This window comes from Gluconobacter sp. DsW_056 (assembly GCF_002153595.1).
Lineage (GTDB): Bacteria > Pseudomonadota > Alphaproteobacteria > Acetobacterales > Acetobacteraceae > Gluconobacter > Gluconobacter albidus.
The window spans coordinates 56503-113773 of the sequence record NZ_JOPF01000011.1 but is presented as its reverse complement, the minus strand read 5'-3'; the positions used below and the strand labels follow the sequence as shown (position 1 = coordinate 113773).

53 protein-coding genes, 4 tRNA genes and 1 other RNA gene (2 of these 58 running past the window's edge) are annotated in these 57271 nt (G+C 60.2%); 36 read left to right on the top strand and 22 right to left on the bottom strand.

Annotation, left to right across the window (positions count from 1 at the left end; all coding sequences use genetic code 11):
- Nucleotides 1-173 carry the 5' portion of a peptide deformylase gene (gene def / locus HK22_RS12065; protein ID WP_086649430.1) on the bottom strand. It extends 340 nt beyond the left edge of the window, so only the first 173 of its 513 coding nucleotides appear in the window; the start codon lies at nucleotides 171-173; the stop codon falls past the left edge of the window.
- Between the two features lie 201 nt (nucleotides 174-374).
- Between def and rpsU the strand changes: the two genes are divergently transcribed.
- Complete coding sequence (gene rpsU, locus HK22_RS12060) at nucleotides 375-578, top strand: 30S ribosomal protein S21 (protein WP_011251722.1); 204 nt, start codon at nucleotides 375-377, stop codon at nucleotides 576-578.
- A gap of 116 nt (nucleotides 579-694) precedes the next feature.
- Here the strand turns inward: rpsU and HK22_RS12055 are convergent, their stop codons facing one another.
- The 6 genes from HK22_RS12055 to HK22_RS12030 are packed head-to-tail and all read right to left on the bottom strand — an operon-like array spanning nucleotide 695 to nucleotide 7765.
- Complete coding sequence (locus tag HK22_RS12055; protein WP_086649429.1) at nucleotides 695-2812, bottom strand: prolyl oligopeptidase family protein; 2118 nt, start codon at nucleotides 2810-2812, stop codon at nucleotides 695-697.
- Between the two features lie 52 nt (nucleotides 2813-2864).
- Nucleotides 2865-3731 (bottom strand): flagellar motor stator protein MotA, encoded by an 867-nt coding sequence (gene motA, locus HK22_RS12050; RefSeq protein ID WP_062027286.1) that lies wholly within the window; start codon nucleotides 3729-3731, stop codon nucleotides 2865-2867.
- Nucleotides 3732-3757: 26 nt separating this feature from the next.
- Nucleotides 3758-4708 (bottom strand): flagellar motor protein MotB, encoded by a 951-nt coding sequence (locus tag HK22_RS12045; RefSeq protein ID WP_086649428.1) that lies wholly within the window; start codon nucleotides 4706-4708, stop codon nucleotides 3758-3760.
- A gap of 50 nt (nucleotides 4709-4758) precedes the next feature.
- Complete coding sequence (locus HK22_RS12040) at nucleotides 4759-6147, bottom strand: glycosyltransferase family 39 protein (protein WP_233142613.1); 1389 nt, start codon at nucleotides 6145-6147, stop codon at nucleotides 4759-4761.
- A 16-nt stretch (nucleotides 6148-6163) separates the two neighbouring features.
- Nucleotides 6164-7270 (bottom strand): glycosyltransferase family 2 protein, encoded by a 1107-nt coding sequence (locus tag HK22_RS12035; protein WP_086649427.1) that lies wholly within the window; start codon nucleotides 7268-7270, stop codon nucleotides 6164-6166.
- 12 nt (nucleotides 7271-7282) lie between these two features.
- The gene (locus HK22_RS12030) at nucleotides 7283-7765 is read right to left on the bottom strand and encodes an Lrp/AsnC family transcriptional regulator (RefSeq protein ID WP_086649426.1); all 483 of its coding nucleotides are present in this window, start codon (nucleotides 7763-7765) and stop codon (nucleotides 7283-7285) included.
- 99 nt (nucleotides 7766-7864) lie between these two features.
- Here HK22_RS12030 and trxB point away from each other — a divergent pair, with 99 nt between their 5' ends.
- The gene (gene trxB, locus HK22_RS12025) at nucleotides 7865-8839 is read left to right on the top strand and encodes a thioredoxin-disulfide reductase (protein WP_062109653.1); all 975 of its coding nucleotides are present in this window, start codon (nucleotides 7865-7867) and stop codon (nucleotides 8837-8839) included.
- Nucleotides 8840-8957: 118 nt separating this feature from the next.
- On the top strand, nucleotides 8958-9857 hold the full coding sequence (locus HK22_RS12020) for a LysR family transcriptional regulator (RefSeq protein WP_086649442.1): 900 nt from the start codon (nucleotides 8958-8960) through the stop codon (nucleotides 9855-9857).
- Nucleotides 9858-10311: 454 nt separating this feature from the next.
- Here HK22_RS12020 and HK22_RS12010 read toward each other — a convergent pair whose 3' ends face one another.
- From HK22_RS12010 to HK22_RS12000, 3 genes are read right to left on the bottom strand one after another with little or no spacing between them, the layout of a single operon-like run.
- A complete protein-coding gene (locus HK22_RS12010) occupies nucleotides 10312-10617 on the bottom strand; it encodes an integration host factor subunit beta (protein ID WP_086649425.1) in 306 nt (101 codons plus the stop codon).
- Nucleotides 10618-10657: 40 nt separating this feature from the next.
- On the bottom strand, nucleotides 10658-11602 hold the full coding sequence (gene sppA, locus HK22_RS12005; protein ID WP_086649424.1) for a signal peptide peptidase SppA: 945 nt from the start codon (nucleotides 11600-11602) through the stop codon (nucleotides 10658-10660).
- Between the two features lie 43 nt (nucleotides 11603-11645).
- Entirely contained in the window at nucleotides 11646-12113 is a 468-nt protein-coding gene (locus tag HK22_RS12000; RefSeq protein WP_062109656.1) for a MucR family transcriptional regulator, read from the bottom strand.
- Between the two features lie 199 nt (nucleotides 12114-12312).
- Between HK22_RS12000 and HK22_RS11995 the strand changes: the two genes are divergently transcribed.
- Both HK22_RS11995 and HK22_RS11990 read left to right on the top strand, forming a co-directional pair.
- Nucleotides 12313-13578 (top strand): UdgX family uracil-DNA binding protein, encoded by a 1266-nt coding sequence (locus tag HK22_RS11995; RefSeq protein WP_086649423.1) that lies wholly within the window; start codon nucleotides 12313-12315, stop codon nucleotides 13576-13578.
- Nucleotides 13579-13605: 27 nt separating this feature from the next.
- Nucleotides 13606-15843 carry an FUSC family protein gene (locus tag HK22_RS11990; protein ID WP_086649422.1) on the top strand — a complete coding sequence of 746 codons (2238 nt, stop codon included), beginning with the start codon at nucleotides 13606-13608 and terminating at the stop codon, nucleotides 15841-15843.
- A gap of 152 nt (nucleotides 15844-15995) precedes the next feature.
- Here the strand turns inward: HK22_RS11990 and HK22_RS11985 are convergent, their stop codons facing one another.
- Together HK22_RS11985 and HK22_RS11980 are read right to left on the bottom strand one after the other, a co-directional pair.
- Nucleotides 15996-17465 (bottom strand): catalase, encoded by a 1470-nt coding sequence (locus HK22_RS11985; RefSeq protein ID WP_086649441.1) that lies wholly within the window; start codon nucleotides 17463-17465, stop codon nucleotides 15996-15998.
- A gap of 349 nt (nucleotides 17466-17814) precedes the next feature.
- Nucleotides 17815-17904 (bottom strand) — tRNA-Ser (locus tag HK22_RS11980).
- A gap of 292 nt (nucleotides 17905-18196) precedes the next feature.
- Between HK22_RS11980 and rplU the strand changes: the two genes are divergently transcribed.
- The 4 genes from rplU to proB all read left to right on the top strand — a co-directional run bounded on the left by rplU (nucleotide 18197) and on the right by proB (nucleotide 21054).
- Entirely contained in the window at nucleotides 18197-18511 is a 315-nt protein-coding gene (gene rplU, locus HK22_RS11975; RefSeq protein ID WP_011251736.1) for a 50S ribosomal protein L21, read from the top strand.
- A gap of 33 nt (nucleotides 18512-18544) precedes the next feature.
- The gene (gene rpmA, locus HK22_RS11970; protein WP_062027139.1) at nucleotides 18545-18811 is read left to right on the top strand and encodes a 50S ribosomal protein L27; all 267 of its coding nucleotides are present in this window, start codon (nucleotides 18545-18547) and stop codon (nucleotides 18809-18811) included.
- A gap of 99 nt (nucleotides 18812-18910) precedes the next feature.
- Nucleotides 18911-19921, top strand: a complete 1011-nt coding sequence (gene obgE / locus HK22_RS11965; protein ID WP_077803011.1) for a GTPase ObgE — start codon at nucleotides 18911-18913, stop codon at nucleotides 19919-19921.
- Nucleotides 19918-21054 (top strand): glutamate 5-kinase, encoded by a 1137-nt coding sequence (proB, locus tag HK22_RS11960; protein WP_086649421.1) that lies wholly within the window; start codon nucleotides 19918-19920, stop codon nucleotides 21052-21054. The genes obgE and proB overlap by 4 nt, the downstream gene beginning before the upstream one ends.
- A gap of 21 nt (nucleotides 21055-21075) precedes the next feature.
- Here proB and HK22_RS11955 read toward each other — a convergent pair whose 3' ends face one another.
- Entirely contained in the window at nucleotides 21076-21675 is a 600-nt protein-coding gene (locus tag HK22_RS11955) for a hypothetical protein (protein WP_086649420.1), read from the bottom strand.
- Between the two features lie 54 nt (nucleotides 21676-21729).
- Nucleotides 21730-21996 carry a DUF2312 domain-containing protein gene (locus HK22_RS11950; RefSeq protein ID WP_062027147.1) on the bottom strand — a complete coding sequence of 89 codons (267 nt, stop codon included), beginning with the start codon at nucleotides 21994-21996 and terminating at the stop codon, nucleotides 21730-21732.
- Nucleotides 21997-22272: 276 nt separating this feature from the next.
- Here HK22_RS11950 and zwf point away from each other — a divergent pair, with 276 nt between their 5' ends.
- Complete coding sequence (gene zwf, locus HK22_RS11945) at nucleotides 22273-23742, top strand: glucose-6-phosphate dehydrogenase (protein WP_086649419.1); 1470 nt, start codon at nucleotides 22273-22275, stop codon at nucleotides 23740-23742.
- 6 nt (nucleotides 23743-23748) lie between these two features.
- A complete protein-coding gene (locus HK22_RS11940) occupies nucleotides 23749-24219 on the top strand; it encodes a hypothetical protein (protein WP_174694494.1) in 471 nt (156 codons plus the stop codon).
- Nucleotides 24220-24244: 25 nt separating this feature from the next.
- Here the strand turns inward: HK22_RS11940 and HK22_RS11935 are convergent, their stop codons facing one another.
- Nucleotides 24245-25240, bottom strand: coding sequence for an alpha/beta hydrolase (locus tag HK22_RS11935; RefSeq protein WP_086649418.1), 996 nt, complete (start codon nucleotides 25238-25240; stop codon nucleotides 24245-24247).
- Nucleotides 25241-25315: 75 nt separating this feature from the next.
- On the opposite strand from HK22_RS11935, the gene rnpB reads away from it, so the two are divergent.
- The 24 genes from rnpB to HK22_RS11815 all read left to right on the top strand — a co-directional run bounded on the left by rnpB (nucleotide 25316) and on the right by HK22_RS11815 (nucleotide 53517).
- An RNA gene (rnpB, locus tag HK22_RS11930) (RNase P RNA component class A) lies at nucleotides 25316-25735 on the top strand.
- Nucleotides 25736-26023: 288 nt separating this feature from the next.
- Nucleotides 26024-26518, top strand: coding sequence for a division/cell wall cluster transcriptional repressor MraZ (gene mraZ / locus HK22_RS11925; RefSeq protein WP_086649417.1), 495 nt, complete (start codon nucleotides 26024-26026; stop codon nucleotides 26516-26518).
- Nucleotides 26515-27486 (top strand): 16S rRNA (cytosine(1402)-N(4))-methyltransferase RsmH, encoded by a 972-nt coding sequence (rsmH, locus tag HK22_RS11920; RefSeq protein ID WP_086649416.1) that lies wholly within the window; start codon nucleotides 26515-26517, stop codon nucleotides 27484-27486. Before mraZ ends, rsmH begins: the two co-directional genes overlap by 4 nt.
- Nucleotides 27483-28280 carry a hypothetical protein gene (locus HK22_RS11915; RefSeq protein ID WP_086649415.1) on the top strand — a complete coding sequence of 266 codons (798 nt, stop codon included), beginning with the start codon at nucleotides 27483-27485 and terminating at the stop codon, nucleotides 28278-28280. The genes rsmH and HK22_RS11915 overlap by 4 nt, the downstream gene beginning before the upstream one ends.
- Nucleotides 28281-28361: 81 nt before the next feature.
- Complete coding sequence (locus HK22_RS11910) at nucleotides 28362-30353, top strand: penicillin-binding protein 2 (protein ID WP_086649414.1); 1992 nt, start codon at nucleotides 28362-28364, stop codon at nucleotides 30351-30353.
- 8 nt (nucleotides 30354-30361) lie between these two features.
- A complete protein-coding gene (locus tag HK22_RS11905; RefSeq protein WP_086649413.1) occupies nucleotides 30362-31822 on the top strand; it encodes a UDP-N-acetylmuramoyl-L-alanyl-D-glutamate--2,6-diaminopimelate ligase in 1461 nt (486 codons plus the stop codon).
- A complete protein-coding gene (gene murF / locus HK22_RS11900; protein WP_086649412.1) occupies nucleotides 31819-33192 on the top strand; it encodes a UDP-N-acetylmuramoyl-tripeptide--D-alanyl-D-alanine ligase in 1374 nt (457 codons plus the stop codon). The genes HK22_RS11905 and murF overlap by 4 nt, the downstream gene beginning before the upstream one ends.
- On the top strand, nucleotides 33192-34283 hold the full coding sequence (gene mraY / locus HK22_RS11895) for a phospho-N-acetylmuramoyl-pentapeptide-transferase (protein WP_062028551.1): 1092 nt from the start codon (nucleotides 33192-33194) through the stop codon (nucleotides 34281-34283). The genes murF and mraY overlap by 1 nt, the downstream gene beginning before the upstream one ends.
- Nucleotides 34280-35626 (top strand): UDP-N-acetylmuramoyl-L-alanine--D-glutamate ligase, encoded by a 1347-nt coding sequence (gene murD, locus HK22_RS11890; protein WP_086649411.1) that lies wholly within the window; start codon nucleotides 34280-34282, stop codon nucleotides 35624-35626. Before mraY ends, murD begins: the two co-directional genes overlap by 4 nt.
- A 4-nt stretch (nucleotides 35627-35630) precedes the next feature.
- Complete coding sequence (locus tag HK22_RS11885; RefSeq protein WP_086649410.1) at nucleotides 35631-36824, top strand: FtsW/RodA/SpoVE family cell cycle protein; 1194 nt, start codon at nucleotides 35631-35633, stop codon at nucleotides 36822-36824.
- Complete coding sequence (gene murG, locus HK22_RS11880; protein ID WP_086649409.1) at nucleotides 36821-37918, top strand: undecaprenyldiphospho-muramoylpentapeptide beta-N-acetylglucosaminyltransferase; 1098 nt, start codon at nucleotides 36821-36823, stop codon at nucleotides 37916-37918. The genes HK22_RS11885 and murG overlap by 4 nt, the downstream gene beginning before the upstream one ends.
- Nucleotides 37919-37949: 31 nt before the next feature.
- Nucleotides 37950-39383 carry a UDP-N-acetylmuramate--L-alanine ligase gene (murC, locus tag HK22_RS11875; RefSeq protein ID WP_086649408.1) on the top strand — a complete coding sequence of 478 codons (1434 nt, stop codon included), beginning with the start codon at nucleotides 37950-37952 and terminating at the stop codon, nucleotides 39381-39383.
- Nucleotides 39380-40300 (top strand): UDP-N-acetylmuramate dehydrogenase, encoded by a 921-nt coding sequence (gene murB / locus HK22_RS11870; RefSeq protein ID WP_086649407.1) that lies wholly within the window; start codon nucleotides 39380-39382, stop codon nucleotides 40298-40300. The genes murC and murB overlap by 4 nt, the downstream gene beginning before the upstream one ends.
- Nucleotides 40297-41208 (top strand): D-alanine--D-alanine ligase, encoded by a 912-nt coding sequence (locus tag HK22_RS11865; RefSeq protein WP_086649406.1) that lies wholly within the window; start codon nucleotides 40297-40299, stop codon nucleotides 41206-41208. Before murB ends, HK22_RS11865 begins: the two co-directional genes overlap by 4 nt.
- The gene (locus tag HK22_RS11860) at nucleotides 41208-42149 is read left to right on the top strand and encodes a cell division protein FtsQ/DivIB (protein WP_086649405.1); all 942 of its coding nucleotides are present in this window, start codon (nucleotides 41208-41210) and stop codon (nucleotides 42147-42149) included. Before HK22_RS11865 ends, HK22_RS11860 begins: the two co-directional genes overlap by 1 nt.
- A complete protein-coding gene (ftsA, locus tag HK22_RS11855) occupies nucleotides 42146-43543 on the top strand; it encodes a cell division protein FtsA (RefSeq protein WP_062109694.1) in 1398 nt (465 codons plus the stop codon). The genes HK22_RS11860 and ftsA overlap by 4 nt, the downstream gene beginning before the upstream one ends.
- A gap of 57 nt (nucleotides 43544-43600) precedes the next feature.
- Entirely contained in the window at nucleotides 43601-45133 is a 1533-nt protein-coding gene (gene ftsZ / locus HK22_RS11850; protein ID WP_086649404.1) for a cell division protein FtsZ, read from the top strand.
- 181 nt (nucleotides 45134-45314) lie between these two features.
- Nucleotides 45315-46283 (top strand): UDP-3-O-acyl-N-acetylglucosamine deacetylase, encoded by a 969-nt coding sequence (gene lpxC / locus HK22_RS11845; RefSeq protein WP_233142610.1) that lies wholly within the window; start codon nucleotides 45315-45317, stop codon nucleotides 46281-46283.
- Nucleotides 46284-46351: 68 nt separating this feature from the next.
- Entirely contained in the window at nucleotides 46352-47251 is a 900-nt protein-coding gene (locus HK22_RS11840; protein WP_062109700.1) for an outer membrane protein assembly factor BamD, read from the top strand.
- Between the two features lie 45 nt (nucleotides 47252-47296).
- Nucleotides 47297-49018: a DNA repair protein RecN gene (recN, locus tag HK22_RS11835; RefSeq protein WP_086649402.1), complete on the top strand. Its 1722-nt coding sequence runs from the start codon at nucleotides 47297-47299 to the stop codon at nucleotides 49016-49018.
- Entirely contained in the window at nucleotides 49015-51066 is a 2052-nt protein-coding gene (gene ligA / locus HK22_RS11830) for an NAD-dependent DNA ligase LigA (protein ID WP_086649401.1), read from the top strand. The genes recN and ligA overlap by 4 nt, the downstream gene beginning before the upstream one ends.
- A 70-nt stretch (nucleotides 51067-51136) precedes the next feature.
- Nucleotides 51137-52486 (top strand): hemolysin family protein, encoded by a 1350-nt coding sequence (locus HK22_RS11825; protein ID WP_062028581.1) that lies wholly within the window; start codon nucleotides 51137-51139, stop codon nucleotides 52484-52486.
- Nucleotides 52487-52522: 36 nt separating this feature from the next.
- On the top strand, nucleotides 52523-53095 hold the full coding sequence (locus tag HK22_RS11820; RefSeq protein WP_086649400.1) for an isochorismatase family protein: 573 nt from the start codon (nucleotides 52523-52525) through the stop codon (nucleotides 53093-53095).
- Between the two features lie 11 nt (nucleotides 53096-53106).
- A complete protein-coding gene (locus tag HK22_RS11815) occupies nucleotides 53107-53517 on the top strand; it encodes an Ivy family c-type lysozyme inhibitor (RefSeq protein WP_086649399.1) in 411 nt (136 codons plus the stop codon).
- Between the two features lie 42 nt (nucleotides 53518-53559).
- On the opposite strand, the gene HK22_RS11810 is transcribed toward HK22_RS11815, so the two are convergent.
- From HK22_RS11810 to gpt, 3 genes are all read right to left on the bottom strand, one after another.
- A tRNA-Arg gene (locus tag HK22_RS11810) sits at nucleotides 53560-53636 on the bottom strand.
- An 18-nt stretch (nucleotides 53637-53654) separates the two neighbouring features.
- A tRNA-Pro gene (locus tag HK22_RS11805) sits at nucleotides 53655-53731 on the bottom strand.
- A 49-nt stretch (nucleotides 53732-53780) separates the two neighbouring features.
- Nucleotides 53781-54287, bottom strand: coding sequence for a xanthine phosphoribosyltransferase (gene gpt, locus HK22_RS11800; protein WP_062029496.1), 507 nt, complete (start codon nucleotides 54285-54287; stop codon nucleotides 53781-53783).
- A gap of 70 nt (nucleotides 54288-54357) precedes the next feature.
- On the opposite strand from gpt, the gene HK22_RS11795 reads away from it, so the two are divergent.
- Nucleotides 54358-55584 carry an MFS transporter gene (locus HK22_RS11795; protein WP_086649398.1) on the top strand — a complete coding sequence of 409 codons (1227 nt, stop codon included), beginning with the start codon at nucleotides 54358-54360 and terminating at the stop codon, nucleotides 55582-55584.
- 71 nt (nucleotides 55585-55655) lie between these two features.
- On the opposite strand, the gene HK22_RS11790 is transcribed toward HK22_RS11795, so the two are convergent.
- From HK22_RS11790 to ispH, 4 genes are all read right to left on the bottom strand, one after another.
- Nucleotides 55656-55731 (bottom strand) — tRNA-Asn (locus tag HK22_RS11790).
- 110 nt (nucleotides 55732-55841) lie between these two features.
- Nucleotides 55842-56294 carry a ribonuclease HI gene (gene rnhA, locus HK22_RS11785; RefSeq protein WP_086649440.1) on the bottom strand — a complete coding sequence of 151 codons (453 nt, stop codon included), beginning with the start codon at nucleotides 56292-56294 and terminating at the stop codon, nucleotides 55842-55844.
- Nucleotides 56287-57237: a homoserine kinase gene (locus HK22_RS11780; RefSeq protein WP_086649397.1), complete on the bottom strand. Its 951-nt coding sequence runs from the start codon at nucleotides 57235-57237 to the stop codon at nucleotides 56287-56289. The genes rnhA and HK22_RS11780 overlap by 8 nt, the downstream gene beginning before the upstream one ends.
- Nucleotides 57238-57243: 6 nt before the next feature.
- Nucleotides 57244-57271, bottom strand: partial view of a 4-hydroxy-3-methylbut-2-enyl diphosphate reductase gene (gene ispH / locus HK22_RS11775; RefSeq protein ID WP_062029505.1) — the 3' end only. Its footprint extends 983 nt past the window's final position; the window shows 28 of its 1011 coding nt (coding positions 984-1011); its start codon lies off the right edge, out of view; the stop codon is at nucleotides 57244-57246.

Sequence of the window (57271 nt, the reverse complement as noted above, 5' to 3'; positions counted from 1 at the left end):
CGCAGCGGCTGATGGACCTGAGGCGCTGCCAGTCCTGCCCCGCGCGCATCGGCCATCGTTTCCATCATGTCTGCGATGAGAGACTGGATTTCCGGGGCTTTCGGGTCAGAAACGGCCCGTGCCACCTGATGCAGGACGGGGTTGCCCATCCGGGCAATCTTGAGCAGGGCCATGAAATCATCTTCCTTCCAACGGGCTGTGCATCCGGGGGAACGCAAATGCACGCCGCAGAGTGCGCTTTGCGAAGAATCCATTCAAGCATGGCCGAATGAATTGCGTTCCCCGCAAAAGATGTGTTAAGGGCACCATCCTTAGTTGGATTGCCATATCACGGGTGGCGCTGAAGAGCGGGCCCATAAGGAGTTGACGGCACCGTGCAGGTTCTCGTTCGTGACAACAATGTTGACCAGGCGCTTAAGGCGCTCAAGAAGAAGATGCAGCGCGAAGGCGTGTTTCGTGAAATGAAGCTGCGTCGCCACTTCGAAAAGCCCTCCGAAAAGCGTGCCCGCGAAGCAGCTGAAGCTGTTCGTCGCGCCCGCAAGATGGAGCGTAAGCGTCTGGAGCGTGAAGGCTTCTAAACCTTCCCGTCCTCCGAACGGAAAAAAAGCCGCCTCACTCGGGAGCGCGGCTTTTTTTGTGCTCGAAGTTCTCCTGCTCCCCTGCCCGCCATCTGCGGACAGGGAATGAGTACGGCTTACTGCGCGTCCATCAGTCGATGGCTGAGATAGATGGCTTCCAGAGCCCGCTCATGCGCGACCTCGGCCGCATTGACCGTACCGGCATGGCCGCCTTCCACATCCTCATAATACAGGAAGGGTTGTTTCAGGCTTTCCAGCCGGGCCGCGAAGCGACGCGCATGGATCGGACCGACCCGGTCATCACGCGTTGAGGTGAAAATAAACGGCTCCGGATAGGACACGCCCGCCTTCAGGTTCTGCAAAGGCGACATTTTCTCCCAGAACGCACGCGGCCCCGGCTCCGAGACGCTGCCATACTCGGCGGCCCAAGACGCTCCCGCTGCCATCTGCTCGTAATTCATCATGTCCAGAAGCGGCACGCCGATAATGGCAGCATTCCACAGCTCCGGATGCTGGGTGAACTCCACACCCGCCAGCAGACCGCCATTGGACCGTCCCCGCAGCCCCAGATGCCGTGGCGATGTGATATGGCGTGCCGTCAGATCCCGGGCAACGGCCGCAAAATCGTCATAGGCTTTCTGCCGCCCTTCCCGACGCGCGACATCATGCCATGCGGGTCCGAATTCTCCGCCACCACGGATATTGGCCATGACGTAAACGCCACCCCGGTCAAACCATGTAATCCCGAGATCGGGATGATAGACCGGCAGATAGGACAGCCCGAACCCACCATAAGCCGTCATCAACGTCGGACGGGCGCCATCCTTCCGCCAGTCTTTGGCATGCACAATGAAATAAGGAATGGCCGTACCATCCGCGCTGGTGGCCGACATCTGCTCGACAGCCAGATTGGATGCATCGAACAGATTGGGCTGGCGATACAGAGGCTGAGCGGTCTGGGCCGTCGTATTCAGGCTCCAGATCTGTGGCGCCTGAATGAAGCCTTCAAGCTGGAGATAGGCCTGCGACAGTCCGGGATCTGACGAAACGATTTCAGCCGCCATATTCCCAGGTAAGGAAATCGACCGCGAGGTCCATGCTCCGGTCGCGCCATGACGATAGAGCTTCAGGACAGGCTGGACGTTGTCGTACACAACAACCACCAGACCATCTTTTGTCACCGCAAGCGCGTCCCCCATGCCATCCCCGATCGTCTGACGGGATGTCGGCGAGAGGATGGTCCGGGGAGCCGCAGGATTTTTCAGGTCGAGCGCAACAATGCTGTCTGCATGAAATGTCTGACCGGCCAGTGTCCAGTCCTGCAACAGATGCAGAACCAGTTGGCCATCCAGATAGGACAGGCTGTCATATTTTTCCGGCAGAGGCAGCCGGGTCAGCGTCTGCGTTGCAGGATTGAACAGACTGACTTCCGTGTGGAAGAAATCCCGATGACGGCTGATCAGGAAGAGTTCACGGCCCTTTTCATCACGCAGGCGCTCTGGCGCCACATCCATATCCGTGATCTGACCACGATAGACTTCGGCAGCCTGATCCAGTGTCTGCCCACGACGCAGAAGCCGAACCGAATAGGGATAGCCCGAACGCGTCAGTCCGGCATTGCCCGCTCCCCAGTCTCGCGAGACCAGAAGTGTATTGGCGTCAATCCAGATAGCTGTCTGTTTTCCAGACGGCAGATCAAAGCCGTCTTTTACAAAAGTATCTGTCTGCGTGTCGTATTCCCGGACCACATGAGCATCTTCCCCCGCCTGTGACAGCGACATGAGACAGAACCGCTCCTGAGGGCTGAGACAGTACAAACCTTCCATGACCCAGTTGGCATGCTCATTCTGTGCCAGCGCATCAAGGTCGAAACGCATCTTCCATTCCGGATGGCCGGACTGGAAGGAGGATGTCGAAGTGCTGCGCCATATCCCGCGTGTATGACGATCATCCTGCCAGAAGTTCCAGATTTCCCCGCCCTGCTGTGTAGGGAGCGCAAGACGTGCCGGAGATTGCTGGGCCGTCAGAATTTTCTGGTAGAGAGGCTTGTAGCGGGGATCAGAAGTGAGCGTCGCTTCTGTGTGGGCGTTCTGTGCCCTCACCCATTTCAGCGCCGTGGCACCGTCCGTCTGACTCAGCTCGGCAGGCGATGGAAGAGAAGATGGACCCGCATACGCTGCCAGCGGCAGGATGGAGAGAGACAGACAGAGTACTCTCGCAAGAACAGGAGACATGGAACGCCTTTACGATACCGACAATATCGGCATCGTAAAGACATCCGGACAATCAGGCCACAGCTGCTGCGCTGACAGCTTCCTCTACTTCCTGAAAGCTCGGCATCAGATCGGAGGGAATGCTTTTACGACCGATTTCGACACTGACCTGAGGGGCATTCCCCTGAAGATGCGCCACAATCACGGATCGCACGAGATCGAGATAAGAGGATTCTTCCTCCACCACGCCCCCCAGTCGGCTGGCAATCGGCGCGACAATTCCGTAGGCTAGAAGAATACCAAGGAATGTTCCGACCAGAGCGCCCGCAATCATTTCACCCAGAATGATTGGAGGCTTGCTGATGGAGGCCATTGTCTTGATCACGCCAAGAACCGCCGCCACGATCCCAAGTGCCGGCAGCGCATCAGCGATAGACTGGAGTGCGTGGGAGAGGTGCATTTCCTCCCGCATGTTTTTTTTGAGTTCATTCCCCATCACCTCATCCATCTGATACGGATCGGTGGCATTCATGCCTGCCATACGCAGATAGTCACAGATGAACGAACAGACATGGGAATTGTCCCGGATTTTCGGAAAAGCGCCAAAAACCGTGCTGCCCTGTGGATCTTCGATATGGGATTCAAGCGCCATGAACCCCTTGGAAGAGGCCAGTTTCGAAATATGGAACAACAGACTCAGAAGATCGACATAGTCTGACCGGACATACTGCGAGCCCTTCATGGCCTTCTTCAGGCCACCCGGCAGGTGCTTCACGGCGGCTATGGAGTTGGCCATCAGAAAGGTTCCGACAGCAGCCCCCAGAATGGTCAGAAGCTCGAAAGGCATTGAGGAGACGAGAGGGCCAATGGCCCCGCCGGATGCTACGAACGATCCGAAAACACAGCCCAGAACAACAACCAGACCGATAATGATGAACATCCGAAAACTTCCTGACTGACCTGAATTTATTGAGAAATATCGGGCGACAGAACCAGCACGATGCGACGGTTCCGGGGATTGAGAGGCTGAGTGGGGTCAAACAGGTTCCGGTCGGCATATCCGCTGACGGATTTCAGGCGTCCATCCGGAAAGCCGTTCTGAACCACCAGATCCCGCACGGCGACTGCCCTTGCACTCGACAGGCTCCAGTTGCTCATCTGTCCGGGACGATAAGGCGCGGCGTCCGTGTAACCGGCGATGGACAGCTTGCCGTGCAGTTTCTCGAGATAGGGCACAATTGCCTTGATCAACTGAACCGCATGGGCATCAGGAGAAGACTTACCGAGCGCGAACATCGGCTGATGTTCGGAATCTGCAATCTGGATATGAAGACCGTCATCACCCGCCGTAACCGAAACCTGCGAGCGGACGTCGGCGAGTTCCGGCGTTGTGCCGATCAGAGCCTGAATTTTCTGGGCCGCAGCCACTCTGGCAGCCTGTTCGGCCTTCTGATCCGGGCTCGGAGGAGAGGACGTAACAGGCGGTTCGCCTGGCTGGATCTGGCTGTCATGCAGAACAACGATCTGGGCCGTATGAGTGCTGGAGGCGCTCTGGTCCCTGGCCGTCTGTGTACCCGAAGCGCCTCCCTGAACCGGTTTCCCGTACTGGTCTTTGCCCGGTTTCAGGGCCACGGCCTTTGTTTCCAGGGAAACGGGCTCCGGAGCCGCAGGCAGGACATTATCGACGGGGGGAGGCATATCTTTCCAGACGGCCATCGGATTGAAGAAGTTGGCGATACCCTTCCGCTGCTCTTCCGTCGTGGCGTTGATGAGCCACATAACCAGAAAGAACGCCATCATGGCCGTTACGAAATCGGCGTAGGCGATCTTCCAGGCCCCGCCGTGATGACCACCTTCAACAACGTCAAAACGTTTGATGATGATCTTTCGTGCTTCTTTGCCGTTCTGGTTGGACATCCCGCCTCCTGAGTGGTCTCAGTATGACAGGCGAGTTCTTAAGGAGAGGTTTAAGAACGCCCCGGAAGCTGCACGCCAGCGACAAAATCCGGCCGGTGTACAATGTAACAGCGGATGGCCTGCCCCCGGACTTTACGGCAGAATGTTGCGGCCTCCTGCGCCTCCCCACCATGCCTCTGCTCTTCAACCATGACCGTTTTGGCCGCCGTTACCGCAGGAAGGCGGAAAAGATGCCAGCGCTGATCCGTTCCGGTAACGGGAAGAATATTCTGCGTGAATGCCAGACGGGATGCCAGACCGTAATCCTCCGCGGCCAGAGCCGTCGCGCCCTGCGCTTTTGCCTGCATGGCAACCTTACGGGAAAACTCATCCCATCCTCCCGTCAGGCGAAGTACAGGGTCACGATGCGGGACGAGATGAAGCGGCGAAAACATTGCCTGGATGCAAACAATCATGGTGATGACCAATCCGCTGACAACAGGCCAGCGGATGTGCCATTCGGCCTCGAGTGCTGCGAGGGCAAGAACCGGATAGATGACGGCAGGCCAGTTGGGCTGTACGCGATCCCCGAAAGCATGGGTCACGAACACGACCGTCGGCACTAGAGCCAGCCACGCCAGAAGCCTGTTACGCCTGAGACAGGCCCAAAGACCGGCCGCAAACAGAATGAAAACCAGCGGCGTGGCAAGCCCGATCTGCCCGCCCAACAGTTCCCCCAAGAACTGGAGCGCCCGCGCTGGATGCCAGTCTCCTGTCCGTCCGCCCTGCCTGAGAAAACTGGCCCAGTGATGCCTCGCATTCCACACGATGACAGGGGACATCGCCAGACACAGTCCAGGAAGAGCCAGCCAGGGACCGGGCTGCTGACGCAGGCGCTTCGTCGTCAGGACCGCCCCCCCCAACCCCAGACCGATCAGGACAGCGGTATATTTTGAATCAAAAGCCAGACCCAACAAAAGGCCCGAGCCAATCCACCACGGAAGAGCCGCGCGCGATGTCAGTTCCGGATCAATCGCGCGGCTGAGTGTGTAGAGAAACAGCGTAATGAAGAACAGCAGTGGCGTATCGGGCGTCATCGTCGCGGCACCCAGTCCGAGCATCAGGGTGGCATTCAGCAAAAGCGCGGCACTAAGTCCCGACTGTGGCCACGGACAGCCGGGGAGAAGCCGCCGCGCCGCCTGATACAGCGCCCAGCTTCCCGGCAGGACAGACAGGGGACCCAGCAGACGGACTCCCAGCGCCGTATCCCCGGCGATCCACGTTCCAATACGGATCCACAGGGCCACCATGAACGGATGGTCCAGATAACCGGGCTGAAGATTGCGCGACCAGACCCAGTAATACGCCTCGTCCGGCGTCAGCGGAACGCTGGCGGCAAGACACAGACGGATGATCGTCAGTCCCGCAAGAAGCCCCCAGAACAGCCGGATATTCCGCATATTTTCACTCACGGTTTCAGCGCCAGACAAGTGTGGAGGACACCGCGTAATTCCAGACCACACCAACGACAGCTCCCGCAGCAGACGAGCGGTCCCAGTGACCATGACCCGCGCTGTCTAGCATCATCCGGGCAATGCCGATATTGGCGACCGCCCCCAGCGAACAGACTGCGACGAAGATGGCCAGCCCCCTCCAGAGTTTTTGCCCTTTAAGGCGGCGATCATGGTAGGTGAAGCGATTGTTGAGCAGAAAATTCGTCAGAATGGCAACCGCGGTTCCGGCGAGCTGTGCCCAGGAAAAGCTCAGGCCACACGCCCCCGCAAAATTCATGACGCTCACATTTACGACCACACCCATAAGACCGACCAGCGCAAAGGCCATGAAGCGGGTTGGCAGCCAGCCATGGGCCAGCTTGTCCAGCACCATGGTCGCAAACTGGATCAGGACCATGACATCAAGCTTGCTCTCGCCCGCCAGCCGGGGGCGAAACACGAACGGCACTTCGACGATCCGGACAGTTCTGGGGGCAGACATCACCAGATCGAGCAGGATCTTGAACCCGGTCCCGGACAGGCGTGGCAGCAGGGATTCAAAAAGATTCCGTCGCATGGCGAAGAAGCCGCTCATCGGATCGCTCAGCGGGTGCGGCATGACGGCCTGTGCAGCCCGGATCCCGGTATCGGAGAGCATATGCCTCCAGCGGCCGGCCAGCCCTCCACTATCGCCACCATCCACATGTCGGCTTGCCACCACAAGCTCGGCGCCACCCTGCAATTCAGCAAGCATGGTTCGCAGAACGGATTCATCGTGTTGCAGATCTCCGTCCATGACCGCCACCCAGGGTGCACTGGACGAAAGGATGCCTTCGATGACAGCAGAAGAGAGCCCACGGCGCCCAACCCGTCGCAACACCCGGACCCGAGGGTCCAGACGTGCAAGACGGACAACTTCGGACGCGGTGCCATCCGGTGAGTTATCATCAACAAAAATGACTTCCCATGCCCTCCCCTCAAGCGCGCCTTCCAGTGCGGCAACCATCGGTGCCACATTGGAAACCTCGTTGTAGCAGGGAACGATGACGCTCAGTTCGGCCGGAAGAGACAGCAACCGGGAAGCGGTCATGGGTTCAGCCGGTCAGATCGGCACGCCGGCAAGATCACGGCTCGTATGGATGGTCTGGAGGGTCTGGACGCGGACGACATGCGGGCTGTCCGTCAGCAGGCGTGTCAGGGCATTCTGATGGGCGGCGTCACGGGCGACCAGACGCACGAGAAAATCGCCGCCCCCCCGGATCATGTGACATTCGCGCGTTTCGGGCCATGTGCCGACCTGGGCTTCGAAGGCCTCAAGGACACTCCCCTTCTGGCTATCAAGGCCGATCAGGGCATAGAAATTCAGGGACCACCCCAGCAGGGCGGCATCGACTTCGGCATGATACCCCTTGACGATTCCCAGCTCCTCGAGCCGGCGGACCCGCCTCAGGCAGGGAGGCGCGGAAATCCCGGTGCGGCGGGCGAGTTCCACATTGGTCATGCGTCCATCGGCCTGGAGTTCGGCGATGATCTGCCGGTCAATGGCATCCAGTTCAATCGGTGCGGAGTGCGGAGAAGCGTTCATTTCAATCTGACGTATATGTCAGCCGACATGATCCGCAAAGATGGCACATGCGTCCGAAGTCCCTATATGAAGGGGCCTGATATCATTTGAGGACCAATCATGCCCGAAATCCATCATACGGATCTGCTGGTTGTGGGCGCTGGCCCTGCTGGCTACACGGCGGCAATCTACGCGGCCCGCGCAAGTCTTAAGCCGATTCTCGTGACCGGAATGCAGCCCGGTGGCCAGCTGACCATCACGACGGATGTGGAAAACTATCCTGGCTTTGCGACTCCTGTGCAGGGGCCCTGGCTGATGGAACAGATGCGCGCTCAGGCCGAACATGTCGGAACGCGCCTGATCTATGACCTGATCGTTCAGGCTGACCTGAAAAAAGGTCCGGGGCCGGACGGATACTTCCGGCTGACCGGAGATTCGGGAGACGAATTCCGGGCCCGCACTGTCGTGATCGCGACGGGCGCGCAGGCCAGGTGGCTCGGTCTCGAATCGGAAAAGCGCCTTCAGCGCGGCGGTGTCTCTGCCTGCGCGACCTGTGATGGCTTCTTCTATCGCGGCAAGACGGTGGCTGTGATCGGTGGCGGCAACACGGCCGTCGAGGAGGCGCTGTATCTGACGCATCACGCGGACAAAGTGCATCTGATCCATCGCCGGGACAGCCTGCGCGCCGAGCGCATCCTCCAGGAACGCCTGTTTTCCAACCCGAAAATCGAAGTTCACTGGAATCAGGCCGTCGAAGAGGTTCTGGGCTCAGGCGAACCGGAAGTGGTCTGCGGGATTGCACTGAAGGACACCCAGACGGGCGCGCTTTCGCGACTGGATGTCGATGGAGTTTTTGTCGCCATCGGTCACACGCCGAACACGGGTCCTTTCCTGCATGAAGTCGCCTGTGACAGCGACGGATATATCCTGACCGAAAGCAGCGGAACCGAAACATCCGTCAAAGGCGTGTTTGCGGCAGGAGACATTCAGGATCGCATTTTCCGACAGGCTGTCACCGCGGCCGGAACGGGCTGCATGGCCGCTCTGGAAGCCGAACGATATCTTTCTGGCATACCTGCCATGACAAAAACTTGACCCTCGCGCGTGCTTCAGACAGTTTCGTCCATTCAACGACATATCTTGACGGATAACGCCGGGACATATGGGTAAAAAGGACGAGGACCGTCGCCTTGGCGAACGGGGAGAAAACCAGATGGACTGGGACAAGCTGCGGATTTTTCATGCCGTCGCTGAAGCCGGTTCCTTTACCCATGCCGGTGACCGGCTGGGACTGAGCCAGTCGGCGGTTTCCCGTCAGATTTCTGCGCTTGAAGACGTCCTGCGCGTGCCGTTGTTCCATCGGCACGCGCGCGGACTGATTCTGACGGAACAGGGTGATGTCCTGAACCGTACGGTCCGCGAAGTCTTCTCCAAACTGGCTCTGACCCAGGCTTTCCTGAGCGAGAGCAAGGAACGGGCAGCTGGAAAGATCAAGATTACCACGACAACGGGCTTTGGCCTGTCATGGCTTTCTCCACGTCTGAACCGCTTTCTGGAACTGCATCCCGACATCGAGGTCACACTTCTGCTCGAAGATGCGGATCTGGATCTGGGCATGCGTGAAGCGGATGTCGCCATCAGACTGCACCCGCCCACACAGCCCGATCTGGTGCAGCGTCATCTCGCCAACTTTCCCATGCCGATCTATGCCAGCGCCGCCTATCTTGAGCGCCACGGCACCCCGCAGACGCTCGAAGATCTCGCCAACCACCAGATCATCAGCTTTGCGGGCTGGCATCTGCCTTTACCGAATGTGAACTGGCTGCTTGATCTTCTGCGCCAGGAAGGCGTTGCGCGGCAGGGCAGCCGTCGTCTGGCGATCAACAACATCTCGGCCGTCGCGAATGCCATTGCGGCCGGAACCGGCATCGGCTCCCTGCCCCTTTATGCCGCGACAGGCTATCCCGACCTTGTCAGGATCCTGCCGAACCAGCAGGTTCCCCTGGTTGAGGCATATTTCGTCTATCCGGAAGAACTGCGGACTTCAAAGCGGATCGCAGTATTCCGCGATTTCCTTCTTGCCGAAATCAGCAATCTCAAAGGCCAGGAATAAGGGGAAGAAATCAGGAGGCTTTTGTGCCTCCTATCCTCTGCGACCATGGGTCGGGGTACAGGCATGAGGCCGATTGCTGGATCGGAAAACTGCTTCCCCAATTGGCGCAAATCCGCCGCCCCGCCCAAGGCGACGTGCGTTGTTGGGCATCTGTTCGAGTACAATAACGCCTGAGGCCATTCGGTAACAGACAGCCGCCTGCGATGCACGGGTCTTTTCCCTATGGTGGGACAGGGATTTCCCGACAGGCTTCACCAAGCCATGAGCCCATGCCGCCGAGGGGGCCAGAAACGAAACCCCAAGAGACAAACCCACAACCCAGACAGATACCACCAGAAAATGCGGAAAAGGCTTCATGACCTCATCATACCGCAGAAACCGTCTGCCAAACCAGCCTTGAGCGGTTCCAGCCATCACCTTGCAAGGCACCTGATGCTGCCTGGACACAATGGGATTAGTTTCTGGATTTAGGTGCGGACAGGCGCTGGTTGACACGCTCCCGGAGTTCCTTGCCAACCTTGAAGAACGGAACACTCTTTTCCTCAACAGGCACGATATCGCCTGTCCGGGGATTCCGCCCTGTCCGGGCGGCCCGTTCACGGGGAAGAAATGCCCCAAATCCGCGCAGCTCCACACGATCTCCGCGAGCCAGTGAGGAGCCGATTTCGTCAAAGACCGCGTGAACGATGCGTTCTATATCGCGGGTGAGAAGGTGCGGATAAGCTTCCGCCAGTTCGGCGATAAGTTCGGATCGAGTCATGACAGTTGTTCCACCTGACTCCGCCTTCTGAAACAGGTCATCAGAGTTGCAAAATCGCAACGGCTCCGTCAAGGCCCTCGCGGTCAATAGCACTGGAGAAACTTCCCCCGAGCAACCCTGTCAGCAGCGCCTTTTTCCCCGGCCACTGATACCAGCGCTTCGAGCGTTCAGGAATCAGCGGCACCACAGGGTAGGAGGACGTCCCGATATTCAGCCGCTTTCTGAGCCACAGCCGGGCCGCATCTTCATCTCCAAGCTCGTCGACAAGTCCCAGAGAGATGGCCTGCTGTCCCGTATAGGCACGTCCGTCCGCCATACTGCGGACTTTTTCTTCCGTCAGATGACGACCATCCGCAACCATCGAAACGAACTGGGCGAACAGATCATTAACGATGCCCTGAAGCATCTGACGCCCTTCGGGAGTCAGGGCGCTGGTCGGATCTGTCTGGTCTTTCATGGCGCCGGATGTAATCGCATCCACGCCAATGCCCAGACGCCCCAGACCAGCCGAGACATCAGGACGCTGGAAAATAACACCGATCGACCCGGTCAGTGTTGAAGGCAAGGCAACAATATGCTGCGCCGGCACGGAGAGCATATAAGCCGCAGATGCCCCCATATCTCCCATCGAAACAGATACCGGCTTGACTGCGGCAAAGCGCTTGACCGCGTCATGAAGCCTTTCACCGCCTGTTACGCCTCCACCCGGACTGTCCACAACCAGAAGCAGTCCGGTCACATCGGGTGCGCCCTGAGCCTGTTTCAGGGCACGGACGATCTGCGTCACATCGTTCTGGACGACACCGTTGATGGCAAGACGGACGATATGCGGTTTGTGGCTGAAATTCGGGCCGACAGAACCACGATGACCCATCATGGAAATGACGACCGCGCCGAAAAAGGCAATGAGCGCTCCGATCCGCCAGAACAGTAATTGACGATGCTTCACCTGATTGGTCAGGAAAAGATTCAGTTCAGCACTCATGACGGGAATTCTGCTCCTGCTTTCCGGACGCGGTCAAAAAAGATCAGTCTTCTTTCTTGGCACGGCGTCCACGAGCGGCCTCTTTCTTGCCCTCGCCGGTTGCCGCACTGATCTTCCGTCCCAGACCGATTTCACGCGCCAGGGCAGAACGGCGCTGTGCGTAGTTCGGAGCCACCAGAGGATAGTCCGCGGGCAGACCCCAGCGTTCGCGATACTGTTCCGGCGTCATATCATAGGCGCTCTGAAGATGGCGCTTGAGCATCTTCAGCTTTTTGCCGTCTTCGAGGCAGATGATGTAGTCGGGGAAAACAGAGCGTTTGACGGGCACTGCCGGCTGCGGGCGCTCGGGCTGCGGCGCTTCTTCAGGAACTCCAGCCTTTGACAATGCGTCATACACCTGCCGGATCAGGGTTGGCAGCGCTTCCGCTTCGAGCGATCCGCGGGATGCCTGGGCAGCAACGATTCTGGCCGTAAGTTCCAGAAGACCTGTATTGGAAGTATTTTCAGACATAATATCTCATCCTATCCGTTCGAATGATTTTTCAGTCCCTTAACGCCTGCAAAGGGTCAGGTAAATGCGGCATGGAAATATTTGACGTATTCCTGTTCCTAACCTTGATTATCACCATATCAAAATAACCCGCAAACAAAAATAGCCGTATGCGCCTACAAAAGTCTCCTGTGTTGAGCCTTACAACTGGAACGACGACATGACCCGAGAAACTGTCACGCTTTCAACAACAAGTGATTTTTCCGGCTGGCGTGCATGGGCGCGCAAACTGCTCCATGACAGGGTTCCGGCCGATTCAATACAATGGATCATAAAAGCCCCACCGTCCCTCTATGCCCCCTCTGCCATGCGGGACCTTCCTGCGGCCCCCTCGACGACCAGCCTCCCGCGCGCGCTTGCTGCGCTGTTTCCGGCTGTCTTCGTATCTGAAGCCCCTGACAGGCTGCATCTTCTGTATCTCACACTCGAGACTTTACGTGACGGCATGCCATTACCTGATGAACTGACTCAGCGCCTGCAAGGGCTCGCACGGGAAAGTCGGGAAAAAGCGCTCGACCTACGCTGTCAGATGCCCGATGCCCGCAATCCGGAATGTCAGGTTATTCGCACGTCTCATACGGCGGCCCTGATCGACAGTCAGGCAGAGGCATTGTCAAATCTGCGTCCCGCACCCTGGATCGTGATATCGCCTGAGCGGACGCTGTACTGGGACGGTCGACATCCTCACTTCGGACCGGGTTTTACAGGCGATGATCTGCCCTCATCCGGGCTTGTCGAGTCTGCACGCAGTCTCGCCACCGCTGGCAGCAGCAATGCCTGGTGGAACGGAATTGCGCCGGTGCGCCTGCATCCTGCCCCCGAAGATATTGCGTCTTCTCCTTCACTTGCCAGCCTCCGCGCCGGGGCGATCGACTGCCGGATGTGTGAACTGTGCGGGCCAGCGACCCGGACCGTTTCCGGAGAAGGCAACCCCAAGGCCCGCATCATCTTCGTTGGCGAACAGCCTGGAGATCAGGAAGACCTTCAGGGACGCCCCTTCGTCGGACCAGCAGGACAACTGTTCGATCGTGCCCTGCGCGATGCTGGCGGGCATCGTGCAGACGCGTGGATCCCCAATGCCGTCAAGCATTTCAAATTCACTCTCAAAGGGAGCCGCCGCATTCATCAGAAACCGGATGTCTCCGACGTAGCCGCCTGCGCGCCGTGGCTCGCCGCAGAACGACGGGTTCTGGCTCCCGGAGTTACGGTCATGCTGGGCGTTACAGCCGCCAGTGCTGTTCTTGGACGTCCGGTGACAGTGTCGCGCGAACGCTCAAGACATATTCCTCTGGAGGACGGAAGTATCGGTCTGGTAACCGTCCATCCGTCTTATCTGCTCCGCCTGCCAGATGAGGAGTCGAAGACACGCGAATATACAAAATTCGTAACCGATCTCAGAATGGCAATTTCAGCCCTCGCCGGATAATGCCGTTAGGGCTAAGAAACCCTCGCAATGAGTGGCAGCACCATCTCCTCGGGACAACCGACTCCGGATAATACGACCACACGGCCCGCACCTCTGCGGCCGCGGGCGCGTCCTTTTCTCTCGTGGCTGTATGCGCCCAGCCCTTCATCCGTCACGTTTGCACTGCGCAACACCATTGCAGCCTGTCTGGCGATCGGAATTGCGTTCTGGATGGAACTGGACGACCCGGCCTGGGCCGCCATGACCGTCTGGGCCGTCGCGCAAACCAGCCGCGGCGAAAGTCAGTCCAAGGCCAAATGGCGTATCGTCGGTACTATCAGTGGCGGTGTTGCGGCCATCACCATCATGGCCATTGCCCCACAGGCGCCATGGCTGTTCTTTCCCATGATCGCGCTCTGGATCGGCCTGTGCAGCGGGTTTGCGACATTCGTTAGCAACTTCCGTTCCTATGCCCTTGTTCTTGCAGGATATACCTGTTCCATCATCTGCATGGGCGCGGCCTCCAATCCCGACAACATCTTCATGGTCGCGATGTCGCGCGGCACATACATCGTGCTCGGCGTGTTGTGTGAAGCCTTCATGGGGCTCATTTTTGCCACGAGTCAGGAACGACATGCCCGCGCACAGCTCAGACAGAAACTTGAATCGGCACTTGTTCTCGTCACGACCACTCTGTGCAGCCTTCTGGGCGAAGAACGCGGCGCACTGAACGCAGCCCGCCGTCAGTTCGGCACGATCCTCACCATCAATGACCAGATCGAATTTGCCGAAGTTGAAATGGGGCCACACGGTCATGAAGGCGACCATGCGCGCGCTGCCCTCGCCGCTGTCTCAGCCCTTTTGTCACGCGGCTTCGGCATGGCCATGCGCCTTCAGGTGCTCAACCATAATCACCCGGCATTTACCAGAACCGCAGACGAGATCCTCGCTTTTCTGAAGCAGTTTCCAAAGCGCCTGCCCGACCAGAATTCCGTCCCTGCCCTCCTGGCGGATTTACAGCATTTTCGCGATGTCTGCCGCCTGTACGCTGCACCGCATCGCGAAACCGATATTCGCCCCGATCTTGAACCCATCCCCGGGCATGAACCCTTTGACGCGGCCGATGCCAGCCCGGAGATGCTGGATGACCGGCTGGACGAGCGCGTTCTTTTCGTCTCGCTCGGAGAGCTTCTGGGCGATCTGGAACAGGCCATCAAGGAATACGAGGCCAGCACGCATCGCATCAAAGGCGATCACTTCCATTTCCAGCTCGAAACCCATCGCGACACCCGTGAAGCCGTGCATAACGGCCTGCGTGGTGCCTGCGCGGTGCTGATTACAGCCTATATTTATGAAGTAACGGCCTGGCCAAACGGCCTTGGCTTCATTGCCATCACGACGCTGGTCTGCGGGCTTTTCGCCACGAAGGAAAATCCCGTCCTTGGCACCACGGAATTCCTAAAAGGCGCCGTGGCAGCCTATATTGTCGCGTGGTTTCTGGTCTTCGTTCTGATGCCTAAGGTCACGACCTTCGAGACCCTGACGCTCTTTCTGGGCCCCGCAATGTTTCTGGGCGGACTGGCCAAAGGAAATCCGGCCACAGCCGGCGGCTCGGCGGCGTATGGGCTTCTGCTCCCTGCCATGCTCGGTCTGGAAAACCATCATGTCATGAATGAGCTGGCCTTTTATAATGGCAATATGGCGACCGTTCTTGCTGTCGCCGTCAGTGTAATCGTTTTCCGGAGCGTCCTGCCGTTCAGCAGCGACGCCGAACGTCTCCGCCTTCGTCGGGTCATGCTGGGAGAGTTGCAGCATCTGGCCCACCCGGGCTTTACGCCACGCATCAGCGTCTGGATCGGACGCAATACGGACCGCTTTGCCCGCCTGATCCGTCATGCAGGCCCGACCCCTGCCCCGTTGATCGAGGCCTGTATTCTCGGGACGCTGGCAACACTCACCCTTGGGCTGAATGTCATCAGGCTCCGCGCATTGCTGGATCGGGAATACCTGCCTGAAAGCGCAAGACGCCCCATTCTGCTGGTTCTGCACTACGTTGAAGAATCCACCCGTCGTCACGACAAAGCCGCCCGCATCGCAGAGGCTGCGGTCCGGCGGCTACGCGTTCTCGATGCCCGGGAAACCGATCTGGTGACCCGCCTCGAGCTCACGCGAGCCATCACCTATCTGGTTGTGATCGCCTATACCATGCGGACAAATGAAGACTTTCTCGATGCAAGCAAACCCTTCCGGGGCGAAAAAAACAGCCGACTGCTCAATTCAGGGTAAAGCTGAACTTTTTCCAACGAGCACCAAAGTCGCAAATTATTCTTGAAGATTTTTACACCCTGAAGTCGTCAGGGCAGATGTCCGTAAAACGGACATCTGCACGATTGTTTCTCAAGTCGCATGTGTGACGCAGGAACAAGCATCAATCAGATTTAATGCGCGGATCGTTTGGAAAGTACCTCTTTTTTCACCCGGGCCCCAATAGTCGCGTCAACGTTCGACCAGTATTCGAATACCCGCGACAGGACGGGCTCCTCGACACCCTGCAACACATGCCCGACAATATTGTTCACCAGTCGGTCGCGCGCGGCATCGTCCATGACCCGGTTGACCAAGACATTGGCCTGACTGAAATCGTTATCGTCCTGACGCAAGGTATAGGCCGCCCGCACGAAGTCACCATCCGCTGCCCAGACCGCGTTTTCCGGAAAGCGCTGCGGGTTGGCCACCGGACCGCCCTTGGAATTGGGAACGTAGACAGGATCATGCGCATCACGCATCCGCATGACGCCTCCTTTCGTGTAGCCATGAACCGGACATTTCGGGGCGTTGACCGGAATTTGCTTGTAATTCACTCCCAGCCGCGCCCGATGGGCGTCAGCATAGGCGAATGAACGTCCCAGCAGCATCTTGTCAGGAGACAGTCCTGTCCCCGGTACAAAATTGTTCGGCTCGAACGCGAGCTGCTCGATCTGGGAATGAAAATCCGTCGGGTTGCGGTCGAGTGTCAGCCTGCCGACTTCGATCAGCGGATATTCGCCCTGAGGCCAGACCTTGGTCAGATCGAACGGGTTGATGTGATAGGTCTTGGCATCTTCATACGGCATGATCTGCATCTTGAGCGTCCAGCTCGGATGCTCGCCGCGCTTGATCGCCATATGGAGATCGCGCCGATGATAATCGGCGTCCGATCCTGCAAGCTGGCCCGCCTGCTCCTGCGTCAGGCACTTGATACCCTGATCGGTCTTGAAGTGATACTTCACCCAGAAGCGCTCTCCGGTCGCATTCACCCACAGATAGGTATGGCTGGAGAACCCGTCCATGTGACGCCAGCTTGCCGGGATACCGCGGTCGCCCATCAGCCACGTTACCTGATGTGCGCTCTCGGGGCTCAGCGTCCAGAAATCCCACTGCATGTCATTGTCGCGCAGACCATTATCCACCCGACGCTTCTGGGAATGGATAAAATGCTGGAACTTCAGTGGGTCACGCACGAAGAAGACCGGCGTGTTATTGCCGACCATGTCAAAATTGCCTTCCTCCGTGTAGAATTTCAGCGCAAAGCCACGCGGATCGCGCCATGTGTCCGGGCTTCCGGCTTCACCGGCAACCGTGGAGAACCGCGCCACAGCTTCGGTTACTGCACCGGGCTGAAGGAATTTCGCCGAAGTATAGCGACTGACGTCATGTGTGACTTCGAACCGGCCGAACGCCCCGCTTCCCTTGGCATGGGGCTGACGGTCGGGGATCATCTCGCGATTGAAAGCTGCCATCTGTTCGATCAAATAATGATCATGCAACAGGATTGGTCCATCCGCGCCGACCGTTAGGGAATGCTCGTCACTGGAGACAGGAATGCCGGAGTCCGTTGTATGAAATGGTTTCGCCTGCTCATTCGTCATAACATTTTCCTTCAAACGGTCTTTCTGGATATAGATCCGCGTTTTTTCAGGCAGCACCCGCTGGGTGATACCGACTAGACATCCAGACTACGCGCAGCGGGGTGAAGAGGTTCCAGGCCAAAGTCGATCACATGGGCAACCCTGGCCATTTCTGGCAGGTCGTTTTTGGAACGCGATATTCATTTATTTAGTGGCGCGGCAGTATTTTAGGCGTAGCAACAGGAGACCCCGCCGTCAGTTGCGGCGCTGCCTAACGACGTAGAAGACTGCCCTCGGATGAGACGCAATGTGGAGACCAGAACATCCGGCACCGTTAAAGCGATATTTTACTATCTGTTCTTTAGATTTCTGGCGGAGAGGGTGGGATTCGAACCCACGGTACCCGCGAAGGCACAACGGTTTTCGAGACCGCCCCGATCGACCACTCTGGCACCTCTCCGTACGGCTCTGCTGTTGGGCTGAACCTGATCGACGGAGGGGCTTATGACGGGCTTTATCCAATATTGCAAGAGGGTAGAAACGCCTTCCTTCAAGAAATATGGTTGCAGGGCGGTTTTTTAGTCGTTTCTGATTGACTGAAAGCCCTCACATCTGTATCGACCGCGGCTGTTCCATACGGCCGCATTATATGTGGTCGCCTTGGAGCCAACGACAAAAAGCGACTGGGTCGCACGAGACCGGGACCACCCGGCAGAAGCGGCCACGAGATCGGAACAGAGAGAGTTTCCAGAATGTACGCAGTCATCCGCACCGGCGGTAAGCAGTATCGCGTTGCTCCCGAGAGCATCCTCAAGGTCGAGAAGCTCGAAGCTGAAGCCGGCAGCACCATCACCTTCACCGACGTTCTGATGGTTGGCGGCGAAGGCACGCTTACCGTTGGCGCCCCGCTGGTTGCTGGCGCAACCGTGACGGCAACCGTCGTCGCTCAGGATCGTCTGCCGAAGGTGATCATCTTCAAGAAGCGTCGCCGTCAGAACAGCCGCCGCAAGAATGGCCACCGTCAGCCGGTGACCGTCCTGCGCATCAACGCGATCAACGCGGCCTGATTGGCCAGACACTTTAGGTAAGGACAAACAGTCATGGCACAAAAAAAGGCAGGCGGCTCGAGCCGTAACGGACGCGACAGTGCAGGTCGTCGTCTGGGTGTGAAGAAGTTCGGCGGCGAAAGCGTCATCGCAGGCAACATCATCGTCCGTCAGCGCGGCACGAAGATGAAAGCTGGAGCCAATGTCGGTATCGGTCGCGACCACACGCTGTTCGCGCTCGTAGACGGCCACGTTCAGTTCCAGCGCCGCGCAGAAGGCCGCGTCCACGTTTCCGTGGCACTGCCGGAAGCTGCTGAATAAGCAGCCCGCTGTTCCAGCGCGAGCAGAAAGGGCCGGTCCTGTTCGGGACCGGCCTTTTTGCGTATAAAGCGCCCCTCACCTTTTCTTTCGGACAATACAATGAAGTTTCTCGACCAGGCCAAGATCTATGTGCGTTCCGGGGACGGCGGGGACGGCGTGATCGCATTCCGGCGCGAGAAATACATTGAATATGGCGGTCCGGACGGCGGTGATGGCGGTCGTGGCGGTGATATCCTTTTCCGCGCGGTTCCCGGCCTGAACACACTGATCGACTTCCGCTACACGCAGCATTTCAAGGCCCGCAAGGGCGGTAATGGCGCAGGCTCCAACCGGACCGGTGCTGCCGCCGCAAATGTCACCATCAATGTCCCTGTCGGCACGCAGATCTTCGACGAGGACCGCGAAACCCTGCTGGCCGATCTCGACGCCGAGGGCAAGGAAGTCCTTTTGTGCCGTGGCGGTGATGGCGGCCTTGGTAACACCCATTTCAAGAGCAGCACCAACCGTGCGCCACGCCGGGCCGACAAAGGCTGGCCGGGCGAAGAGCGCTGGGTGTGGCTGCGCCTCAAGCTGATTGCCGATATTGGTCTTGTGGGCCTTCCAAACGCGGGCAAATCCACGCTTCTTTCCGTCGCATCCCGTGCGCGTCCGAAAATTGCAGATTACCCGTTCACGACCCTGCACCCACAGCTTGGCGTGGTCCGGCTGAACAATACCGAAGAATTCGTGATCGCCGACATTCCCGGTCTCATCGAAGGCGCCAGCGAAGGCGCGGGTCTTGGGGACCGTTTCCTTGGCCATGTAGAGCGCTGCGCAACACTCCTGCATCTGATCGACGGGACGGAAAGTCAGGTCGTCAAGCACTGGCGCCTGATCCGCAGGGAACTCGAGGCCTACGACCCGGAGCTTGCAGCCAAACCCGAGATCATCGTTCTGAACAAGTGCGATTCCCTGACGCCCACACAGCGCTCTGCTAAAAAGCGGGCCCTCGCCAAGGCGTCCGGGGCCGAAGTGCTGATGCTGTCCGGTGCGACGCAGGAAGGCCTGCCGGAACTGCTCCGGATGCTTCAGGATCGCGTGACGGCTGCCAAAAAGGACCGGCAGGGATGAATGCGGCGGCTTGTGCTCCTCATCTGGCGCAGGCCCGCCGGATCGTCATCAAGATCGGAAGCGCACTTCTGGTCGATTCCGCCAACGCCGCGCTGCGGCAGCAATGGTTGCAGAGCGTCTGCGCCGATATCGCCGATCTACGTGCACACGGCGCAGAGGTGATTGTCGTCTCATCGGGAGCGATCTCCCTTGCACGGCATCGTCTTGGCCTCACATCCCGCAGGCTGCGTCTGGACGAAAAACAGGCCATGGCCAGTGTCGGGCAAATCGGGCTGGCGCAGGGCTGGAGTGCGGCGCTGGCGGACTACGATCTGGTCGCGGCACAGCTTCTCCTGACGCCGGATGATACGGAAAACCGTGAGCGTCATCTGAACGCCCGCGCCACGCTTCAGACACTGCTCGATCTGGGCTGTGTGCCGGTCATCAACGAAAACGATGCTATCGCCACCAGCGAAATCCGGTTCGGTGACAACGACCGTCTGGGCGCCCGCGTCGCCCAGATGACGGGTGCGGACTGCCTGGTGCTGCTGTCGGATATTGACGGGCTCTATACGGCCGACCCCCGACAGGACCCGTCCGCACGACATATTCCCGTTGTCGAACAGATGACTGACGACATCATGGCCATGGGAGGCGAGCCACCACCTGGCTATTCGTCAGGCGGCATGCGTACGAAGCTTTTGGCCGCAAGGATTGCGACGCGCGCAGGTGCGAACATGGTCATCGCGGCCGGGCAGGAACATCACCCGCTGCGCAGACTGCAAAATGGCGCTCCCTGCACCTGGTTTCTGGCCCAGACCGATGTGGGTTCAGCCCGCAAGCGCTGGATTGGTGGCGGTCTCCAGCCCAGAGGATCCCTCACGATCGACGCGGGAGCCTGTCGCGCCCTTCAGGAAGGCGCCTCACTCCTTCCCGCAGGCGTAACGGGACTTGAAGGGACGTTCGGACGCGGCGATCTCGTCGCTATTCGCGATAGTAAAGGCATCATTATCGGACGCGGTCTGATCGGTTACGACTCGGACGAGAGCCTGAAGCTGATTGGACATCGTTCGGCAGAGATGGAGCAGCTTCTGGGATATCGTGGACGGGATGCCCTCATTCATCGGGATGACCTGGCTCTCGATCATCCCTGACACTCCCTGCCCTGCTGGTCTTCAGCCCTTCGGAGGCCAGCGCAATTTGGGTTCCGAACGCGAGCGGTAGGCGTCATTCTCCGCAACCGTTTTCACGACCTGCTTTCTGTCGATACCACGACCCAGAGGCTGACGCCCGGCCTCGGTTTCGTCGTGCTCCCATGGCGCACGTGACCAGACCCGCTCGGACGCGCCGGACAGGTCGTCCCTTCCGGTCGTGGACGCAGCATTAAGGTTTCGACGCGGCAGGGTTTCAGGGTCTCCCCGCCCCGCAGCGATCTGCCCCGGACCGTCCTCATACGAAGGCAGATCGGGGCGCAGGGTCCGCGCCGGCATCAGATAGTCCTCATCCATCTGCGCCATGCGTTCCTGAGGCGCCATGACGGTCTGCCCGCCCGGAACGGCAGAAGGACCGTCCGGACGCGTCGAAACCGCCAGACGCAGATTCAGGGCCCGGAGTTCAGCGCGCATCTCGGCGATCTGGAACTCCAGATCCTGCAACCGGGGCTTGGTGCCGAACACGGCGAACGGCATGCACAGCAGCGCCAGTCCGAACAGTGCGGCCACCACGACCAGGCACCCAAAGGCCCAGCCTGGCAGCCATGAGAAATCAGACATCATGAGGAGGCCCGGTCCAGTCTGAAATTAGCGTGTTCGATCGTCCGGCAGCCGGAATTACATTCCAAGGGCACGACGATAGATGTCGAGCAGGGTTTCCTGCTCCTCGATTTCCGCCGGCTCCTGCTTGCGCAGGCGGATGATCTGCTTGATGACTTTTACGTCAAATCCGGCCGATTTGGCTTCTGAGAAAATATCCTTGATATCGCCGGCCAGAGCCTTGCGCTCCTCTTCCAGACGCTCGACACGCTCGATGATGGAGCGCAGACGGTCCGCAGCGATCCCGCCCGTGGCAGCGCCTTCGTTCTTGGTTTCTGCATCCATGGTCCGGTTTCCTTATGTCGTCTGGGCTATGTTTCGCCGACGCTGCGCAAACACAGCATCCGCCGCGCGGCTTATCGTGAGGAGGGCGGGACGGTCAACGGAATTATGTGCACGTTTCATGAACGCATGGGTCTGAAGAAACCTTTCTCCCGATGTCGTGCACGGCTCGTCCCTTGACAGAAAGCGCCCCGGCAGGGATCTAGACGGTGCCTGAAAAGGCCTGAACCCTAACCCTTTTTTCCCGGTCTGCGGGTTCGAGAGGTCAGAGAGTCTTCCATGGAACATTTCCAGCAGGTCGAGCCCTTCGACTATGTCATCTTCGGCGCCACTGGCGATCTCACGATGCGCAAGCTGCTGCCCGCGCTCTATAACCGCCTCCGGCTGGGGCAAATTCCGGATGATGCCTGCATCATCGGAGCCGCCCGGACGGAGCTGAGCCGGGAGGCCTATGTTGCGCGTGCCCGTGAGGCGCTCGAGCGTTTCCTTCCTTCGGATGTCCTGAGCCCTGGACTGGTGGACCGCTTTCTGGCCCGCCTGGACTACGTGACCCTCGACAGCAGCCGCGAGAGCACACAGTGGGACAGCCTGACGTCCCTGTTCGCCAAGGCTCAGCCTGATCGTGTACGGGTCTTTTATTTCGCAACTGCGCCGCAGCTTTACGGCAGCATCTGCGAAAACCTGCACCGGTACGGGCTGATTACAGCCAGTTCGCGGGTGGTGCTTGAAAAGCCCATCGGAACGGATATGGCGACCGCAACCGCCATCAACGACGGTGTGGGCCAGTATTTTCCAGAAAAGCAGATCTACCGGATCGACCATTATCTTGGCAAAGAGACGGTCCAGAACGTTCTCGCCCTGCGCTTTGCCAACCCGCTCATCAATGCGGCATGGTCGGCAGAGCATATCGAGAGCGTGCAGATCACCGCCGCCGAGACGGTCGGCGTGGAAGGTCGCGCGGCCTATTACGATACGTCAGGCGCACTGCGCGACATGATCCAGAACCATCTGCTTCAGGTTCTGTGTCTGGTCGCCATGGAAGCGCCCGACTCCCTTGAGGCCGATGCCGTCCGCAACGCCAAGCTGGCCGTCCTGAACGCGCTGCGCCCGATTACGGAAGCCAGCGCAGCTACCGAGACCGTCCGTGCCCAGTACACGGCCGGCGTGATCGGCGGCGAAAACGTTCCGGGCTATCTTGAAGAACTCGGCCAGCCCAGCACCACGGAAACCTATGCCGCTGTCCGCGCCTGGGTCGATACACCGCGCTGGAAGAACGTGCCTTTCTATATCCGCACGGCCAAGCGCTCGGCTCGCAAGGTCAGCGAGATCGTCGTGACGTTCCGCCCGGCGGCGACCACGATATTCGGCGCCACACCTGCCAGCAACAGGCTCGTCCTGCGCATCCAGCCCAATGAAGGCGTGGAACTGCGGCTGAACGTCAAGAACCCCGCGCTGGACGTGTTCAACCTCCATACGGCGGATCTGGACGCCTCCATTCGCATGGAAGGCGGCATGCCCTTCCCCGACTCCTACGAGCGACTGCTGCTTGATGCGGTCCGGGGCGATCCGGTCCTCTTCATCCGTCGCGACGAGGTCGAAGCGGCATGGCGCTGGGCAGAACCGGTCCTTGATGCGTGGAAACATAATACGGTACCCATGCAGACCTACAGCGCCGGCTCCTACGGTCCGGAGCAGGCCACCCGTCTGCTCGCCGAGCATGGCGACACCTGGCACGAAGCCTCGGAGTGACCACATTTGAGTGACGATAAAAGCGCAACGCCCCGTCTGGGCCGCGCGCCGGGCAAAAACACACGCCGCCAGCCCCGCAGCTTCAAGCAGCTTCTGCTGCGGCGGCTTCTGGTGGTCATCCCGGCTTTTCTGCTCATGTTCATTGCAGTCCGGAGCGGACTGCTGGACATGTCCTATGACAAGATCACGTTTAGCAAGCTGAGCTGGTTCGACAACACGGCGCTGGTGGAGCATCTGCGTCTTGCGGTGGTGAAAGACAACCTGACGGATCTGCCACGCAACTGCCTCGTCTTCGTCGTCAACGGAAGTGCGTCCGACAATACGCCGACGATGGACGTTCTCGGACGTCACGGTAACGGCTGCCCCGGCGAGAAACCTTCGGCCGACAAGCTGTTCAGCCTGAAAATCAACCGGGCCGACCGGACCGTACAGACCGATGCGGGAACCCCCGGCTCCTTCCACGACCTGCCTCTCTGACGTGCTCTGAAAAAGGCGGAGCCTCCTAGGACGCTCCGTTTCTTTCCAGTGCAAAAGCTTCGCGCAGGAACAGCCCCCCCTCCCTCAACGCCTGACGGCCGTTCCGAAACAGCGCATAGCCGTTCAGGAACCCATGAATCATGCGCGGGAAGTTTTTCAGCAGAACTGGTATTCCGGCCTCATCGAGACGCCGGGCATAAAGCTCGCCCTCGCCCCTGAGCGGATCAAACCCCGCCGTGACAATCATGGCAGGTGGAAGTCTGTCGAACTCATCCGCGAGTAACGGCGAAAACGCCGGGTCAAACAACTGCTCTGGCCTCGCCAGTGTCTGGCCGCAATACCAGTACAGAAGCTCCGCACTCAGCATGTAACCGTTCGCATAAGTCTGCCGGGACGGCGGAACGAACGGACCGCTGAGGGCCGGATAATACAGAAGCTGGGCGCTAAGCGGGCGTGATCCCCGCCCCCGAACCCATTGAGTGAGTGCAGCGGACAGATTGCCCCCCGCGCTGTCACCCGCCACAGCCACCGGCAGATCGGCTGGCACAGTCCTGAAAATCCAGTCCAGCGCAGCTTTGGCGTCATCCAGAGCGGCTGGAAAGCGGTGCTCTGGCGCAAGACGGTAATCCAGCGACAGCACCATTGCCCCTGAAGACGCGGCAAGACGGCAGCAGATCCCGTGATGCGAGACGAGGTCGCAATGCACGAATCCGCCACCGTGCAGAAACAGAACAACACCCCTGACTTTCCCCCGTGGGCGATACAGACGCGCAGTCCGCTCTCCCTCGCCTCCGGGAACACGGATCTCGCGCCACCGCCGGATCCTCAGCGACGAGAGCCTGACGGGAAAACTCGGACGCCCCGTCACACGGCGGATCTGCCGCAGAACATCTACAGAGGGCTGTGGAGCAGGGATGGGCGGAATTTCATCAAGAACGATTGTGCGTGGCGTAATACCACGTCTGCGGCTCTGTCGGGTCAGCCAGAACAGGAAGATCCGCAATGTCAGGGTCGGGCGCATCCGTCCCTTATGCCCCGGGTATCAGAAAAAGTCTGCCCTTGACCCCGCAGGCGTCCCGGAGCAGTGTCTGCGCCGCCAGACGGCTGGACGATCGCTGTGTATGCGATGAGGATCGCATACAGGGAGGAAAGTCCGGGCTCCACGGGAAAACGGTACCGGTTAATTGCCGGCGGGGGCGACCCCAGGGACAGTGCCACAGAAAACAGACCGCCCGCCGGACTGTTTTTTCGGCGATTTATCGCCGGGAAAATACGTTGCGGGTAAGGGCGAAACGGTGCGGCAAGAGCGCACCGCATCTCCGGCAACGGCGATGGTCATGGTAAACCCTACCGGGAGCAAGACCGAATAGGAACGGCAGGTTTCCGCAAGGAAGCCGGGGGCTTCTCGCCCCGTCGTTCGGGTTGGTTGCGTGAGGCCTGCAGCGATGCAGGTCCCAGAGGAATGATCGTCCCGCTTTCGGGCGGACAGAACCCGGCTTACAGGCCGTCTGGCACCCTCTGAAAATCTGTTCTTCCAGTAATTGTTCCCCTCACCAAAGAAGAACAAAAACAGAACAAATAACGACAGGTATAGATCCGCCTCCGCGATTATCCCTGATAAACCCTAACAAACAGCAAAAATTTTTGTCACATTTCAACTTTCAAAAATGTCGCAGTTTTCTGCGGTTTTCTGACGATATCTGTTTGACGTCCCATGAAATCCCATGATATCCCAATGAAGACCAAGCCAAATAATCAGCAGCCGAATACCCGGTTCTGAATGCAGGAAGGAGGCACATCGTTCATGAGCATGTTCCTCGGCACGCATCAGAACCGTTTCGATGCCAAGGGACGCGTCTCTATTCCCGCATCCTTCCGCGCCGCCCTGAAATCCCAGGCCCAGCCGGGCGACCCGCTGGTTATTCTCCGGCCGTCCCACCTCCACCCATGCATCGAGGGCTGGACGGTTGGCGCCTTCGCTTCCCTCGCCACCCCGCTTGACGAATACGATCCGTTTTCGGAAGACCATGAAGATCTGGCCGCCAGCCTCTATGCGGATGCCTATCCGCTGGACAGCGACAAGGAAGGCCGCATCATCCTTCCCGAGACCCTGCGCACGCACGCCTCGCTGACGGACGAAGTCTCTTTCATGGGGCTGGGACGTACGTTCCAGATCTGGCATCCCGCGGCTGCTGAAGAGCGCCGTCAGGCCGCCCGGAGCCGCGCAAAAACGCTTGCAACCAGACGTCATCCCATCAGCGCGCCCGCCACCACAAACACTGCGGGAGCAGCCGAATGAACGCGATCACCCTGGTTCATTCGGGCCACGTCCCCGTTATGCTGCACGAGGTGCTCGAAGCCCTCGCCCCCCGTCCTGGCGGACGGTATCTGGACGGTACGTTCGGCGGCGGTGGCTATGCCCGCGCCATTCTGAACGCGGCTGACTGCACCCTCGACGGCATCGACCGTGACCCGACAGCCATCGAACGTGGAAACGCCATGGCTGTACAGGCCAACGGGCGGCTGCGGATGCATCAGGGCACATTCGGCGACATGGAAGCCCTGGTCGGCGCAGAAGGACCTTTTGACGGCATCGTTCTGGATCTGGGCGTTTCGTCTTTCCAGATCGACCAGGCCGAGCGCGGTTTTTCGTTCCGCAACGATGGCCCGCTGGACATGCGCATGGGCTCGGACGGCCCTTCCGCCGCCGATCTGGTCAATGACCTCAAGGAAGCGGAAATTGCGGACATCCTTTACCGATATGGTGAAGAAAAACTCTCACGCCGCATCGCACGCGCCATCGTAGCTGCCCGCGCCGAGGCTCCAATCACCACGACCGGCCAGCTTGCCCATATCATCCGCTGCTGCGTGCCCCGTGATCGCGCCAATATCGACCCCGCAACCCGCAGCTTTCAGGGACTGCGGATTGCCGTGAACGACGAGCTTGGCGAACTGGAACGGGCGCTGGAAGCCGCACCGCGCCTTCTTGCCCCGGGCGGTATTTTCGTGGTTGTGACCTTCCATTCCCTCGAAGACCGTCTGGCAAAACGCGCCATGGCCGTTCTTGCAGGGCGGACGGGAAATCCTTCCCGCCACGAACCGGCGCCGCTTCGTCAGAACGCGCCGGCCTTTTCCCTTCTCCATTCCCGCCCCCTCTCCGCTACGGACGAGGAAGCCCGGGAAAATCCGCGCGCCCGCAGCGCCCGTCTGCGTGCACTGGTCCGCAATCCCGTCTCCCCGATGCCCGTCTCAGGAATGTCCTCATGATCCGGCCCTTCACCGTCGCCTGTGCCGTCCTTGCCGCAGGATCCGGCCTGTTTCTCTATACGAAGAAGCATGAGACCACGGTTCTGGACCAGCAGATCACGAAAATCGTGCAGGACACACAGCGCGTGCGGAGCCAGACCGCCATGCTGCGGACGGAATGGGCGCTCCTGAACCAGCCGGACCGCCTCAACACGCTCGCCGCCCGCTTCGTTCCGACCCTGCATCCGATGGAGCCGGACCAGTTTATCCGCATGGCGTCTCTTGAGGCACATCTGCCGGCTCCCGGCTCGAAATCACAGGCAGCAGATCCTCGCGAAGGGTTGCACGAGGTCGTCAACAGAGCCGCAGAAGCTGCACATCTGCCCCTTCCCGCCCCGCAGCAGCCTGCTGTGCATGCACAGCCTCCCGCCCAGAGCACACCAGCGCCCCGGCCTGTGGTCGTAGCCATGGCAAGCCACCCTGCCCCGCTTGCTACCAAACCTGCGGCGATCCCGACGCACCCCTCCCATGCTCGCGCTGCCGACGTCCAGCTAGCCTCCGTCACGCCTCGGCCGGTTACAGCGTCCGTTCACAGCCATGCGGACATGGCGCCAAACGTCCATCTCGTCAGCTATCGTGACAGTCACCCTGCTCCGCTGATGGTTGCGGCCTGGCATCCCCAGGCTGTTCATGTCAGCCATGCTCCGGTGACGACGCGCCTTGCGGAAGAACGCCCGCGAGCACATCACACTCAACTTTCCGCTCTGGCAAATGCAAATGACGCATTGCCCGCGCCGGTGCCGTTGGCTAACTGAAAGCCCTTCCGTCGTTAACCGCTCGTTCAGCATTCTCGGATAGCTTAGGGCGAGCCCTTCCACAGGACGCACCCCCGCACGATGCCCCAGGACGTGCCACCTTCTTCCGGTTCGCAGCGCCCCGCGCATCAGGATGCCCCGTCAGGACGTCCCCGGAAAGGTGCGTCCCCGCGGGGATTCCGTCGGCTGAATCTTGACCAGATGCACGGACGCCTGCTGGGCGTAGGAATGGGGTTTCTGGCAATTTATGGTGCCGTAGCCCTCAAGGCGACCGTTGCCACTGTCCTGATGCCAATGGAGCCTGAAAAGCGTCAGATCGCCCCTCAGGTCCCCGAAATTCCCAAAAGCGATCCGCGCGGGGAAATGTCCGGCGATTTTGTCCTGCCGACCGTCAAGCGCGCCACCATCACCGACCGAACGGGCCAGGCGTTGGCGCTCTCGCTGCCCGTGGCGCAGGTCTATGCCAATCCAATGGAACTGATCGACCCGGCAGACGCAGCGGACAAACTCCGGAAAGTTCTCCCTCAGCTTGACCGGGACGAGACGATCCGGCGCCTGTCGCTGAAGAAGCAGTTCGTCTATCTCGCACGCGATATTTCCCCCGTTCAGGAAATCGCCATCAATAATCTGGGCATTCCGGGGATTTATTTCGAAGCAGGCGAACGCCGTCACTATCCGCTGGGCCGGACGGCTGCCCAGATCATGGGTAGCGTCGATATCGACGATCATGGCATCGCCGGTGTGGAACGATATTTCGACAAGCGCCTGAACTCCGACAAATCTCCGCTGCGCCTGTCGCTGGACGTGCGCGTGCAGACTGTCGCGCATGATGAACTTCAGGCTGCAAAAGACGAATTCTCCGCCATCGGCGCCAGCGCGATCGTCATGGATGTCCGCACCGGCGAAATCCTCGCCATGGTCAGTCTGCCCGATTATGACGCCAACGATTTCGGCCACGCCCCCAACGATGCGCGCTTCAACCGCGCTGTCACCGGCATGTATGAACCCGGTTCGACCTTCAAGCTCCAGACCGCCGCAATGGGCCTGCAACTCGGCGTCGTCCACCTGTGGGACCGCTTTTCGACCATCCCCATCCGCGTTGGCCGCTTTACCATCCGGGACATGAAGACGGACCATTTCGCCCCGTGGCTCTCCCTGCCCGGCGTTCTGGCCTTTTCGTCCAACCCCGCCGCCGCGCATATCGCACTTGATGTCGGTGCCGCCCGGCAGCAGGACTGGTTGCGCAACATGGGCTTTTTCAACCGCGTTCCCGTTGAACTGCCCGAAGCCGGACGGCCGCTCGTACCGGCCTCGCGCAACTGGGGCATTTCCACCGTCATGACAGTCGGCTTCGGTCATGGCGTGGCCGAGCCGCCGCTTGCGATCGTGCGAGGAACAGCCGCGACCGTAAACGGTGGCATCCTGCTCAAGCCAACGCTCGTAGCCCGCGATACCGAAGACGATAGCAAGCCGACACCCGATGCTGATGCAGCACAACTGCGTCCGGTCGCGTACCGGCCGGGTACCGACAGCGACGAAATCGGCGCTGAAACACCTGTGGGCACAAGGGTTCTGTCCGAACAGACGTCAGCCCTCCTGCGCAAGCTGCTGCGCCTTGACGTTACGATGGGAAGCGGCAAGTCCGCCGAAGTTCCGGGGTATTATGTCGGCGGCAAGACCGGTACTGCGGAAAAGATCGGCGCCCATGGCGGCTATCTGAAACACGTCAACGTCTCGGCCTTCACCAGCGTCTTCCCGATGAACAATCCGCATTATGCCGTCTATGTCATGCTCGACAGTCCGCAGGGAACTGCGGCGACCCATGGATGGACGACGGCCGCCTGGAACGCGGCTCCGACCGTGAAAAAGATCATTTCCCGCGTCGGCCCGATCCTGAACCAGTTCCCCGATCTTGCAAACAAAGACGCCATTGATGCCTCTCTGGCCATTCCGATGAACCCGGTCGTTCCCCCCGGCTATCATGCCCTCGGTCCCGGAAATGATCCCGGAGACCCGCGCAATCAGACGCACGAACCCAAGACCCCTTCCTCCAAGACCAAGACACAGCACTGAACCGTCCCATGCGCCTCTCCCAGCTCTTCGCCCTCTGTGGCAAATCGCAGTCCCTGACGGGCGACCCTGACATTCTGGCCGTCACTGCCGACAGCCGCAGAGTTGGCCCGGGCGCGCTGTTCTTTGCCTTGCGCGGCGCAAAACAGGACGGAAGCACCTTTATCGCACAGGCTCTCTCACAAGGCGCCGCCGCGGTGATCATTGATCATGACGGCGCAGAAACCGCAGGCCCGGTTCCTGTGATCAGACGCCCGGATGCCAAACATCTTCTGGCCAGCATGGCCTTCGCCCTTGCTGGCCCGCAGCCTTCCTGCATCGCGGCAATCACCGGAACAAACGGAAAAAGCAGCACGGCCGATTTCCTCCGCCAGCTCTGGATCCTTCAGGAAAACCGCGCGGCCAGTCTTGGAACGCTGGGGCTCGTGTCGGATACGGACATCCCCGCTCCTCCGAGCCTCACCACCCCCGATCCCGTCTCGCTGGCCCAGACTCTTGCTGCTCTGGCCCGGAACGGAGTTGATCACGTCGCGCTTGAAGCTTCCTCGCACGGGCTGGAACAGCACCGGCTGGATGGCGTCTCCCTGACAGCCGCCGGCTTCTCCAACCTGACACGCGATCATCTCGACTATCATCTGACGCTGGAAGCCTACCGCACGGCTAAATTGCGCCTGTTTGACGACGTCCTGCCCACGGGCGGCATTGCCGCGGTCAACGCCGATATGGACGGCGAGACTTTCGCAGCCCTTCAGGCGATTGCGGCCAGACGAAACCTGAAACTTCGCAGTGTCGGGCGCAATGGCACGGCTCTTCGATTGATCGAGGCCCGCCCCACGCCCTCCGGTCAGATCCTCCGTCTGGCCCTGCATGACGAAGAACTGCCTGAAATGTCCCTTTCTCTGCCAGGCCGCTTTCAGGCCGACAACGTCATGCTGGCAGCCGCCATGTGCTGGACGGACGATTCCGATGCCCGGCAGGTTGTCGACCTTCTGCCGCGCCTGAAAGGCGTCCACGGGCGATGCGAACGCGCGGTCGAACTGCCTAACGGTGCCGCGGCCTATGTCGATTACGCCCACACGCCCGATGCCCTCGACTGTGTCCTGTCCAGTCTGCGCCCGCATACGACAGGCCGTCTGGTCGTGGTGTTCGGCGCAGGTGGCGACCGTGACCGTGGCAAACGTCCACTGATGGGAGAGGTCGCTGCACACATGGCGGATCTGGCCATCGTCACGGACGACAACCCCCGCACGGAAGATCCTATGGCGATCCGCTCCGAAATCCGCGCGGCCTGCCCGGACGCCCTGGAAATCGCTGACCGTCGCAGCGCCATCGCAGCAGGGCTTGAAGCCCTGAATCCCGGCGATATTCTTGTCGTAGCCGGCAAGGGGCATGAACAGGGACAGATCGTGGGCACGGATATCCTGCCTTTCGATGATCGTCTCGTCATCCGCGAACTGGCAGGTGCCGCATGAGCGTGCTGTGGACCAGTGCCGACCTGCGGGCCGCGACGGGTGGTAGGCTTGAAGCGGACGTCAGCGTCACGGGCATTTCGATCGACACACGGACGCTCGCCCCCGGCGACCTGTTCATTGCCCTGCGCGGCGAAACCAGCGATGGCCACGCCCATATCCGGCAGGCTCTGGACAGGGGCGCGGCCTGCGTTCTCGTGCATGACACTGCCGGTCTGGACGATCCGCGCCTCCTGATCGTTCCCGACACCATGACCGCATTAGTGGATCTGGGCCGCTATGCCCGCTCCCGTTTCCACGGGAAAGTCGTGGCCATCACCGGGAGCGTCGGCAAGACAACGACCAAGGACATGCTGACCGTCGCCCTGTCCGCAATCGGCCCGACACATGCCGCCGTGGCGTCCTACAACAATCACTGGGGCGTTCCCCTTACGCTGGCCCGGCTGCCACAGGATGCCCGCTTCTGCATCAGCGAGATCGGCATGAACCATGTGGGAGAAATCGCTCCCCTTGCTGCTCAGGTCCGTCCCGATGTGGCCATCATCACCACGATCGGCACGGCACATCTCGGCCATATGGGCAGCATCGAAGCGATTGCGCGGGAAAAAGCCTCCCTGTTCGGCGCCCTTCCCGGCCATGGGATCGCAATCGTCCCTGATGATGCTCACGGGCAGACGGTCTTTACAGACGTTCTTCCTGAAGGCTGCACTCTCTGGCGGTCTGGCTTCTCCGCCGCAGCAGAACTCCGCCTTGAAGACGTGAGGTGCACGGCGGAGGGCAGTCATTTCTCGCTCCACACTCCCTGCGGAAAGCAGAACGTGACGCTCACTGCGCCTGGCGAGCATCTTGCCAGAAACGCGGCCCTGGCCCTCGGCGCAGTTGTAGCTCTTGGCGAAGACGTCGCAGCAGCATCGCGCGCTTTGCACGGTTTCGTGCCGGGCGCGGGACGCGGACAGATCCGCACGATCCTGAACGACGTACGCCTGCTCGACGAAAGCTACAACGCCTCCACACCCAGCGTCCGCGCGGCTCTGGCCACGCTCGCCCTGCTTCCGGCCCAGCGGCATGTCGCGGCCCTCGGAGACATCCGCGAACTCGGCATATTCGCCGATGCCGAACACCGCTCTCTGGCAGATGCCGTGCAGAATGCAAATGCCCTCGCATTCTGCTGCGGACCCCATATGCGCGCACTTTATGATGCGCTGCCGTGCGGGCTTCAGGGTGGATACGCCGCCGATGCTGCCTCTCTTGCCTCTGTGCTCCTTAACGCCCTTCGCCCCGGTGATCTCCTGCTCGTGAAAGGCAGCTTCGGCAGCCGGATGCGTGACGTGATCTCAGCCCTCGACAACGCCTCCAGCCCGGTCTCTGCCTGATGCTCTTCAATCTTATTGCCGCCCACGACACGTCCCATGGCGGGTTCTTCAACCTGTTCCATTACCTGACGTTCCGCTCGGGCTGCGCCTGCCTGACGGCACTGGTCATTTCGCTGGCTCTGGGCAAACCCTTCATCGCACAGCTCAAACGCATCCAGCGCGAAGGCCAGCCGATCCGCTCTGTCGGCCCTGAACGACACATTCTGGAAAAAGCCGGCACGCCAACGATGGGCGGAATGCTGATCCTGATTGCGCTTTTTTCGGCAACACTGCTCTGGGCGGATCTGACAAATGGCTTCGTCTGGGCCGTCATGCTGACCACGGCAGCCTTCGGCGCGGTTGGCTTTGCCGACGATTATCTGAAGCTCTCCAAGCGCAATACGACCGGCGTCTCCAAACGTACCCGACTGGGCTGCGAATTCCTGACATCGCTGATTGCCGGAATCTGGCTGCAACATTTGACGCCGCCAGAACTGCGCAACATGGTCGCCTTCCCTTTCGTCAAGGATGTGCTGCTTCCGCTGGGTTATGCGTTTCCGATCTTCGCCATGATCGCCATCACCGGCTTCGGCAACGCCGTGAACTTCACGGACGGTCTGGACGGACTGGCCATCGTACCGGTCGTGATCGCAGCACTGGTCTTCGCCCTGATTTCCTATCTGGTCGGCAATCACGTTTTTGCAGACTACCTGCAACTGCACCCAGTTCCAGGCACGGGCGAACTGGCAGTTTTCTGTGCGGCGCTGATTGGGGCAGGCCTAGGGTTCCTGTGGTTCAACGCCCCGCCAGCAGCCGTTTTCATGGGCGATACCGGCTCCCTCTCCCTCGGCGGAGCACTTGGCGCCATTGCCGTCGCCACGAAGCATGAGCTTGTCCTGTGCATCGTGGGTGGCGTTTTCGTCGCCGAAACCCTGTCGGTCGTCATTCAGGTCTTCTGGTTCAAGCGAACGGGACGCCGCGTCTTCCTCATGGCGCCGCTGCATCACCATTTCGAGAAAAAGGGCTGGCAGGAGCCAAAAATCGTCATCCGCTTCTGGATTGTCTCCATCGTGCTCGGCCTGTGCGGCCTGGCCACCCTGAAGCTGCGATGAACGGCTTCCCGCCCAACCTTCTTGCAGGCGAGCGTTATGCCGTCTGCGGTCTGGGGCGCAACGGCGCGGCTGTCGTCAATGCCCTGCTCGGAATGGGCGCACAGGTGCAGGCCTGGGACGATCGCAACGCCGATCTGCCCGCACATCCGAACCTGACGCTCGGTCCCCTGACCGATCTGTCAGGGATGACGGCCCTCATCCTGTCACCGGGCATTCCGCACCTGCTGCCGAAGGCACATCCTGCCGCGGACCTCGCCCGCGCACAGGACGTCCAGATCCTGTCCGATGCCGAAATCCTGTATCGGGCGGTCCGGAAATCCGGCTCAAAAGCCGCGTTCGTGGCCGTCACAGGCACAAATGGCAAATCGACGACAACAGCCCTGATCGCCCATCTTTTTACGGTGGCCGGACGCCCCTGTGTTGCAGGCGGCAATCTCGGGACAGCGTCTCTGGCGCTCCCGCTCCTGCCCGATAACGGCGTTTATGTGATCGAAATGTCGTCCTACATGCTTGAACGGCTGGACAGTTTCCATGCCAGCGCGGCTTGCCTGCTGAACCTGACGCCCGACCATCTGGACCGGCACGGCGACATGACCGGCTATGCCGCAGCCAAGGCACATGTCTTCGACAATATGGGCTCCGGCGATCTGGCTGTGATCGGCACCGATGATGACTGGTGCCGCGCCATTGCCTCAAAGGTCGCAGCGCGCGGCGTGCAGGTCTCGGAACTGGATGCCGATGCGCTGCCCCCCTTCGACGGTCCGGCGCTTCCGGGCCGGCACAACGCCCAGAATGTCGGCGCAGCCTGCGCCATCGCGCGTCATCTTGGCCTTGATGATGCGGTCCTCCGCGCCGGTCTGAAATCCTTCCCCGGCCTGGAACATCGCCTGCAGAAAGTGGCGGAATGCGATGGCGTGTCCTTCATCAATGACAGCAAGGCCACCAATGCCGAAGCCGCCTCCAAGGCCCTTGCCTCGTATGATAAGGTCATGTGGATTGCGGGTGGCGTTGCAAAAGCGGGCGGTATCGAAAGCCTTGCACCCTTCTTCGGACATATTGCACAGGCTTTTCTGATCGGACAGGATGCTGACACGCTCGCTGCGACACTGGCCATGCACGGCGTACGCTTCCAGCAGTGCGGGACGCTGGAGAATGCCATTCCGGCGGCTTTCAGCGCGGCTCTCGCCCAGACTGTTCCGGTTGTCCTGCTGTCCCCCGCCTGTGCAAGTTTTGATCAATTTCGCAGTTTCGAGGATCGTGGGTCACACTTTCTTCAGATTTGCGATAATATTGTGAAATCAGGCCATTCGGGCGCCACGCTCACCCCAAAGCTGGAGGATTGACACCATGTCGGGACTATCCCGCGTCGAGACCTCCGCTGTTGCCCGCTGGTGGCGAAACCTTGATCGCGTCACGCTGGCCTGCGTCGGCCTGCTGATCGGACTTGGCTATGTGCTGATGCTCGCCGCCAGTCCTGCAGTGGCGTCGCGTATCGGCGCTTCACGCAACATGTTCATTCTCAAGCAGGTGATCTTTCTGACGCTGGCTGGCGGGATCGTGCTCGGTACGTCCTATCTGTCGCGCAAGGCCATCAAGAGACTGGCGATCATCGGCGGGATCATCGCACTGGGTGCAACGGCCATGACGCTGGTGCATGGCATGGAAATCAAGGGCGCACGCCGCTGGATCGCGCTCCCGATGATGTCCGTGCAGCCCTCCGAGTTCCTCAAGCCCTGCTTTGCGGTCGTGACCGGCTGGCTGCTTTCCGCACGACGTTCTGTCGTCATGTGGGGCAATATCGCGTTTCCGGGGATGCTGATTGCGTTCCTGTGCTTCGGCTTCATCCTGCTCCTGCTGAAATCGCAGCCTGATATCGGAATGCTTTCCGTCATCACGATGGTCTTCATGACCCAGCTTTTCGTGGATGGCCTCAAGCTCTACTGGGTCGGACTGTGCGTGGCGGGCATGGCCGGAGCCTTTGCGGTCGCCTATATCGTCTTTCCGCACGTCCAGTCCCGCGTCCAGCGCTTCCTGCATCCCGATGTCGGTGACCATTACCAGATCGACACCGCACTGCGTGCCTTTGGAAACGGCGGCCTTCTGGGACGCGGCCCGGGTGAAGGACGGGTAAAGGACCTGCTGCCAGACGCCCATGCCGACTTCGTCTTCGCGGTTGCCGGTGAAGAATACGGCCTGATCCTGTGCGTGATGATCATCCTGCTTTTCGGAACGATCGTTTTGCGGACCCTCCTCAAGCTAATGCATGAAGACGATCCGTTCGTCATTGTCTCTGCTGCGGGACTGGTGACGGGTTTTGGCCTTCAGGCCTTCGTCAACATGGGTTCGACGTTGCATCTGATCCCGACAAAGGGCATGACGCTCCCCTTCATTTCCTATGGTGGCAGTTCAGCAATGTCGGTAGCCCTGACCATGGGAATGGTTCTGGCTTTGACCCGCCATCATGTAGGCCAGGGCAGAATCGGGCAAAGAGCCGCCGCGTCTTACGGCCAGAACCCGTCGTTTGAGAGGAATGCGCCGTGAGCCGCCCCATCGTTATCGCCGCCGGTGGCACCGGAGGGCACTTCTTCCCCGCTGAAGCCGTCGCGACTGTGCTCGCGGAACGGGGCCATGACCTCGTCCTCATGACCGATGCCCGGCATGGCCGCCGGGACACAGGCCTGTTCAGGGACCTGCCCCAATATGTGCTGGATGGTGCCGGTGTGGCAGGCAAGGGCCTTGGCGGCAAAGTCCGTGGGGTGCTCGCCCTGCTGCGCGGTATTGGAGAAGCACGTCGCGTCCTCAAATCCCTTGATGCGGCAGCTGTGGTGGGTTTTGGCGGATATCCGTCTATCCCCCCCCTGACCGCATCCCGTTTTCTGCCCTCCGCAAAGCGGCCCCGCATGGTCATTCATGAGGGCAATGCGGTTCTCGGACAGGCCAATGCCTTCCTGTCCCGCTTTTCTCCGCTGATTGCCACCTCTTACGCTACGGTCGCGCGCCTCCCGCAAAACGCCCAGACGACGCTTACCGGTATGCCCGTACGCGCAGGCATCGAAGCGCTCTTTGGCAATACTTACGCGGCGCCCGAAGAACGGATCAACCTTCTGGTCTGGGGTGGCTCTCTGGGAGCACGCGTATTTTCCGAGGTTGTTCCACAGGCCCTCGCTGCCCTGCCCGAAGAACTCCGCAAGCGCCTCAAAGTCACGCAGCAGATCAAGGCTGACGATCTGGACCGCGTCCGCGCCATCTATACGGACGCCGGTATTGAGGTCGAAGCCGCACCGTTCTTCACCGATGTGCCAACCTGTCTCCGCGACGCACATCTCGTGATCGGTCGCGCGGGCGGCTCTTCGGTCGCGGAACTGACAATGTCCGGCCGCCCCTCCATTCTCGTTCCGCTTCCCATCGCGGCCTCCGATGAACAGGGTGCGAATGGTCAGGCGCTCGTGGATGCGGGTGCCGCCTGGATGATCCGCCAGCCGGATTTCACGCCCACAGCGCTGACAGCTCTGCTGACGGATCTGTTTTCCCATCCTGAAAAGCTCGAAAACGCAGCAAAAGCCGCTCAGTCCTGCGCGCGCCCTCATGCTGCCGCAAAAGTCGCGGATCTGATTGAATCCGCTCTTCGTCCCTGATCCTCCGCTTCTACCCAAGAGTACCTGCCCCATGCGCGCCCTGCCCCTGAACATTGGAACCATTCACTTCGTCGGTATCGGCGGCATCGGTATGTCCGGTATTGCCGAGGTGCTGCACATGCTGGGCTACAAGGTACAGGGGTCGGACATCGCGGAAGGTGCGAATGTGCAACGCCTGCGCCAGGCCGGAATTGTCGTTCATATCGGCCATGACGCCGCCAATCTGGGCGATGCGCAGGTTGTCGTAACGTCCACGGCCGTAAAAAAGGACAACCCGGAAGTCGTGGCCGCCCGCGCCAAGCTCATCCCGGTTGTCCGCCGTGCGGAAATGCTCGCGGAACTGATGCGTCTGCGCTGGTCCGTCGCCATTGGTGGCACGCACGGCAAGACCACGACAACCAGCCTCGTCGCCTGCGTTCTGGAACACGCCAAGCTGGATCCGACTGTCATCAACGGCGGCATTATTGAAGCCTATGGCACCAACACACGCATGGGTTCAGGCGACTGGATGGTTGTCGAGGCCGACGAAAGCGACGGCTCGTTCCTGCGTCTGCCCGCTGTGATCGCGGTCGTGACGAACATGGACCCGGAACATCTGGATCACTGGGGTACAGAAGAGGCCATGCAGGCCGGCTACGATCAGTTTGTGTCCAACATCCCGTTCTACGGCTTTGCGGTCCTGTGCGTGGACCATCCCCAGGTCCAGCAGATGATCCCGCGCCTGTCCGATCATCGTGTCATCACTTACGGCTTCAGCCCGCAGGCCGATATCCGCGCTGAAAAAGTCGTTATGGACAAGCGGGGGGCCACGTTCGAGGTCGTGATCACGAACCGTCAGCGCAACCGCTCGCGCCGGGCGGGCCCCTTCCGTTTACCGATGCTCGGACACCATAACGTCCTGAATTCGCTGGCCGCCATCGCCGTCGCCCTTGAAATGGAAATCAGCGATTCCGTCATCGCGTCCGCCCTGACGACCTTCAAGGGCGTCAAGCGCCGCTTCACGCGCACCGGCGACTATAACGGCATCTCCATCATCGACGATTACGGTCATCACCCCGTTGAAATCGCCGCCGTTCTAAAAGCCGCGCGTCAGGCCGGCGCAAAGAACGTCATCGCCGTCGTACAGCCGCACCGCTATTCGCGCCTGAAAGTCCTGTTCAACGAATTCTGCACCTGCATGAATGATGCCGATACGGTCATCGTGGCGGACGTGTACGCTGCGGGTGAAGCCCCGATCGAAGGTGCGGGTCGTGATGCACTCGTCGAAGGCCTGCGCGATCGTGGTCACCGTTCCGTCGTGCCACTCCCCGATCCCGCGCATCTGCCGGAAATGATCAACGCCATCGCCAAGCCGGGCGACTATGTTGTCTGCCTCGGTGCCGGGACCATCACCCAGTGGGCGCAGGCGCTCCCTGCCCAGCTCGAAGCGCTGAACCGGCAGCCTGCAACCGAAGGCGCAGCATGACGGGTAGCAGCGATTTTCCAGTCAAGAGCCTCCGGGGAAGACTGACCGCGAACGCACCTCTGGGGCCCCGCGCATGGTTTCGCGTCGGCGGCCCGGCGGACTGGATGTTTATCCCTGAGGATCAGGATGACCTGGCCCGTTTCCTGCGTGAAAAACCTGCGACCATGCCGGTCACGGTTCTGGGGGCATGCTCGAACGTCATCATCCGCGATGGCGGCATCGCAGGCACAGTCATCCGCCTTGCGCGTGGCTTCGCAGATATCGACGTACAGGGCAGCAGCCTGATCGTCGGGGCTGCTGCCCTCGACGTCACCGTAGCCGAACATGCCGCCGCAGCCGGTCTTGCCGGTCTGGAGTTTCTGGCCGGCATTCCGGGTTCGATCGGCGGCGCTGTCCGCATGAATGCAGGGGCTTACGGATCGGATCTTGATGCCATTCTCGAATGGGCCGAAATCCTGACAGAAAAAGGCGATCTGCGCCGCCTCTCACATGACGAACTGGGCTTTGCGTATCGTCATTCGGAGCTTCCAGAAGGCAGCGTGGTGATCCGGGCCTGCCTGCGTGGGACACCGGACGAGGCAGACGCCATCCGGAGCCGCATTGCGGACATCCGGGCCTCCCGCGAAGCCTCGCAGCCCGTACGCGCACGAACCGGCGGCTCCACGTTTCGCAACCCGGAAGGTCACAAGGCCTGGCAGCTGATTGACGAAGCCGGATGTCGCGGCCTTCAGATCGGAGATGCGCAGGTCAGCGAAAAGCACTGCAATTTTCTGCTCAATCTGGGACAGGCCAGCAGCGCGGATCTGGAAACGTTGGGAGAGAGCGTGCGAGAGAGAGTTCTGGCACGCAGCGGCGTCAGCCTGCACTGGGAAATCAAACGGATCGGACGTCATTCCGAAGGAGACCAGACGTCATGAAAGTCGCAGTCCTGCTGGGCGGAACATCCAACGAGCGCCCCGTCAGCCTCGTCAGTGGCGAGGCCGTGATCAACGCCCTGCGCGAGACGGGTCACGACGTCACGCCGATCGACGTCGGCCCGGATATTGCCGCGACAATCGCCAGCCTGAAATCCACAGCACCGGACGTCGTCTTCAATGCGCTGCACGGCCCGCGCGGCGAGGATGGAGCCATTCAGGGCGTTCTGGAATGGCTCGGCCTGCCTTACACGCATTCCGGAATCCGGGCCTCTGCCGTCGCGATGGACAAAGGCGCCACGCGGATCCTTCTGGCCGCCGCAGGTCTGCCCGTGGCACAGGGGCGTGTGGTCACGGTCGAGGAACTGGCCGAAGCCGATCCCCTTCCCGCACCCTATGTCATCAAACCGGTCGCCGAAGGGTCATCCGTGGGGGTCGAGATCGTGCGGACGGGCGACAATCGCCGTGCGGAAATCGCGCAGACATGGCGCTTCGGAAAGGACGCACTGGTCGAAAGCTTCATCCCCGGCCGCGAACTGACCGCCAGCGTCATGGGAGACCGTGCCCTCGCCGTCACGGATATCCTGCCCTGCGAAACAGCCGCGTTCTACGATTTCGAAGCCAAATACAAGGCTGGCGGCTCGCGTCATGTCGTTCCTGCAGATATTCCGCAGACCGTGACCGATCGCGCGCTCGACTACGCCCTGCGCGCCCATCGGACGCTGGGCTGTCAAGGTGCGAGCCGTACCGATTTCCGTTATAACGAGGATACCGACACGCTCGTCATTCTCGAGGTCAACACACAGCCGGGCATGACGCCAACTTCCCTGCTGCCGGAACAAGCTGCCTATTGCGGCATTCCCTATCCGGACCTGTGTGACTGGATGGTCCGGGAGGCACTGACGCGCTGATGCGGGAAGACCCGTCCTTTCAGAAAAACGATTTTGTCCGGGAGCGTTATTCCGGGGGCATGCCGCCTCAGGAAGACCGTCCTTCCCGGGCAAAGCTGTTCTGGCGCCGGCAACGGCGGCTGGTCCGGCCTGCGATCGTATTTCTGGTCGTGATGGGTCTGGCAGGGGCCGGTATGCGCCTGCTGTATGACGCTGCCTCGGAAGAACGCTTTGCCCCTCTGCGCGAACGGCTGGTTGCAATGGAGCCATTGCCCATCCGCCATATCGTCATCAACGGCCGCGGCATGACCAGCGAGGCCTCGATCCAGGACGCACTGGGCACGTCCATCGGGCATCCGATTTTCGGCTTCTCCGTCGAGGCTGCCCGCCAGCGACTGGACGAGCTTCCCTTCATCGACCATGCGACGGTTGAACGGCACATGCCCGATACCGTCATCATCACGCTTGTCGAGCGCACCCCGATCGCCGTCTGGCAGGACCGCGGGCATTTCATGCTCATCAACCGCGCCGGTGAAGAAGTTCCCGATCAGGGACTGACGGGAAAAAATGCACAGGCCTTCCTCCAGCTCCCGCTGGTGGTGGGCGAAGGCGCCAATACCGCCGCCGCAGGCGTCATTGATGCCCTCAACCACGAACCGCTGGTCAAGGCTCAGGTCACGGCGCTGATCCGCGTCGGAGGCCGCCGCTGGAATGCGACCCTCAAGGACGGCACCACCGTTCTGCTGCCTGAAGGTGAAGAAGCCGCAGCTTTTGCGCGTCTGGCGCGTTATCAGCAGAGTATGCGCCTTCTGGAACGTCCGGTGCAGTCGATTGATCTTCGTCTTCCGGACAGAATGGTCGTCCATCAGCCCCCGCAGGCCATCCCACCTGCCGAAGGAGCGAAAACCGATCCGTCTCCGTCCTCTCCTCCACCCCCAGCAGACAGCGCGAAGCAGCCATGAATGACCTTACCTCCATGTCAGATCTTCCGGCATTCCGTCGCCGGGGCGGTCTGAGGGGCCGGTCCCTCATCCCCGTCGGCGGCGAGCGTGATGTGAGCGTCAACCGTGTCCCGCGCGACATCCTGCCGCTTCCACCGGAAGAGACGCATCGCAGTATCGCATGGCGTCCGGGCATTTTCGGCGCGCTGGATATCGGCACAACGAAAATGACCTGCCTGATCGGCAAGGGCGAGGCTGACGGCTCCATTCAGGTTCTGGGTCACGGCTGGCGCCGCTCCCACGGCATCCGCTCAGGATCAATCGTCGACATCCGCGAAGCCGAAGCCGCAATCCGGGCCACGGTCGGCCAGGCCGAGGAAGCCGCCGAACGGCGCATGGACTCCCTGGTCGTCAACCTGTCCTGCGGCAGGCCGCTGAGTCGGCTGGTGGACGCCCAGATCCCGATCGGTGGACGGGAGGTAACGGCCGGAGACGTGCAGCGTCTTATTGCGGAAGGACAGGCCCGCGCCTGGATGGAAGGCCGCGAGGTCATCCACACCCTTCCCATCGGGTATGTCGTGGATTCCATTCCCGGCATTGCCGATCCCGTCGGCCACCAGTGCGAAGAACTGGCGACCCGGATGCATGTCGTAGACATGAACTCCAGCGCCCTGCGCACTCTGGATGCCGTTCTGCAACATGCGGAACTCAAGCTGGACGGGCTGGTGGCAAGCCCCTTTGCCTCGGGCATTTCGGTTCTTGCGGCCGAAGAGCGGGAGCTTGGTGTCACGGTTGTGGAAATGGGCGGCGGCACCACATCTCTGGCGGTTTTCTGCGAAGGAAAACTGCTGCACACCGCCCAAATCCGCGTCGGCGGACTGCATGTCACGCGCGACATTGCAGGCGTCCTGTCGACGTCCCTGGAAACGGCCGAACGCCTCAAGACGATGTATGGCGCAGCCCAGATGGGTTCGGACGACCAGCGGGAAATCCTGTCCGTTCCCCTGATCGGGGAAAACAGCGACCGGCTGGTACGTTTGCAGCGTTCCAAGGTCATTTCTGTCATCCAGCCCCGGATCGAGGAAACACTGGAACTCGTCCGGCAGTCGCTCGATAATGCGGGACTGGGCCGGCTGGCCAATGGCAGGGTCGTCCTTACAGGCGGAGCCTCCCTGCTGGAAGGGATCGTTCCCGTTGCAACCCGCATCCTCGGACGCCCCGTACGGATGGGGAAACCCCAGAACATCTATGGCCTGCCCGAGACGGCCGCGGCTTCGGCAGGCTTTTCAACCGCTGCGGGGCTCCTGGCCTGGGCAGCGGGTGCGGATCGGGATTTCGGAGATATTTCCGCACCCGAACCAAGACCTCGCGGACTTGTTAAACGTCTCGTAGGCTTCATACGCAATAATGTATAAGCTATTACAGATCATAACGCCCTCACATGTCGCTTTCATGAAGTTCCGGACCAGATCATGACGCTGAACCTTACCCCTACTCCCAATTCCCACGTTGAGCTGGCGCCACGGATTACCGTGATCGGCGTTGGCGGCGGCGGGACGAACGCCGTCGACAACATGATTGCGTCTGATCTCAAGGGCGTGGAATTCGTCGTTGCCAACACCGACGCCCAGCAGCTTGCCCACTCCAAGGCTGAACGCCGCGTCCAGCTTGGCCCGCATCTGACCCGCGGCCTGGGTGCAGGCGCGAAGCCGGAAATCGGTCGTGAAGCCGCCGAAGAAGCCGCTCAGGAAATCGACCGGCAGCTTGAAGGCGCGAATCTGGTCTTCATCACCGCTGGCATGGGTGGTGGCACAGGGACGGGTGCGGCGCCGGTCATCGCGCGCATGGCACGCGAACGCGGCGTCCTGACGGTCGGCGTCGTCTCGAAACCTTTCAATTTCGAGGGGCGTCGCCGCACGACAGCTGCTGAAAAGGGCATTGCCGAACTTCAGAAGCACGTCGATACGCTGATCGTCATCCCGAACCAGAACCTTTTCAATTCCGCAACGCAGAACACGACATTCCGCGAAGCCTTCCGGATGGCCGACAATGTCCTGAACATGGGCGTTCGCGGCATTACGGACCTTATGGTTTCCCCCGGCCTGATCAATCTCGATTTCGCGGACGTCAAGGCCGTGATGGAAGAGATGGGCAAGGCCATGATGGGTACGGGCGAAGCGTCCAGTGAAGAAGACGCAGAAGACCGTGCCGTCCTCGCAGCCGAACGTGCGATTTCCAATCCGCTGCTGGAAGACGCCTCCATGGCGGGCGCACGCGGTCTTCTCATCAACATCACGGGCGGTGAAGACCTGACGCTTTATGAAGTCAACGCCGCCGCTGACCGCATCCGTGAGGAAGTGGCCGACGATGCAAACATCATCTTCGGCGCGCTGATCGACGAAAAGCTGAATGGTCGCGTCCGCGTCTCGGTCGTCGCAACCGGCATCGACACGCAGCCCTCCCAAGACCCGTCCGCGCCTCCCGAGCACCTTCAGACATCCACGCCGCACGCAAACGCAGCCTCGCAGGCGGCCCCCCGGGAGACATCTTCTTCCCGGGCCAGCGCACCGTCCTTCCAGCCCGGTTCAACCTATGCCGGCGGTCCGCCGCGGCCGAATTTCGCGCTCGACGCTCAACAGGCACCAGCTCACAACACAGCACCCCTGTCTGCGCAGGAACCGCCTGCTCCCGAGCAAGCCGCCCCTGAAAACCAGTCACCCCGGCAGGACAGCGTCCATCAGCCCTCTCCCCGGGCCGGTCTGTTTTCCGACCCGTCCCGCCATGCTCCCCAGCAACAGGCCGAAGCACCCCGCAGCCTGTTCGGCATGGTCACAGGCGCCTTCCGCAGCCGTCCGACCCAGCCGCAACAGGGCCAGCAGCCAGCCCAGCGTGCCGAGCCGAACACACGCGACGGGTATCAGCACCAGGCTCCGCAGCATCCCGAACAGCCCTCCAGCGGCGGCGATGATTCCAACCTGGATATCCCAACCTATCTGCGTCGCTGATCAGCACACCCCTCTTGTGGGCAACACAAGAGGGGTAATATCCGGCAACAATCGTTGACTGGAACCAAAGTCCGGTATCTGTTTTCTAGTCTCCGGAACAAGATTTTTCGGAGGCTTTATGCAGGTGACGCCCAAGCAAGGTATAAGAACGGCGAGTGGCGTTGATACAGCGCGCCCTGAAATGGCGTCAGGTTCTGATGCTTCGTCTTCCCGCCTGGAGCGCACCAGTTCAAAAAACCTGCAGACCACTCTCGCACACCCGATTCACTGTCAGGGGATCGCCCTGCACAGTGGTGTCACGGTCAACCTTCTTCTTTCTCCTGCTTCCGCCAATACGGGGATCAGGTTCCAGCGTTCGGATAAGGAGGGCTCACCCTCTTTCCCCGCGACCTATGACCATATTGTGGATACACGCCTTTCAACGGTTGTCGCGTGTCAAAACGACCCGTCCCTCCGCGTCGCCACGATCGAACACCTGATGGCAGCCCTCAATGCCTGCGAGATCGACAATATCCTGATCACGGTCAGCGGACCGGAACTGCCAGTTCTCGACGGGGCTTCTGACGCCTTCGCGTTCCTGATCCAGTGCGCTGGCCGCAAAATCCTCGATACACCCCGCCAGGTCATCGAAATCCTGCGCAATGTCCGCGTCGAAGGCGAAGACGGCGCTTTTGCCGAACTGCGTCCCGCACAGCGTGGACTCTCACTGGCCATCTCCCTGAGTTTTGCGGCTCAGGCCATTGGAAACCAGCGTTATGCCATGCAGCTTAACCAGCAACGCTTCATGGAAGAGGTCGCTTTCTGCCGGACATTCGTCAATCGTCAGGATATCGAATATCTTCAGAGTATCGGTCTGGCGCGCGGGGGATCACTGGAGAATGCCGTCGTCGTGGATGGAGAAAACATTCTCAACCCCGCAGGACTGAAAATTGAGCGAGAGTTCGCCCGTCACAAATTACTCGACGCTATTGGCGACCTCTATTGTGCCGGACACCGGATGCAGGCGGGTTTTATTGGCCATAAATCCGGCCATACACTCAACAACCGACTCCTGCGCACCGTTTTTTCGGACGCTGCCAACTGGCGCTTCGTCTCCACGGCCCCTGCCCGATCCGTTACAAAAGCCCTGCGCACACGCGTTGCCGCCTGAGACACATGGCAGGTCTTTCGTCAGCGCATTCCCGTGATATAAGACGGGCTTCCACGGGAAGAGCAGGTATGACAAGCAGCACTCAGCGTCATTTTGAAGCATCGGTCACGAATGGTGGTTTCATTCTGAGAGCTGCGGCTGTCAGCGGGCTTCTGCTGCTGTCCGGCTGCTCCATGTTTTCGCATCAGCACGAAAAACCCGCGATTCCAAAAACCGCTGACGCCGAGACCCTGTACAATTACGGAATCGACGCGCTGCATACCGGCCATTACGAACTGGCTGGCGGCGAATTCGAACTGCTTCAGCAGAATTATCCCTATTCCGGCTTCACAGGAAATGCGGAGCTGATGGAGGGATATTCCTATTACCTTCAGGGCGAATACGCACTTTCGGTCCAGCAGCTCGAACGTTACCTCCAGCTGCACCCGACCAGTCCGGACGCTGCCTACGCCTTCTATCTGCGGGCACTCTGCTATTACGAACAGATCGCCAATGTCGAACGTGACCAGCAGGGTACGGTTGAAGCACTGGACGCGCTGGAAGAAGTCATCACCCGCTTCCCCCAGACCTCCTACGCCCGCGACGCCCAGCTGAAGATCGACCTGTGCCGTGACCATCTGGCAGGCAAGGAAATGCTGGTGGGCCGGTGGTATCAGCAGCAGCGCAACTACGAAGCCGCCATGACACGTTATCAGCGCGTCGTGCAGGATTATCAGACAACCAACCACGTCGCCGAAGCTCTCGAGCGTCTCGTGGAAGTCTATCTGTCTCTCGGGCTCAAGGATCAGGCCCGCCAGACAGCCGCCGTTCTCGGCTACAACTATCCCGACAGCCAGTGGTATCGTTATGCCTATAATGATCTTCGGGACAACAAGCTGCTCAATGGCGACCTCAAAAAACCGGTCGTCCGTCCGGGCCAGCCTGACCATCGCGGATTTTTCTCCCGGATGTGGCACAGCGTCTTCTGATACCAGCCCTTTGAAAAAGGGCACTACACTCCCAACATTGCTGTCATGCTGACCCATCTCTCGATCCGCGACGTCGTTCTGATCGAAAAGCTCGATCTCGGCCTTTCCCCCGGTCTGACCGTCCTGACCGGCGAGACCGGGGCGGGGAAATCCATCCTGCTCGACAGTCTGGGCCTGGCCCTCGGAGAGCGTGCCAGCGGTGGCCTCGTGCGCTCAGGCGCCACGCAGGCCAGCGTATCGGCTATTTTTGAAATAGACGCCCGTCATCCGGTTCTTGCCCTGCTCGACGAGCACGGCATCGTCCGCGAAGATCCGTCGGACCCGATCGTCCTGCGACGCATCGTGACGCCCGATGCCCGCTCCCGCGCCTATGTCTGCGACCAGCCGGTCGGTGTTGGTCTGCTGCGTCGCGTGGGCGCCCACCTCGTGGAGATTCAGGGCCAGCACGAACAGATGGGCCTTGCCGACCAGAGCACCCATCTCGATCTGCTGGACGCTTTCGGAATCACCCCGCCACTCCGGGAAAAGACAGCCAGCACCTTCCGGCAATGGGCTGCAGCCCGCAATGCCCTCAAAGCCGCGCGCACCGATATGGAAGCCGCAGCCCGGGAGGAAGAATGGCTGCGTCAGACAGTGGACGATCTGGAACGTCTGGCCCCACAGGAAGGTGAGGAAGACGCGCTCGCCGCCACGCGCGTCAGCCTCCAGCGTGATGAACGCCGTGGTGAAGCCGTTGCCGCCGCCCTGTCAGAACTGACCCCCCGTGACCGCCGCTCGTCCGCTCCGGCCGCTGCCCTGCGTGCAGCCAGCCGTGCACTCGCAAGACTGCTGCCGGCACCGACGGAGACGGAAACCCTTTCAGACAGCCACCAGACACAGGCACAGGACGCACTCGACGCTCTTGGAAAAGCCGAAGAGGCCCTTGCCGAAGCGGAGATGCTGCTGAGCCGCCTCGCCGCAGATACGGAAGGCGATCCCCGTCTTCTGGAAGAAACGGAAGAGCGGCTGTTTGCACTCCGGGCCGAGGCCCGCAAACACAATATTTCCGTGGCCGAACTGCCAGCCTTTCTCGCCGCTCTGAAAACACGGCTGAGCGCACTGAACTCCGGAAACGCCGAACTGGCCCGTCTTCAGACAGCCCTGACCGAAGCCCGTCTGGCTTACGAAGACGCCGCGCGCACCCTCTCTGCCGCTCGCCAGAAGGCTGCCGAAAAGCTCGAAAAAGCAGTCAGCACGGAACTGCGCCCCGTCAAGCTCGAACGCGCGCGCTTCATCGTCTCGCTTCTGCCTCTGGACCCCGATCACTGGAACAGTCAGGGCATGGAACAGGCCTCGTTCCTGATCGCAGCCAACCCCGGACAGTCTCCCGGACCGCTCGCCAAAGTGGCATCAGGGGGTGAACTGTCGCGCCTTATGCTGGCATTGAAAGTGGTTCTGGCGGAACGCTCCGACATCGGCACGCTGGTGTTCGATGAGGTCGATTCCGGCGTGGGCGGCGCTACGGCATCCTCGATTGGCGACCGGCTGCACAAGGTTGCTCAGGACGTGCAGGTTCTCGTCGTCACTCATAGCCCGCAGGTCGCGGCGCGTGGCGATCATCACCTGCGAATCGCCAAACGTGTCCGCAACGACCGGACCGAGACCTTGGCGGAACCGTTACCCCATGACGCCCGGCGTGAAGAAATCGCCCGGATGCTCGCAGGCGACATCATTACCGACGCAGCCCGTGGGGCTGCCGACAGCCTTCTTGGACATCAGCTTTCATGACCACTGCCCCAGTCTCCGCCGCCGAGCGTCACGCTGAACTCGAAGCGGACCTCGCACGGTGGGATGAGGCCTATCACGGGCGCGACGAGCCTGAAGTCTCTGACGCCGCCTATGATGCGGCCAGACGCGAACTTCTGGCGCTGGAAGACGCACACCCGGACCTCCGCTCGGAAAACGGCTTCAGCCAGCGGATCGGATCGGCTCCTGATTCCGCTTTCGGGAAATACCGTCACCTCGTCCCGATGCTGTCCCTCGACAACGTTTTCGACCCGGAAGGCTTCGACGGCTTTGTTTCAAAAGTCGGGCGTTTTCTCGGTCTGGACGAACAGCAGCTTCAGGCCCTCCAGTTCGTGGCGGAACCGAAAATCGACGGTCTCTCCATCAGCCTGACCTACGAGCACGGACGTTTCGTGCGCGGCACCACGCGCGGAGACGGTATTGAAGGCGAGGATGTCACCGCCAACCTCCTGACCCTGCACGATATTCCTCATGAACTCCCTGGCACGGCACCCGAGCGTCTCGAAATCCGCGGGGAGGTCTTTCTCTCCAAAAACAGCTTTCTGACCCTTAATGAACAGCAGGTCGCTCGCGGCGCACGTCCCTTCGCCAACCCCCGTAACGCGGCCGCAGGGTCTTTGCGACAGCTGGATGCCGAAATCACGCGCAGCCGACCGCTCTCGCTCTTTGCTTATGCTCAGGGCTACACGTCCTCGCCCGTTGCCACGACGCACTGGGGCTATCTCGAAAAACTGCGGAGCTGGGGCTTCAGGGTTAATCCACTCTCCGAGATGATCGCCCATGCCCGCGACATTCCCGCCTATGTCGACAAGCTGGCCCGTGAGCGCTCTGGGCTGGACTACGATATCGACGGTATCGTCTTCAAACTGGACGATATTAGTCTGCAGGAGCGTCTGGGTTTCGTCGGCCGCGCACCGCGCTGGGCCATCGCCTGGAAATTCCCGGCCGAGCAGGCCATCACCCGCCTTGTGGACATCGAAATCCAAGTCGGCCGCACAGGCGCCCTGACGCCTGTGGCCCATCTGGAGCCTGTGAATGTCGGCGGCGTCATCGTCTCGCGCGCAACACTGCATAACGAAGACGAAATCGCACGTAAGGACGTACGCGTCGGTGATCTGGTCCGTCTCCAGCGTGCCGGAGACGTCATTCCGCAGATTCTCGGCCCAGTATCAGGCGAGGACCCGCGCTCAGAACCGTTCGTCTATCCCGATCACTGCCCGGTCTGCGGATCCCTCGCCGAGCGTGTTCACGGAGAAGCTGTCCGCCGCTGCACGGGCGGCCTGACCTGTGAAGCCCAGGTTGTGGAACGTCTGATCCACATGGTCTCGCGCAATGCCTTCGACATTGACGGCCTTGGCGAACGCAGCATCCGCGAATTCCATGATGCAGGCTATATCCGGACACCGGGCGATATTTTCCGCCTGCGGACCCATGAAGAGGCCCTGCTTCAGCGCGACGGCTGGGGGCGACTATCCGTGGACAACCTGCTCCGCGCGATTGACGAGCGGCGGACAATCCCGCTGACGCGGCTTATTTTCGGCCTCGGCATCCGGCGCATCGGCGAACGCAATGCCCAGCTTCTGGCGCGGCACTACCAGACTTTCGAAAACTGGCGCGACGCCATGCTGGCTTCCCGGCCGGACTCTGAAGAGCGGGCCGCTCTTGGCGCGATCATGGGGGTGGGCGATGCGATTGCCGATGAACTGTCCGCCTTTTTTGCCGAAAGCCATAATGTCGAGACCCTTGATGATCTGACAACGGAACTGACGGAGATCACTCCCGAAGATGCGCCTGTGGAGGGTCACCTCTCAGGCAAGGTCATCGTGTTCACAGGAACAATGACGACCATGAGCCGACCGGAAGCCAAAGCCATCGCCGAGCGACTGGGCGCACAGGTGACAGACAGCGTTTCAAAAAAGACATCACTGGTTGTTCTGGGTGAAAAAGCGGGTTCAAAAGCGAAGAAAGCCGCCGAACTCGGGATCGAAACCACGGATGAGAGCGGCTGGCGCGTACTCGCAGGACTGTAATAGAACTGCAAAATCAAAACCGTGAGAAAGTTGGTAATATTTCACTTTTCCAGGGTATAACGCCTCCCGCATGTCAGTCTCCCCTTCTTCCCAGCATCAGATCGTTCTCCTCCTGCTGGGCTTCGCCGCCACGGTCGCGCTGATTGGCGTCTCCGTCCTGATCTCACTCTCCGAGATCTCCTTTGCCGCGGCCCGCGATGTGCGTCTTCGTTCCCGAGCCGAAGCGGGAGACCCTCGCGCTGTCGCGTTTCTCAAGCTGCGGCGCAACAGTGGTCAGGTCATTACGGTCCTTCAGATCTGTCTGAATGCTGTGGGTGTTCTGGGCGGTATCATCAGCGAATCCATGCTGAGCGACCCGATCGCGGCGGGCTTTCTCGCCATGGGAACAGGCCCGGCGTTAGCCAGCAAGCTGGGTTCGGCCTGTTCCTTTATCCTGATCACGGGCCTTTTCGTCCTGTTTGCGGATCTTCTGCCCAAGCGGATCGCCATGAACGCGCCAGACCGGATCGCGCTCAAGGTTGGCTGGTTTCCTGCCGTCGCCCTGAAAATTCTCTATCCGGCCGTCCTCGTCTTCTCGAAGATATCCGACTGGCTGCTCAAGCTCCTCAAGATCCCGGCCGCCGCAACCGTCGAGCCCGTAACGCCTGAAGACCTGCGGGCCATTCTTGCGGCCGGAACAGCCTCCGGTGTGCTGCTGGAAGAAGAGCACCAAATGATCCAGAACGTGCTCGGCCTTCAGGACCGCGCGGTCACGTCCGCCATGACGCCGCGCGACGAAATCGTTTTTCTGGACGTGCAGGAAAGCCCGGAAAGCCAGCGCGACAAGGTGCGGGTTCGTCCCTATTCGCGCTACCCGCTCTGCGACGGCGGCCTCGACAAGGTCATAGGCTCCATCCGCGCGGAAGACGTTCTGGTTGCCGTGGTTGACGAACCCCAGCCCAAAAGCACCGGCTTAGCTCCCATCGCCAGCCAGATCTTCCGCATGCGGCGCGACGTTTTGTCGCTGCCTGACACACTGAACCTGTGGGAAACCCTGGCCCAGTTCGAGGCTCATTCGGCAGGCTTTGCACTGATCGTCAACGAATACGGCCTCGTTGTCGGTCTCATCACCTACAAGGACATCATGGGCGCCCTGATGGACGGTCTGGTGAGCCCGTTCGAAGAACAGGCCATCGTCCGCCGCGATGACAAATCCTGGCTGATCGATGGCGCAGCTCCCATCGGCGATGTCATCCGCGAACTGGACATCCCCATGTTCGACGATGCCCAGAACTTCGATACGGTCGGGGGCTTTGTCATGAACCGCCTGCGCCGCATGGCGCGCAAGGCGGACAGCGTGCAATCCTCAGGCTTCCGGTTTGAAGTGGTTGACGTGGAAGGCTTCAGAATCAACCAGTTGCTGGTGACACGCCTGAACTGACTTCCTCTCCCGGACGCAGGCTGCTTAGATCATCGCATGATCGATCTCAGCCACTCCGCTCTTATCCTCGTCGATATCCAGAATGACTTCCTGCCGGGCGGCGCACTGGCCGTCCCGGACGGGGACAGGATCCTGGAAGCCGTCAATGCCCTTGCCAGGCATCCATTCAGGGCTGTGATCGCCACACAGGACTGGCACCCACTCCATCACTGTTCCTTCGATGCTCAGGGTGGCCCCTGGCCGGCTCACTGTGTTGCAGGCGGCAATGGGGCTGATTTTCCCAAGACACTCAGATCCGGGCCCATAACGCACATCATACGCAAGGGTGTTCTGCAGGAGCGGGACAGCTATTCCGGGTTTCTCGACAATGATCGTGCAACTTCAACGGGGCTCGACGGGTTACTGAAAGGCCTTGGCATAGACCATGTGGTCATCTGCGGGCTGGCGCTGGATTACTGCGTCATGGCCACGGCGCTGGATGCGGTGTGTTGCGGCTATCAGACGGACGTTATTCCCGAAGCCTGCCGGGGGATTGCCGCTGATCCAAAAGCTACTCTGGAAACACTTGAAAAACAGGGCGTTCGGTTGAAAAGCGTGAATGCCTTCTGAAGGTCACGATCATGAACATAACCAGACTGATTCCTGCCCTACTTGCATGTGCAGCATTCCAGGCCGCCTCGGCGGCGACACCTCCGACAACGGCGGATCTGGCTAACATGCAGGGGTTTCGACAGGCCTATCAGGCTATGGTGACACTGCCATCATGGGTGATGACGGCACATGCGACATCCGTGCCGGTCAGCGATCTCAGCATTGGAGGCAAGCCCTATCTTCTGGGACATATGTGCCGTCAGCATGACTGCGCGGCAGAGCAGCTTGAGGTTGTTTTCGCGAAAGACCATTCAGCAGCCTGGGGGCTGTTGAGCATCAAACGGAATGGGCCATTGAAACAGGATTTCTTAGGCGCACCCGATGCCGAGATGCAGAGGGTTCTTCTCAAAGCCTATCAGGATAATAATCCAGCAGACTGAATTTAAAGGAGAATGGAGCGCCAGCCGTTTTTTTGGAATGGCTGGTGCGCCCTGATGGATTCGAACCATCGACCCACAGCTTAGAAGGCTGTTGCTCTATCCATCTGAGCTAAGGGCGCATCAATGAGGCCATTAACTGGTCGGGGCGCCCGGACTCGAACCGGGGGCCTCTTGTACCCAAAACAAGCGCGCTACCAGGCTGCGCCACGCCCCGAACCGGCCGGAACCTAGGATGTCTGGCCGGTCGAGGCAAGAGGGTTTTTTTATTCGCCTTCGCTTCGTACAAGCGGCGGTACGAAAAGCGGCGCAGTATCCCACGGAAACAGGACCCATGTGTCCTGCGCGACTTCGGTGACATAGTGGTCCGTGAAGGGCTTGCCTTCCGGCTTTGCGTAGAGGCAGGCAAAGACTGCCTTTGGAAGCAGTTCGCGCACAATGCGGGCCGTAACACCCGAATCCACGAGATCGTCCACAATCAGGAAACCATCGCCATCCCCTGCGGCAACAGGCGGTTTGACGACCTTCGGCTCGTGCTGCGTGCCTTCTTCGCCCGCATAGCTGATAACTGAAACACTCTCGATCAGGCGGCAGCCCATTTCGCGGCCAAGAATGGCAGCGGGGATCAGGCCGCCACGGGTAATGGCAACGATTCCACGGAAAGGCCCATGTTTCTGCATGAGGGTTGAGGCCAGAAGGCGCGCATCACGATGGAGCTGATCCCAGGTGACGGTCGCATAATGAACGGTTTGGGGAGTCTGATTGGCTGTCATGATCTTCCTCTGCCTTCCGTCTCGCAATTTTGCAATAAACTTGAGAGCCGGAAGTGCCTAAAGTGCCGCAATGATCGATCCGGCCCTGCGCACCCTTCCCGGCCTTCCGGCACTTATAGTCGGAAGAATTTTCTCCCAGCTTTCCGCGACCACCATGACGATCGCCATCGGATGGCAGATCTATGCGCTGACGCATGACGTTGCCTCTCTGGGCTATCTGGGGCTGGCACAGTTCCTGCCCATGATCCCCCTGACATTTGTCGCGGGGCACGTCGCGGACCGTTTCAACCGGCGCACCATCGTCCTCATCTGTCAGATCTGCGAAATTCTTTCTACGGCTGCCCTCGCGGTTGCCGCCGCATGCCACGTCCTGACAACAGGGGGCATCTATGCATTCGCAGCCTTCTATGGCGTTCTGCGCAGCTTTGAGATGCCCTGCCAGCAGGCATTTCTGCCTGCCATCGCACCTCCATCCCTTCTGCCCCGCGCGCAGGCGCTGCTCTCCTCGCTCTTCATGACCGCATCCATCGTCGGCCCTAGTCTTGGTGGCCTGCTTTACGGCATCGGGCCGGTCGTCTGTTATGGCCTCTCGACCATCGGGTTCGCGGTGGCTTTCTCAGGAACATTTTCCCTGAAGTTGGTGCACACCATCCCACCCAAAGAGCCGGTCACATTCGCCTCGGTTTTTGCGGGGCTATCCTTTCTCAACAGACGTCGTGACCTGTTGGGCGCTATTACGCTTGATCTGTTCGCCGTGCTTCTGGGAGGCGCTACAGCCATGCTTCCGGTTTATGCGGACGGAATCCTGCATGTCGGTCCGGTCGGGCTAGGCCTGCTGCGTGCCGCTCCGGCGATTGGCGCGCTGATGATGTCCTGGGGTCTGTCCCGCTACCCTCTCAAAGGCCGTGCGGGCCTTGTGATGTTCGTGTCGGTCGTCGTGTTCGGGGTGGCGACGATTGTTTTCGGAGCATCCCACACGGTTTGGCTCTCGATTGTCGCACTGATGATCCTCGGCGCCTCCGATGTCATCAGTGTCGTGATCCGTTCCTCGCTGATCCAGCTTGCAACGCCGGATTCAATGCGTGGACGTGTTTCAGCCGTGAACACGCTGTTCATCGGATCCAGCAACCAACTTGGCGAATTTGAGAGCGGAATGCTCGGAACGGCAATCGGACCGGAAGCCGCCGTGATCGCGGGCGGGGTCGGCACCATTCTGGTGGCGGCCGCCTGGGCGCGGCTTTTCCCGCGACTATGGGCGCTGGATCGCCTGGAAGACGTCTTCCCAGAGGAACAGTAAGGCCTGAAACGCAAAAAGCTCCCGAAAGGGAGCTTTTTATTGCGGTCGAAGCAGCTTTTCAAAGGAAATGCTGGCTCCCGAAGTAGGACTCGAACCTACGACCCAGCGATTAACAGTCGCTTGCTCTACCAACTGAGCTATTCGGGACCGGCGAGGTGGTATGTAGCCAAATGGTCGGGGTCGGTAAAGCCCCTAAATGAACTTTTTTTGGAGATTTTTTCGTTTTTCTTCAAAGACCTGAGAAAAACCGTCATTTTTCAGAGCTCTTCACGCCCCCGCGTTGCAAGCTGATCCACGCGTTCGTTGTTTTCGTCGCCCGAATGCCCTTTGACCCAGAGCCATTCAATCTCGTGCGGCTTCGCAGCTTCCAGAATACGCTGCCACAGATCCATATTGGCGACAGGGTCCCCTGCCGCATTCCGCCATTTCCGTCGCACCCAGCCCGTATGCCAACGGGTAATCCCATTCCGCAGATATTCGCTGTCCGTATGCAGCGTCACGATACAGGGACGTTTGAGCGCCTCCAGCGCCTCGGCTGCGGCGGTCATTTCCATACGGTTGTTGGTCGTCTCCGGATCACCACCCAGAAGCTCTTTTTCCTGACCACGGCAGACCAGAAGTGCGCCCCAGCCACCAGGGCCGGGATTGGGTTTGCACCCGCCATCCGTCCAGATTTCAACCTGAGGCCGCTCCGCAGAGGCCTCAGACATGGGAAACACCTGCAAAATGGCGCAGGCGCACCAGATAGGCCAGCGGGTCCTTGCGGGTTACAAGCGCATTGGCGGGGGTGTTGATCCAGTCATACAGGCGCGTCAGAAGAAAGCGGATCGAAGCCCCCTGACACAGGAGGGGAAGCGCCGATTTCTCCGCCTCGGTCAACGGACGAACGCTCTCATAGCCCTGGAGAATGGCCACAGCAAATGACGGTGCAAACGTCTTTTCGTCACGGAAGCACCAGGCATTCAGGCAGATCGCCAGATCGTAAGCCAGAAAATCCGTACAGGCGAAATAGAAGTCGATCAGACCCGAAACCTGCCCGTTCTGGAAGAAAACATTATCCGGAAACAGATCCGCATGGATCTGCCCGCGCGGCAGCTCATCCGGTAGCGGCCATGCCGCTTCGATCCGCTGAAGCGCGCCCCGGACTTCAGCCGTCAGACCGGGGGATAATGCGTCTCCACTCTCACCACAGCTTTCGAGCAGCGGCCCCCATGCCGCCGGAGACAGCGCATTCGGACGAACGGCACTATATCCTTCGCCAGCAATATGCAGCCGGGCCAGCGCCTTGCCGAGTTCCAGACACAGCCCTGCATCGAGCTGGGTTGCAGACACACCGGGAAGAAAAGTCGTGATGGCAGCCGGACGGTCTGCGAGAGTCCGCAGCGCCGTTCCACTCCGGTCCGATACGGGAAGGGGGCAATTCAGCCCCCTGCCCGCCAGATGCTGCATGAGCCCCAGAAACCACGGAAGCTCACTGGCATTCACCCGACGCTCGAACAGCGTGAGAATAAAATCTCCCTCTGTCGTACGGAGGAGGAAATTGCTGTTTTCGACACCTTCGGCGATGCCATGAAACGAGACCAGAGTGCCGATCGCGTAAGTGCCAAGAAACGCCTCAAGCGTCTCGGCCGCCAGTTCCGTATAGACGGCCATGAGAAATCAGTCTTCCTCGCCAGCCAGCGGGCCG

Coding starts and splice junctions, on each gene's coding strand:
- proB (WP_086649421.1), top strand. CDS start 19,918: ATGAATGCGGCGGCTTGTGCTCCTCATCTGGCGCAGGCCCGCCGGATC.
- mraY (WP_062028551.1), top strand. CDS start 33,192: ATGCTCTTCAATCTTATTGCCGCCCACGACACGTCCCATGGCGGGTTC.
- rnhA (WP_086649440.1), bottom strand. CDS start 56,294: ATGTCTGAGGCCTCTGCGGAGCGGCCTCAGGTTGAAATCTGGACGGAT.
- obgE (WP_077803011.1), top strand. CDS start 18,911: ATGAAGTTTCTCGACCAGGCCAAGATCTATGTGCGTTCCGGGGACGGC.
- HK22_RS11825 (WP_062028581.1), top strand. CDS start 51,137: ATGTCAGTCTCCCCTTCTTCCCAGCATCAGATCGTTCTCCTCCTGCTG.
- HK22_RS12010 (WP_086649425.1), bottom strand. CDS start 10,617: ATGACTCGATCCGAACTTATCGCCGAACTGGCGGAAGCTTATCCGCAC.
- HK22_RS12055 (WP_086649429.1), bottom strand. CDS start 2,812: ATGTCTCCTGTTCTTGCGAGAGTACTCTGTCTGTCTCTCTCCATCCTG.
- HK22_RS11990 (WP_086649422.1), top strand. CDS start 13,606: ATGAGTGGCAGCACCATCTCCTCGGGACAACCGACTCCGGATAATACG.
- lpxC (WP_233142610.1), top strand. CDS start 45,315: ATGGCGTCAGGTTCTGATGCTTCGTCTTCCCGCCTGGAGCGCACCAGT.
- murD (WP_086649411.1), top strand. CDS start 34,280: ATGAACGGCTTCCCGCCCAACCTTCTTGCAGGCGAGCGTTATGCCGTC.
- rplU (WP_011251736.1), top strand. CDS start 18,197: ATGTACGCAGTCATCCGCACCGGCGGTAAGCAGTATCGCGTTGCTCCC.
- HK22_RS11950 (WP_062027147.1), bottom strand. CDS start 21,996: ATGGATGCAGAAACCAAGAACGAAGGCGCTGCCACGGGCGGGATCGCT.
- HK22_RS11865 (WP_086649406.1), top strand. CDS start 40,297: ATGAAAGTCGCAGTCCTGCTGGGCGGAACATCCAACGAGCGCCCCGTC.
- ftsA (WP_062109694.1), top strand. CDS start 42,146: ATGAATGACCTTACCTCCATGTCAGATCTTCCGGCATTCCGTCGCCGG.
- HK22_RS11840 (WP_062109700.1), top strand. CDS start 46,352: ATGACAAGCAGCACTCAGCGTCATTTTGAAGCATCGGTCACGAATGGT.
- HK22_RS12030 (WP_086649426.1), bottom strand. CDS start 7,765: ATGAACGCTTCTCCGCACTCCGCACCGATTGAACTGGATGCCATTGAC.
- rsmH (WP_086649416.1), top strand. CDS start 26,515: ATGAACGCGATCACCCTGGTTCATTCGGGCCACGTCCCCGTTATGCTG.
- murF (WP_086649412.1), top strand. CDS start 31,819: ATGAGCGTGCTGTGGACCAGTGCCGACCTGCGGGCCGCGACGGGTGGT.
- HK22_RS11905 (WP_086649413.1), top strand. CDS start 30,362: ATGCGCCTCTCCCAGCTCTTCGCCCTCTGTGGCAAATCGCAGTCCCTG.
- HK22_RS11815 (WP_086649399.1), top strand. CDS start 53,107: ATGAACATAACCAGACTGATTCCTGCCCTACTTGCATGTGCAGCATTC.
- HK22_RS12045 (WP_086649428.1), bottom strand. CDS start 4,708: ATGTCCAACCAGAACGGCAAAGAAGCACGAAAGATCATCATCAAACGT.
- HK22_RS12040 (WP_233142613.1), bottom strand. CDS start 6,147: ATGCGGAATATCCGGCTGTTCTGGGGGCTTCTTGCGGGACTGACGATC.
- gpt (WP_062029496.1), bottom strand. CDS start 54,287: ATGACAGCCAATCAGACTCCCCAAACCGTTCATTATGCGACCGTCACC.
- ftsZ (WP_086649404.1), top strand. CDS start 43,601: ATGACGCTGAACCTTACCCCTACTCCCAATTCCCACGTTGAGCTGGCG.
- HK22_RS12020 (WP_086649442.1), top strand. CDS start 8,958: ATGGACTGGGACAAGCTGCGGATTTTTCATGCCGTCGCTGAAGCCGGT.
- murB (WP_086649407.1), top strand. CDS start 39,380: ATGACGGGTAGCAGCGATTTTCCAGTCAAGAGCCTCCGGGGAAGACTG.
- recN (WP_086649402.1), top strand. CDS start 47,297: ATGCTGACCCATCTCTCGATCCGCGACGTCGTTCTGATCGAAAAGCTC.
- rpmA (WP_062027139.1), top strand. CDS start 18,545: ATGGCACAAAAAAAGGCAGGCGGCTCGAGCCGTAACGGACGCGACAGT.
- trxB (WP_062109653.1), top strand. CDS start 7,865: ATGCCCGAAATCCATCATACGGATCTGCTGGTTGTGGGCGCTGGCCCT.
- motA (WP_062027286.1), bottom strand. CDS start 3,731: ATGTTCATCATTATCGGTCTGGTTGTTGTTCTGGGCTGTGTTTTCGGA.
- mraZ (WP_086649417.1), top strand. CDS start 26,024: ATGAGCATGTTCCTCGGCACGCATCAGAACCGTTTCGATGCCAAGGGA.
- HK22_RS11860 (WP_086649405.1), top strand. CDS start 41,208: ATGCGGGAAGACCCGTCCTTTCAGAAAAACGATTTTGTCCGGGAGCGT.
- HK22_RS12035 (WP_086649427.1), bottom strand. CDS start 7,270: ATGACCGCTTCCCGGTTGCTGTCTCTTCCGGCCGAACTGAGCGTCATC.
- HK22_RS11955 (WP_086649420.1), bottom strand. CDS start 21,675: ATGATGTCTGATTTCTCATGGCTGCCAGGCTGGGCCTTTGGGTGCCTG.
- HK22_RS11915 (WP_086649415.1), top strand. CDS start 27,483: ATGATCCGGCCCTTCACCGTCGCCTGTGCCGTCCTTGCCGCAGGATCC.
- HK22_RS11985 (WP_086649441.1), bottom strand. CDS start 17,465: ATGACGAATGAGCAGGCGAAACCATTTCATACAACGGACTCCGGCATT.
- HK22_RS11780 (WP_086649397.1), bottom strand. CDS start 57,237: ATGGCCGTCTATACGGAACTGGCGGCCGAGACGCTTGAGGCGTTTCTT.
- HK22_RS12000 (WP_062109656.1), bottom strand. CDS start 12,113: ATGTCTGAAAATACTTCCAATACAGGTCTTCTGGAACTTACGGCCAGA.
- HK22_RS11820 (WP_086649400.1), top strand. CDS start 52,523: ATGATCGATCTCAGCCACTCCGCTCTTATCCTCGTCGATATCCAGAAT.
- sppA (WP_086649424.1), bottom strand. CDS start 11,602: ATGAGTGCTGAACTGAATCTTTTCCTGACCAATCAGGTGAAGCATCGT.
- HK22_RS11795 (WP_086649398.1), top strand. CDS start 54,358: ATGATCGATCCGGCCCTGCGCACCCTTCCCGGCCTTCCGGCACTTATA.
- zwf (WP_086649419.1), top strand. CDS start 22,273: ATGGAACATTTCCAGCAGGTCGAGCCCTTCGACTATGTCATCTTCGGC.
- HK22_RS11910 (WP_086649414.1), top strand. CDS start 28,362: ATGCCCCAGGACGTGCCACCTTCTTCCGGTTCGCAGCGCCCCGCGCAT.
- HK22_RS11935 (WP_086649418.1), bottom strand. CDS start 25,240: ATGCGCCCGACCCTGACATTGCGGATCTTCCTGTTCTGGCTGACCCGA.
- murC (WP_086649408.1), top strand. CDS start 37,950: ATGCGCGCCCTGCCCCTGAACATTGGAACCATTCACTTCGTCGGTATC.
- HK22_RS11995 (WP_086649423.1), top strand. CDS start 12,313: ATGACCCGAGAAACTGTCACGCTTTCAACAACAAGTGATTTTTCCGGC.
- HK22_RS11885 (WP_086649410.1), top strand. CDS start 35,631: ATGTCGGGACTATCCCGCGTCGAGACCTCCGCTGTTGCCCGCTGGTGG.
- ligA (WP_086649401.1), top strand. CDS start 49,015: ATGACCACTGCCCCAGTCTCCGCCGCCGAGCGTCACGCTGAACTCGAA.